This is a genomic window from Sporosarcina sp. NCCP-2716 (assembly GCF_023707985.1).
In the GTDB taxonomy this organism is placed as follows: domain Bacteria; phylum Bacillota; class Bacilli; order Bacillales_A; family Planococcaceae; genus Sporosarcina.
Map to the genome: position 1 here is coordinate 1 of NZ_BRCF01000012.1, position 57,671 is coordinate 57,671.

50 protein-coding genes (1 of these 50 running past the window's edge) are annotated in these 57,671 nt (G+C 55.6%); 21 read left to right on the top strand and 29 right to left on the bottom strand.

Annotated features, from left to right (window positions below; translation table 11 throughout):
• Positions 1-387: 387 nt before the first annotated feature.
• From NFU03_RS14790 to NFU03_RS14800, 3 genes are all read right to left on the bottom strand, one after another.
• The gene (locus tag NFU03_RS14790) at positions 388-867 is read right to left on the bottom strand and encodes a GNAT family N-acetyltransferase (protein WP_251639893.1); all 480 of its coding nucleotides are present in this window, start codon (positions 865-867) and stop codon (positions 388-390) included.
• 38 nt (positions 868-905) lie between these two features.
• Positions 906-2,207 carry a hypothetical protein gene (locus tag NFU03_RS14795; RefSeq protein ID WP_251639894.1) on the bottom strand — a complete coding sequence of 434 codons (1,302 nt, stop codon included), beginning with the start codon at positions 2,205-2,207 and terminating at the stop codon, positions 906-908.
• A 419-nt stretch (positions 2,208-2,626) separates the two neighbouring features.
• Complete coding sequence (locus tag NFU03_RS14800) at positions 2,627-4,267, bottom strand: catalase (protein WP_251639895.1); 1,641 nt, start codon at positions 4,265-4,267, stop codon at positions 2,627-2,629.
• Positions 4,268-4,496: 229 nt separating this feature from the next.
• Here NFU03_RS14800 and NFU03_RS14805 point away from each other — a divergent pair, with 229 nt between their 5' ends.
• A complete protein-coding gene (locus NFU03_RS14805; protein WP_251639896.1) occupies positions 4,497-4,865 on the top strand; it encodes a VOC family protein in 369 nt (122 codons plus the stop codon).
• Between the two features lie 8 nt (positions 4,866-4,873).
• Here the strand turns inward: NFU03_RS14805 and NFU03_RS14810 are convergent, their stop codons facing one another.
• The 5 genes from NFU03_RS14810 to NFU03_RS14830 form a co-directional block, all read right to left on the bottom strand.
• Complete coding sequence (locus tag NFU03_RS14810) at positions 4,874-5,824, bottom strand: hypothetical protein (RefSeq protein ID WP_251639897.1); 951 nt, start codon at positions 5,822-5,824, stop codon at positions 4,874-4,876.
• A gap of 49 nt (positions 5,825-5,873) precedes the next feature.
• Complete coding sequence (locus tag NFU03_RS14815; RefSeq protein WP_251639898.1) at positions 5,874-7,448, bottom strand: aminotransferase class V-fold PLP-dependent enzyme; 1,575 nt, start codon at positions 7,446-7,448, stop codon at positions 5,874-5,876.
• Positions 7,445-8,011, bottom strand: coding sequence for a glycerol-3-phosphate acyltransferase (locus NFU03_RS14820; protein WP_251639899.1), 567 nt, complete (start codon positions 8,009-8,011; stop codon positions 7,445-7,447). The genes NFU03_RS14815 and NFU03_RS14820 overlap by 4 nt, the downstream gene beginning before the upstream one ends.
• A 313-nt stretch (positions 8,012-8,324) precedes the next feature.
• Positions 8,325-8,873, bottom strand: a complete 549-nt coding sequence (locus NFU03_RS14825; protein WP_251639900.1) for a competence protein ComK — start codon at positions 8,871-8,873, stop codon at positions 8,325-8,327.
• Between the two features lie 528 nt (positions 8,874-9,401).
• The gene (locus NFU03_RS14830; RefSeq protein ID WP_309296278.1) at positions 9,402-9,974 is read right to left on the bottom strand and encodes a uracil-DNA glycosylase; all 573 of its coding nucleotides are present in this window, start codon (positions 9,972-9,974) and stop codon (positions 9,402-9,404) included.
• 468 nt (positions 9,975-10,442) lie between these two features.
• On the opposite strand from NFU03_RS14830, the gene NFU03_RS14835 reads away from it, so the two are divergent.
• The 5 genes from NFU03_RS14835 (at position 10,443) to NFU03_RS14855 (ending at position 16,245) form a co-directional block, all read left to right on the top strand.
• Positions 10,443-12,668: a putative bifunctional diguanylate cyclase/phosphodiesterase gene (locus NFU03_RS14835; RefSeq protein ID WP_251639902.1), complete on the top strand. Its 2,226-nt coding sequence runs from the start codon at positions 10,443-10,445 to the stop codon at positions 12,666-12,668.
• 13 nt (positions 12,669-12,681) lie between these two features.
• Positions 12,682-14,316, top strand: coding sequence for a thiamine pyrophosphate-binding protein (locus tag NFU03_RS14840; protein WP_251639903.1), 1,635 nt, complete (start codon positions 12,682-12,684; stop codon positions 14,314-14,316).
• A gap of 2 nt (positions 14,317-14,318) precedes the next feature.
• On the top strand, positions 14,319-14,693 hold the full coding sequence (locus tag NFU03_RS14845; RefSeq protein ID WP_251639904.1) for a carboxymuconolactone decarboxylase family protein: 375 nt from the start codon (positions 14,319-14,321) through the stop codon (positions 14,691-14,693).
• Positions 14,694-14,848: 155 nt separating this feature from the next.
• Entirely contained in the window at positions 14,849-16,000 is a 1,152-nt protein-coding gene (locus NFU03_RS14850) for an MBL fold metallo-hydrolase (protein WP_251639905.1), read from the top strand.
• Complete coding sequence (locus tag NFU03_RS14855; RefSeq protein ID WP_285835458.1) at positions 15,997-16,245, top strand: DUF3006 domain-containing protein; 249 nt, start codon at positions 15,997-15,999, stop codon at positions 16,243-16,245. The genes NFU03_RS14850 and NFU03_RS14855 overlap by 4 nt, the downstream gene beginning before the upstream one ends.
• Before the next feature lie 78 nt (positions 16,246-16,323).
• On the opposite strand, the gene NFU03_RS14860 is transcribed toward NFU03_RS14855, so the two are convergent.
• The 3 genes from NFU03_RS14860 to NFU03_RS14870 form a co-directional block, all read right to left on the bottom strand.
• Entirely contained in the window at positions 16,324-16,896 is a 573-nt protein-coding gene (locus NFU03_RS14860; protein ID WP_251639907.1) for a transposase, read from the bottom strand.
• Positions 16,897-16,914: 18 nt separating this feature from the next.
• Complete coding sequence (locus NFU03_RS14865; RefSeq protein WP_251639908.1) at positions 16,915-18,450, bottom strand: YifB family Mg chelatase-like AAA ATPase; 1,536 nt, start codon at positions 18,448-18,450, stop codon at positions 16,915-16,917.
• Positions 18,451-18,836: 386 nt separating this feature from the next.
• On the bottom strand, positions 18,837-19,535 hold the full coding sequence (locus NFU03_RS14870; RefSeq protein ID WP_251639909.1) for a sunset domain-containing protein: 699 nt from the start codon (positions 19,533-19,535) through the stop codon (positions 18,837-18,839).
• A gap of 298 nt (positions 19,536-19,833) precedes the next feature.
• On the opposite strand from NFU03_RS14870, the gene NFU03_RS14875 reads away from it, so the two are divergent.
• Positions 19,834-20,667, top strand: coding sequence for a serine hydrolase (locus NFU03_RS14875; protein WP_251639910.1), 834 nt, complete (start codon positions 19,834-19,836; stop codon positions 20,665-20,667).
• 96 nt (positions 20,668-20,763) lie between these two features.
• On the opposite strand, the gene NFU03_RS14880 is transcribed toward NFU03_RS14875, so the two are convergent.
• Positions 20,764-21,153 carry an HsmA family protein gene (locus NFU03_RS14880; RefSeq protein WP_251639911.1) on the bottom strand — a complete coding sequence of 130 codons (390 nt, stop codon included), beginning with the start codon at positions 21,151-21,153 and terminating at the stop codon, positions 20,764-20,766.
• Between the two features lie 379 nt (positions 21,154-21,532).
• Between NFU03_RS14880 and NFU03_RS14885 the strand changes: the two genes are divergently transcribed.
• The gene (locus NFU03_RS14885) at positions 21,533-22,417 is read left to right on the top strand and encodes a gluconate 2-dehydrogenase subunit 3 family protein (RefSeq protein ID WP_251639912.1); all 885 of its coding nucleotides are present in this window, start codon (positions 21,533-21,535) and stop codon (positions 22,415-22,417) included.
• Between the two features lie 21 nt (positions 22,418-22,438).
• Positions 22,439-24,187: a GMC family oxidoreductase gene (locus NFU03_RS14890; protein WP_251639913.1), complete on the top strand. Its 1,749-nt coding sequence runs from the start codon at positions 22,439-22,441 to the stop codon at positions 24,185-24,187.
• Positions 24,188-24,353: 166 nt separating this feature from the next.
• Here NFU03_RS14890 and NFU03_RS14895 read toward each other — a convergent pair whose 3' ends face one another.
• From NFU03_RS14895 to NFU03_RS14905, 3 genes are all read right to left on the bottom strand, one after another.
• A complete protein-coding gene (locus tag NFU03_RS14895) occupies positions 24,354-24,992 on the bottom strand; it encodes a YkyA family protein (RefSeq protein WP_251639914.1) in 639 nt (212 codons plus the stop codon).
• A gap of 23 nt (positions 24,993-25,015) precedes the next feature.
• Positions 25,016-25,915, bottom strand: coding sequence for a polysaccharide deacetylase family protein (locus NFU03_RS14900; protein ID WP_251639915.1), 900 nt, complete (start codon positions 25,913-25,915; stop codon positions 25,016-25,018).
• 444 nt (positions 25,916-26,359) lie between these two features.
• Positions 26,360-27,097: an IclR family transcriptional regulator gene (locus NFU03_RS14905; protein WP_251639916.1), complete on the bottom strand. Its 738-nt coding sequence runs from the start codon at positions 27,095-27,097 to the stop codon at positions 26,360-26,362.
• Between the two features lie 143 nt (positions 27,098-27,240).
• Between NFU03_RS14905 and NFU03_RS14910 the strand changes: the two genes are divergently transcribed.
• The 4 genes from NFU03_RS14910 to NFU03_RS14925 all read left to right on the top strand — a co-directional run bounded on the left by NFU03_RS14910 (position 27,241) and on the right by NFU03_RS14925 (position 32,101).
• Complete coding sequence (locus NFU03_RS14910) at positions 27,241-28,113, top strand: dimethylarginine dimethylaminohydrolase family protein (RefSeq protein WP_251639917.1); 873 nt, start codon at positions 27,241-27,243, stop codon at positions 28,111-28,113.
• A 30-nt stretch (positions 28,114-28,143) separates the two neighbouring features.
• Positions 28,144-28,905: a dimethylarginine dimethylaminohydrolase family protein gene (locus NFU03_RS14915; protein ID WP_251639918.1), complete on the top strand. Its 762-nt coding sequence runs from the start codon at positions 28,144-28,146 to the stop codon at positions 28,903-28,905.
• Positions 28,906-29,030: 125 nt separating this feature from the next.
• Positions 29,031-30,446 carry an amino acid permease gene (locus NFU03_RS14920; RefSeq protein WP_251639919.1) on the top strand — a complete coding sequence of 472 codons (1,416 nt, stop codon included), beginning with the start codon at positions 29,031-29,033 and terminating at the stop codon, positions 30,444-30,446.
• 35 nt (positions 30,447-30,481) lie between these two features.
• The gene (locus NFU03_RS14925) at positions 30,482-32,101 is read left to right on the top strand and encodes a M20/M25/M40 family metallo-hydrolase (protein ID WP_251639920.1); all 1,620 of its coding nucleotides are present in this window, start codon (positions 30,482-30,484) and stop codon (positions 32,099-32,101) included.
• Between the two features lie 478 nt (positions 32,102-32,579).
• Here NFU03_RS14925 and NFU03_RS15745 read toward each other — a convergent pair whose 3' ends face one another.
• The 6 genes from NFU03_RS15745 to NFU03_RS14960 all read right to left on the bottom strand — a co-directional run bounded on the left by NFU03_RS15745 (position 32,580) and on the right by NFU03_RS14960 (position 41,992).
• On the bottom strand, positions 32,580-33,410 hold the full coding sequence (locus tag NFU03_RS15745; RefSeq protein ID WP_285835459.1) for a methyl-accepting chemotaxis protein: 831 nt from the start codon (positions 33,408-33,410) through the stop codon (positions 32,580-32,582).
• A 274-nt stretch (positions 33,411-33,684) separates the two neighbouring features.
• Complete coding sequence (locus NFU03_RS14940) at positions 33,685-35,847, bottom strand: M28 family peptidase (protein ID WP_251639921.1); 2,163 nt, start codon at positions 35,845-35,847, stop codon at positions 33,685-33,687.
• Between the two features lie 162 nt (positions 35,848-36,009).
• Positions 36,010-36,372: a DUF6508 domain-containing protein gene (locus NFU03_RS14945; RefSeq protein ID WP_251639922.1), complete on the bottom strand. Its 363-nt coding sequence runs from the start codon at positions 36,370-36,372 to the stop codon at positions 36,010-36,012.
• Between the two features lie 209 nt (positions 36,373-36,581).
• On the bottom strand, positions 36,582-37,325 hold the full coding sequence (locus tag NFU03_RS14950) for a uracil-DNA glycosylase family protein (RefSeq protein WP_251639923.1): 744 nt from the start codon (positions 37,323-37,325) through the stop codon (positions 36,582-36,584).
• Between the two features lie 221 nt (positions 37,326-37,546).
• The gene (locus tag NFU03_RS14955) at positions 37,547-41,041 is read right to left on the bottom strand and encodes a right-handed parallel beta-helix repeat-containing protein (RefSeq protein ID WP_251639924.1); all 3,495 of its coding nucleotides are present in this window, start codon (positions 41,039-41,041) and stop codon (positions 37,547-37,549) included.
• Between the two features lie 156 nt (positions 41,042-41,197).
• Entirely contained in the window at positions 41,198-41,992 is a 795-nt protein-coding gene (locus tag NFU03_RS14960) for a MurR/RpiR family transcriptional regulator (RefSeq protein WP_251639925.1), read from the bottom strand.
• A gap of 138 nt (positions 41,993-42,130) precedes the next feature.
• Between NFU03_RS14960 and NFU03_RS14965 the strand changes: the two genes are divergently transcribed.
• Together NFU03_RS14965 and NFU03_RS14970 are read left to right on the top strand one after the other, a co-directional pair.
• Positions 42,131-43,681: a maltose/glucose-specific PTS transporter subunit IIC gene (locus tag NFU03_RS14965; protein ID WP_251639926.1), complete on the top strand. Its 1,551-nt coding sequence runs from the start codon at positions 42,131-42,133 to the stop codon at positions 43,679-43,681.
• Positions 43,678-44,364: an N-acetylmannosamine-6-phosphate 2-epimerase gene (locus NFU03_RS14970; protein WP_251639927.1), complete on the top strand. Its 687-nt coding sequence runs from the start codon at positions 43,678-43,680 to the stop codon at positions 44,362-44,364. The genes NFU03_RS14965 and NFU03_RS14970 overlap by 4 nt, the downstream gene beginning before the upstream one ends.
• A gap of 79 nt (positions 44,365-44,443) precedes the next feature.
• Here the strand turns inward: NFU03_RS14970 and NFU03_RS14975 are convergent, their stop codons facing one another.
• From NFU03_RS14975 to NFU03_RS14990, 4 genes are all read right to left on the bottom strand, one after another.
• Positions 44,444-45,373: a sensor domain-containing diguanylate cyclase gene (locus NFU03_RS14975; protein ID WP_251639928.1), complete on the bottom strand. Its 930-nt coding sequence runs from the start codon at positions 45,371-45,373 to the stop codon at positions 44,444-44,446.
• Positions 45,374-45,600: 227 nt separating this feature from the next.
• A complete protein-coding gene (locus NFU03_RS14980; protein ID WP_251639929.1) occupies positions 45,601-46,461 on the bottom strand; it encodes a 5'-methylthioadenosine/S-adenosylhomocysteine nucleosidase in 861 nt (286 codons plus the stop codon).
• A 246-nt stretch (positions 46,462-46,707) separates the two neighbouring features.
• Positions 46,708-47,928: an NRAMP family divalent metal transporter gene (locus NFU03_RS14985; protein WP_251639930.1), complete on the bottom strand. Its 1,221-nt coding sequence runs from the start codon at positions 47,926-47,928 to the stop codon at positions 46,708-46,710.
• On the bottom strand, positions 47,925-48,701 hold the full coding sequence (locus NFU03_RS14990) for a LamB/YcsF family protein (RefSeq protein WP_251639931.1): 777 nt from the start codon (positions 48,699-48,701) through the stop codon (positions 47,925-47,927). The genes NFU03_RS14985 and NFU03_RS14990 overlap by 4 nt, the downstream gene beginning before the upstream one ends.
• 259 nt (positions 48,702-48,960) lie before the next feature.
• Between NFU03_RS14990 and pxpB the strand changes: the two genes are divergently transcribed.
• Entirely contained in the window at positions 48,961-49,692 is a 732-nt protein-coding gene (gene pxpB, locus NFU03_RS14995) for a 5-oxoprolinase subunit PxpB (protein WP_251639932.1), read from the top strand.
• Positions 49,689-50,684, top strand: a complete 996-nt coding sequence (locus NFU03_RS15000) for a 5-oxoprolinase subunit C family protein (RefSeq protein ID WP_251639933.1) — start codon at positions 49,689-49,691, stop codon at positions 50,682-50,684. Before pxpB ends, NFU03_RS15000 begins: the two co-directional genes overlap by 4 nt.
• A gap of 52 nt (positions 50,685-50,736) precedes the next feature.
• Here the strand turns inward: NFU03_RS15000 and NFU03_RS15005 are convergent, their stop codons facing one another.
• The gene (locus NFU03_RS15005; RefSeq protein WP_251639934.1) at positions 50,737-51,492 is read right to left on the bottom strand and encodes an IclR family transcriptional regulator; all 756 of its coding nucleotides are present in this window, start codon (positions 51,490-51,492) and stop codon (positions 50,737-50,739) included.
• 435 nt (positions 51,493-51,927) lie between these two features.
• Here NFU03_RS15005 and NFU03_RS15010 point away from each other — a divergent pair, with 435 nt between their 5' ends.
• Genes NFU03_RS15010 through NFU03_RS15020 form a run of 3 tightly spaced genes read left to right on the top strand, consistent with a single transcriptional unit; the run spans position 51,928 to position 54,705 of the window.
• The gene (locus NFU03_RS15010; RefSeq protein ID WP_251639935.1) at positions 51,928-52,359 is read left to right on the top strand and encodes a type IV pilus modification PilV family protein; all 432 of its coding nucleotides are present in this window, start codon (positions 51,928-51,930) and stop codon (positions 52,357-52,359) included.
• Between the two features lie 13 nt (positions 52,360-52,372).
• Complete coding sequence (locus NFU03_RS15015) at positions 52,373-52,864, top strand: prepilin-type N-terminal cleavage/methylation domain-containing protein (protein WP_251639936.1); 492 nt, start codon at positions 52,373-52,375, stop codon at positions 52,862-52,864.
• A gap of 17 nt (positions 52,865-52,881) precedes the next feature.
• Entirely contained in the window at positions 52,882-54,705 is a 1,824-nt protein-coding gene (locus NFU03_RS15020; protein WP_251639937.1) for a hypothetical protein, read from the top strand.
• 94 nt (positions 54,706-54,799) lie between these two features.
• On the opposite strand, the gene NFU03_RS15025 is transcribed toward NFU03_RS15020, so the two are convergent.
• From NFU03_RS15025 to NFU03_RS15035, 3 genes are all read right to left on the bottom strand, one after another.
• The gene (locus NFU03_RS15025; RefSeq protein ID WP_251639938.1) at positions 54,800-55,525 is read right to left on the bottom strand and encodes a 3-ketoacyl-ACP reductase; all 726 of its coding nucleotides are present in this window, start codon (positions 55,523-55,525) and stop codon (positions 54,800-54,802) included.
• A 191-nt stretch (positions 55,526-55,716) separates the two neighbouring features.
• Entirely contained in the window at positions 55,717-55,968 is a 252-nt protein-coding gene (locus NFU03_RS15030) for a hypothetical protein (protein WP_251639939.1), read from the bottom strand.
• Positions 55,969-56,061: 93 nt separating this feature from the next.
• A complete protein-coding gene (locus NFU03_RS15035; protein WP_251639943.1) occupies positions 56,062-56,523 on the bottom strand; it encodes a stress protein in 462 nt (153 codons plus the stop codon).
• A 341-nt stretch (positions 56,524-56,864) separates the two neighbouring features.
• Here NFU03_RS15035 and NFU03_RS15040 point away from each other — a divergent pair, with 341 nt between their 5' ends.
• Positions 56,865-57,671, top strand: the 5' portion of a protein-coding gene (locus tag NFU03_RS15040) for an S-layer homology domain-containing protein (protein WP_251639940.1). It continues 264 nt past the right edge of the window; 807 of the gene's 1,071 nt are visible here — the first part of the coding sequence; its start codon is at positions 56,865-56,867; the stop codon falls past the right edge of the window.

Consider the following 57,671-nt stretch of genomic DNA (forward strand, 5'->3'; position numbering starts at 1 on the left):
TCATGAGTATTGCTCCTTTTATAGTGTAGGGAACTGATTTAGTCGTCATCCCTACCTACATTAGGAGCTTTTTTGCGTTTATGCAAGATTTTTTCGTTAGGTCTTCCAATCAAAATGTTACTATTATTTCCAGCTATGCAACGCTAGTGTGCGTCACACAACTTGGACACGATTCTGAATCGTGTCCATTTGCCGATTAACTCGGTGGTTTGGCCGATTGTCGGCGTGATTCGGCCGATTCTTCGCGTCATCTGGCCGATTCTGACGCCGATTTGGCCGATTCCGCCTTGCGAAAACCGCGCCTCCCTCCGCCAACAGAAAAAACCCGCTTCCGCCAGTATTTCTGGCAGGAGCGGGCTTCCTCATCCGAGCCGCCGATCCGTCAAATCAGTCCAGCTCTTTCATATACCACGCGTCCATCGCACCGTGCTCCGACCCGGCGAGCGGCTGCTCAAGCTTCCGGAAACCGAGCTTCGCATACAGCTCGTTCGCGACAACAAGCTTCGTTGACGTCTCCAAATAACACTGCTCATAATGCTGCGCCGCAAACGCAAGCGCCGCCGTCATCAGCTCCCGTGACAGCCCCCGACCGCGCGCGTCCCGGTCGACGTACAGCTTCTGCAGCTCGCAAACGCCGGACTCCTCGCCGAACGGTCCGATGCCGACGCCGCCGAGCACAGAGCCGTCCGCATCCACAGCCACCCAATAACCGGCACCCTCCAGCTGTGAATAAAACCCGGCCAAATTCCCGAGCTGCGGATCGGTATACGCCGTCCCCGGTATGTCGAGGCCGACCGCTTCGAGCGACTCCATGATGATCTGCTCGATCGCTTTATTTTCCTTCATTTCAATCGGGCGTATTTGCATCGCGAGCCCCTCCTTCATTCATTCCGGAAATCTCTAATTCACTCCATTTTCTTCCTCACATAAATACTGCCGATCGTCTCGTCCCGGTACGTCACCTCTGCCGTGTAGTCGCCGAAGTCATAGATCAGCCTGCTGCCGACATCGTAATTCGACCCTTCTAGCCCCGGCTCATCGTCAACCGGCGAGCCATGTTCCTCCGCCGGCTCCCCGAGCAACGCCCGCAACTCATCGACCGACTCCAAGTAATTCGCACCCGACAATCCCACGCCGATAATCTCGTCATCGCCGCCATGATAGATCGACAGACCGTCCGGAAACGCGTAATACCAAGCACCTTCCGCATCATATTCGCCGAGCAGATCAGGATGCCCCCCCAAATAAGCGGACACCGAGCCTCCCACTTTAGCCTCCCCGTCGACAAGGAATCCTAATGCCAGCTGTTCCGACAGATTGGCCGGAAAATGCAAGTGCGGGAACGGATACACATAGTCATCCAGTTCATTCCAGCTGTCCACCGTTTCCTGATAAAACCCGCGGATATCTTCCGCCGCGCCTTCATAATGGAACGGCCCCTCGATAAACAGCTCGCTTTCGTCATACAGCTTCAGTTCCGCAGTCTCGGGCAGCCACTCGTACGTCCTGAACACCCAGCCCACCGGCTCGGCATTGTAATACTCATACGTCTGCACATACCGCTCCTGTACGATCTTCGCTTTCCCGGTCGCCGCCGCAACAGCCGGCTCACCGCCCGCTTTCACCGCCTGAAGTGCGCCGTCTTTCACCACCCAGAAAGACAAGTCCCTTCCATTGGATGAAACAGGTTCCGTCAGCTGCAACACACCCGTTTCACCAAGCTGATGCACCGTGAACGGGGCGCGGTTCAAGTTGACAAGGAATTCCCGGTCTTCCGTACTCTGCAAAAAGGCTTCGTCCGCACCCTGCTCGCCGAGATAGAAGGCGAGCGGCCCCTTGACGATTTCGTCGCCCGCATTTCCTTCGTACGTAGCCTGCTCCTCTGTCAATTCCGTCCGTTCCGCTTCGTCCGCAGGCAGCACGAACAGCTTCACGACATGCCCTTCCGAGCCGAACTCCTGCTCGAACAGCGCTTCTTTTGTCAGCTCCGTCTGCGATTTCTTCTGATCGGTCACTTTAAGATACGACGGGGTTTCCGTCTTCTGCACCGCCGTTTCGTTCCCCTTCCCCGGCTCCGTCTCCCCAGCGGGCTCTGTCACTTCCTCTTTCGTACCGTTGTCTTGGTCCGTACAACCCGCCGCGCCGAGCATTAACAGGAGTGCTCCCGCTGCTCCGAACACCCATTTCCCACTTCGCCCGCTGCCCATCCGCCATCCCGCCTCTCTCACTATTCAAACAGTTCAGTTGGTACCAGTTTACCATCGATCAGCAAGGGTTAGTAGGGGCTCCTGCCATTTCGCGGCAATAAAACCATCATCTACACGCTGCCTGCGCCGCGCCAAATGGTTTTATCCATCCTCCAGAACTCAATCTGCTCATAAATTCTGGTTTTCGCTCATAAATCTTAAAAAACACTCATAAAACTGGAAAACCGCTCATAAATCTCGGGAAACGCTCATAAAAACTGAAAACCGCTCATAAATTCAAAAAAACGCTCATAAACCGAAAAAACCGCTCATAACCGCCGCCACCACCCCTGAAACACACGCCAAAAACGCCCCTGATCCACCATCGACCAGAGGCGCTGCACAAACTCCTATTCAATTAACCCAAACCAGCCCAAAACTCAATAAGGATCGGCGTCTTTCCCTTTTTCCACGGCATCTTCCGCTGCGTCCTGCATCTTCGGCGTGCCGAAGCCGAATTTGGACTTGCCCGATTCTCGGCCCGGCAGCTCCGCCGAGCCGCCCATTGCCTTCAGCTCCTCGACTTTCCGCGCGATGCCTTCCTTCACAAGGCGGCCGTATTCCTCGTCTGCCTGCGTGAAATGTTCGACCATCGCTTCCTGGATGCGCACGTCGCACTGCGCCAGCGCGTCGGACAGGTTGCCGATGAGCTCCTCGCGTTCCCAGTCCTCGAACTGGCGGAACGTCTCGCCCGCCTGGCCATAGTTGTTCGGCCGGTCGATCGGCGCGCTCATCGCCGCTGCGTTGTACGTCGGGCGGTGCGGCGGATTCTCAGCGCCATCCGCTTCCTGCAGGCCGCCGATCATCGACGGCTCATAGTTGACGTGCGGATTGCCGCCGGATTCCGCAGGGTCGCGGTGATCCATCTGCCCCCGCTGCTGGTTCGTCCGCACAGTCGTCTTCGGTGCGTTCACCGGCAGCTGCAAGTAGTTCGAGCCGACCCGGTAGCGCTGCGTATCGGAATATGAAAACGTCCGGCCCTGCAGCATCTTATCGTCCGAGAAGTCCATCCCGTCGACGAGGACACCTGTCCCGAACGCCGCCTGCTCAATCTCCGCGTGGAAGTCTTTCGGGTTGCGGTCGAGCACCATGCGTCCTACCGGCAGCCATGGGAATTTATCTTCCGGCCATAATTTCGTATCGTCAAGCGGATCGAAATCGAGCTCTTCGTGATAGTCGTCCTCCATGATCTGGACGAACAGCTCCCACTCCGGATAGTCGCCGCGCTCGATCGCCGTGTATAGATCCTCCGTCGCATGGCCGACCGACTTCGCCTGGATGACGTCCGCGTCTTTCTGCGTCAGGTTGCGGATCCCCTGCTTCGGCTCCCAGTGGTATTTCACGAGAACAGCCTCGCCTTCTGAGTTCACCCACTTGTACGTATTCACGCCGGACCCCTGCATATGGCGGTACGTCGCAGGGATGCCCCACGGCGAAAACAGGAACGTGATCATATGCGTCGCTTCCGGGGAACGCGATACGAAGTCGAACATCCGCTGCGGGTTCGGCACGTTCGACGCCGGGTCCGCCTTGAACGCATGGATCATATCAGGGAACTTCATCGCATCCCGGATGAAGAAGATCTTGAGGTTGTTGCCGACGAGATCCCAGTTGCCGTCCTCGGTATACATCTTGACCGCAAACCCTCGCGGATCCCGGGCTGTTTCCGGCGAATCCTTTGCGCCGGCGACCGTCGAAAACCGCACGAGGACAGGCGTCCGTTTGCCGGCGCCAGAGAACACTTTCGCACGCGTATACTTCTCGACCGGCTCGCCGCCGACCTTGCCGTACGTTTCAAAATAGCCGTGCGCTCCCGAACCGCGGGCATGCACGACGCGTTCTGGAATCTCTTCCCGGTCGAAATGCGAAATCTTTTCGATGAAATGATAGTTTTCAAGCAGCGCAGGCCCGCGGTCCCCGATTGTCCGGATGTTCTGGTTGTCCTTCACCGGGTGCCCCTGCCGCGTCGTCAGCGTCTCGCGTTCCACTTCTTCCTGGTTCTTCTTGTTTTCGTCCAACATGATTCCCCCTCACCTTGAGTTTAGGGATCGCCGGCATACCACTCCCGTGTTTCCCCATTACTAGCCACATGGTACCCAATTTGTGTAAACACTAAACCCGGATCTCACCCGCTGATGAAGCCGCGAAGTCCGGGCAGTGATCGGAAAACCGGTTGACAGGTCATTGAATAATCCGTCTATTCATCTGCAGGGAAGTCGGATATAGTGGAGCAAGAAAGAGGTGATCTGTTTGGAGCATTCATTCAGCGGAATCGATCATATTCAGATTGCAGCACCGCCGGGATCGGAAGCCGAGGCCAGGGTGTTTTACGGGGAGCTGCTCGGCATGCCCGAGATTCCGAAACCGGAAAACCTGAAAGCACGGGGCGGCTGCTGGTTCGTCTGCGGAAGCCAGGAAGTGCACATCGGCATCCAGCCGGATTTCAGTCCATCCAAAAAAGCGCACCCCGGATTCACCGTCGATACGCTCGATTCACTGCGGGCCCGGCTGGAAGACGCAGGCTGCGCGATCACCGAAGAACCGCCGATCGACGGCCGGACGCGGTTCTTCACGTATGACCCGTTCGGCAACCGGCTCGAGTTTCTGGAGTTCAAGTAATTCTTGATTCAGGACAATAAAATCCGTTTCTCATCCGCGTCCAGGCGTTCGAGCTCCGTCTCGGACGCTTCTTTTTTGCGGGCGAGCTGCGTCTGGACGCGACGGACGTCCTGCAGCACGTCATTCAGCTTCTGCTTCCCTTCGGTGATCCGGGAATGGACCGCGAAATCCGAAAAGATATTATCGAAGAACAGGTCAGTGAACGTGAAGATGTCGTTACGGTTCACCTGGAATGATGCCGTCGCGGCTTCCTGGACGTCCATCAGCTCAGTTTCGTAGTGACGGAGCGCCCGCTGCGCCGCATGCACGAGGTCGTCGGAACTGTTCACTTCCGAATACTTCAGCGCCGACACAAGAAGCCCGCCGCCGAGGAACGTATCCCACATCGACAGCCCTTCCGCATTGCTCAGCTTGTCGATCGCCCGGTCGAGCGCGCGTACGGCCTTGTCGCCGGCTTCGATCGCTTCGTCGAGCTCACGCAGCATCGAACGCACACGGACGCGGTCGTCGGCGATCTTCTGCAGCGTCGCCTGGGACGTCTCATCGTTCATGCGGATCCACAGCTCTTTTTCTTCCAGGAACGCCGCCCAGTCTTCGTCGAGATGGGCGTACTCCGGATTCGCCGCCGTCTTCTTCAGCACATCCACTTCATACGTCAAGTCCTCCACGTGCTTCTCCGATTCGTTGAACGCGACTTCTGCTGCCGCAGCTTCCGCGATCTCCTTCTCCATCTTCTGATCGAGCGATCCCGTCCATTCCTTGACTTTATTCAGAAATGAAAACCGGCCGAGCTTCATGACGTCGTGCTGTTCCTTCGTCAGCGCCCGTCCGAGCCGCCCGTTCTCCGCCTTCGCCCGGCTCAGCCGCTGCTCGGCATCCTCGAGCCGGCGGCAGACCCGCGCATATTCCTGTTTCTTCAATGTCAGCGCCATCTGACGCTCCTGCATCGTCCCGTTCATCCGGACCGCCCCCTTTTTCCACTTATACGCAGCAGGCGGAACGAAGGTTTCACTCGGCAGCAAGCTTTTGCAGCACGTCGAGGAACCGCGTGATGTCCGCCTCGTCCGGCACCGTCATGAGCGCCGCCTGCAGCCAGTTCCGCTCCGCCAAATACCCGCTTTCATAATGCATGCGGAAACCGTTCAGGAACAGATCATCGCCGAGCGCCCGCGCAGACAGCCCGGACGGCGGCACCAGTGTCAGGACGCCGGGGCTTGTCGCTTCTTCAGGTGCCAGGACAGTGAAGCCGAGTGATTCCGCGCCGGTACGCATCTGTCGTGCAGCAAGCCGGACCTGTTCGAAATGTCCGTCAGCAGCTTCGGACAAATTCACGAGCGCCGCATCCAGCGCAAACAGCAGATTCGACGACTGGGTATAGGGAATGCCGCCGGCAGCTTCATAGGAACCGACGTCCAAGTAGCGCGGGATGGCCGTGTCGGGACTCAAGTGTTCATTATAGAAAACGATCGCAAGACCGGTGCAGCCGGCGAGCCCTTTGCCGCTGACGGAACTGGCGAAATCGATGTTCCTCAGGCTGACGGGCACCGTGCCGAGAGAACTTGCACAGTCGGCGGCGATCCGGATTCCCCGTGCGCGGCATAGGCTCGCGATCTCCTCCAGCGGGTTCAGCACCCCTGTCGACGTTTCGCAGTGGACCGTCCAGAGCCAGGCGTACTGGCCGGCATCGAGCTGCGCAGACAGGGCCTCCATGCAGAACGGCTGTCCGTAATCTTGAGTGAGGCAGTCGAAAGCGAGGCCGTTCCGCGCCGCATGGTCACAGAGCCGGCGGCCGAATTCCCCGTTCACGAGGATGAGCCCCCTGCCTCCAAGCCGCTTCAGTTGGGCGGCGACCGCGTCATTGGCAAGCGTTCCGGTCCCTTGCAGCAGCTGGACATATCTCGCACCGGTCAGCGACTTGAGGTACGATTGCACCGAAGCGAGCCGGCGGGCGTATTGCGGTGACCGGTGCGAAACGGGCTCCTGCATGAGGGCCGCGCGCACGTTTTCCGCAAGTGTGACGGGGCCCGGCAGGAAGTTCACCATCGGCCGGCCGAGGCGCTGCGCCGGACTGTCGGCATACGTCGCGGGTGTCAGGATCATCGGCACATATCGGGCTTCTTCCGTCCCGACCGGCTCCGCGAACGGCACGAAGCCGAGGCGGCGGTACAGTTTTAGCTCCCGGACCGTGCCGGAGATGACGGCGGCATCATAGCCTTCTCTCAGACACCAGTTGACGAGCGCCTGCAGCATGCCGAAGAACGCCCGGCCGGACCGGTGCGCCGGGTCGACGGCGAGCAGCCGGACCTCGACCGGGTTCTCCGGCGGATCGTCGAGCGAGACCTCCACGGGACCGACCTTTTCATCCAATGAAAACGGACGGGCTGCGCGCAGCGCGATCATCCCGGCAAGTTCCCCGTCTTTCATGCACAGCATATATGTATTCTCTCCGTGGAATTTATCAATAAGACGGCCCGTCGCATCCGGCGAATGCTGGGGGATCTCCTCGACGAATGTCCTGTAATTCAGCCGGTGGATCGCTTCCGCGTCCTCCGGCATCACGGCCAGCCGATAATAATATGTCATTCCGACCGCCTCCTGTTCATTTGGATCCGCAGATCACTGCGGTGGGCGAAAAGCAGCAATGCGACGGGCAATACGGACACCGCGCCCGCTGTCCAGCCGTGCAGCACGATGCACCCGGGCACTGCGGCTGATGCCGCCAATACGCCGGCCCGCGTCGTCTTGCGGAGCAGCGGATACAGGACGGCGAACAGCGCGACGACCGGGACCGCTAGCCATGGATCCGCCGCCAGCAGACCGCCCGCAAAAGCCGCCGCCCCTTTTCCGCCGCGAAAATGATGGAACAGCGGGAAGCAGTGTCCGAGCATGACCGCGGTGAGCGCGAGCAGCTGGAACGGCAGGCCGTACCCGAGTCCGGTCGCCGCAAGCACAGGGATGGCCCCTTTCGCCGCATCGACGACGAGAACCGTGATGAACGCCCGCTTCCCGAACACGCGCCCCGCATTCCGCGCCCCCGGATTTCCGCTCCCCGCCGTCCGGACCGACCGCCCCGAGCGTCCCCCGGCATACAGCGCCGGCAGGAATCCGCCGAGCACATACGATCCAATCAGCAGCACCACCGCCATCACGCAACTCCCCCCGCCCGCAAACTCTGTCACTTCACTTTCGACATACTGCCTGCCAATCCCTGTTGTGACGCGTTAATAAATTCGGCGGCTGTGCAAGCGATCAAGCAGTGGGTAAACCGCTCAAATGCTCTCTGCAGGCGATCAAGCCGGCTCAGAAACGCTCAAGCTGCGACCATAAGCGCTCAAGCAGCCATCGCAAACGCTCAAACCGAGACCAAACACCAACCCGAAAAGCCCAGGCATGCACTTCCCCAGCTTCCGGGAGCGCACACCCAAGCCTTCAACTTCATTCATCACACAGATCAGTCCATCATTCGTCCTCGTAATTCAGTCCTTTTTCAGGCTTCCTCAGCATGTACGACTGCGTGTAGTTCTCTTTCACTTTCATCGCCTGCCGCGAGTTCGACTCGATCGAATACTGCAGCGTGCACGCCTGCCGGACACGCTCCTTGAACTGGTACGCGCTCAGCGGCAGCTCGACCGTACTGCCGTTGCGCAGCACGACGGTCACTTCGTTCCGCGCATTACAGACGTACCGGTCCACCTGGCCCACGGCAAGCCAGATGCAGCTCTCGGACCTCGGCGAAGACGTCGGCGTCATGTAGATGCGGTGGGTCTTGCTGATGCTGACAGGCGACATGAACGTCCTCCCGAGAATTTCGGACGCCCCTTCCATCGCCCCTTTCAGGCTCGACCCGATGCGGCGCAGGTTGTAATCGATGATTTCAGTCGGCCTGCTGTCGATGAACAGGATCTGATCTCCCTCGAGAATCATCGACAGGAGCCGGCCGCTTTCATTGTAATAAGGAAAAATGACACTCGTTTCAGTCGTAATGATATACTGTTCGTTTTCAGGCATTCCCCTATCCCCTTTTCAATTTTGTCTTTCAATCTTGCTGAAAAAGGGTATACTAGCACATAAGCTGGTATACCCAGCGTTCTCCCCTCGGGTGGGTCCACCACGACTTTCACACCCGGGGGTTTTCTGCCTTCTCGCGCGCCGCTCCACAGTCTCACCTCCTCTCAGCGCTTCCGCTTACGGCGCACCAGACATTTCCTTCACGAAAAACAAGCACTGGCTGCACCTTGTCCAAGCCGGCACTTTCCCGTACACCGCCGACCGACATGAATACTTTGAACGATTGAAACAGTGACTCATAACCTAGTAATAAAGCAATTATAGTAAATATTACCTTGCCCGTCTACAAGAAACTGCAATATTTTATCAATTTTCGAAAAACTTTCTCACAACTTGCCAAATCTTGCAATATCTTTTCAATCCGTTGGTTTCCTCCCTTCTCGACGGTGCCTGTGCACCACACAATTTGGACACGATTCAGAATAGTGTCTGAATTGTGTGTCGCACAGGTACCTTTTTGCAATTCCCTTATTGCAATTCATCGGCGACCCGCTGCATGTCTTCGAGCAGCAGCTTGTATAGATTCGGACGGCGACGGACCGCCAGCGGGTGGTAGCCGACCGTCGTCCGCCAGCCGTCCACGTCATAAAATGAGCCGCGCATGCTTTTTACGTCGGCGTCCGGGCTATGGAAGAATGCCTGGACCGCCACATTGCCGAAACAGATCAGCAGTTTCGGCTTGTGCAACTCCAGCTGGGCGTTCAAGTGCCTCATGCAGATGTGCCGTGTTTCTTCCTTATCATAGGCACGCCGCGGTCTCCGTTTCAGGATGTACGTGACGTACACCTGATCCTTGTGCAGGCCGGCTTCATATACCGCCTGCTGCAGCGCCTGCCTCGTTCCGCACACCATCGGCTGCCCTTCCTTGTCTTCCCGGGCACCCGGATTGTCGAGGATCACCATGACCGGCGCCTCCGGATTCCCTTCTCCCCACACCATCCGGCTGCCATGCGTATAGAGCCCGCAGTCCCGGCAATCCCGTTCGCAGCCGGGCACCGGATCTTCAGGCCACACTTCTGGACAAAATTCCGCCAACTCCATCACCTTCCTTCATAAGAAAGCATACCCGGCCGGCGCCTGGTTAATCGGCCTGCCCCCGTTTACCGGTGCCTGTGCACCATACAATTTGAGCACTATTCAGAATAATTTCTGAGTTGTGTGGCGCACAGGTACCAAAAAAACGAAAAAAGACGGACAGAGAGGAATCTTACCTCTTGTCCGTCTTTCTTGAACAATGCTTTCACGAAATCCCCCGCAATGATACGTCCGTTTTCCCCATCGCAGCAGCCGCGCCGTCCGGACCGCAGGAGTGCATATATCAGAAGGGATGCGGGTAAATGAACAGTATGAATTGTATAAACGAATCAGGGTATTTCATCCGTATATATTTCTCTTTACGTCATTTTCAAAGTGTTGTAGTTTATTAGAATAACAAAAAAACGTTTTCTCTTCACGAAGCGCAGCCCGATGCGCTTGTTCCATGCAAAGATGAAAGGAGGTAGGCGAAACATGGAAACTCCGTATTATATTAATGAAGCCAATGCATTCTGCCGCGAAGCCGGGATGGACCCGGAGGAGGTGTGCATCCCGAAGAATTTCTTGGATGACGCTGTCTTCCAGGCGCGCCGGCGGTCCTATCAGGAAATTTTGTCGGTCGTCCACTTTTTCTCGGAAAAATTGTTGGATTCCCTGCAAGGACTGCCCGTTTTGGTCGGCGTCTCGGATGCATACGGCTATCTGCTGGACGTTGTCGGCGATGAGACCATCAAGTCGACGATCGCCGAACTCGGCATCTCCCCCGGCAGCCTGTTCACCCCGGAGGACACAGGGACGAATGTCGTCAGCCTATCGCTGCAGCAGCCGCATCCGATCAGCATCATCGGTGATCAGCACTACCACACGTTCCTCCATGGGATGGCCTGTTACGGCTCGTCGTTCCGGTATATGGATGAAGAGCAGCTCCTCGGCAGCCTGTCGATCATGATGCCGATCGACCTGCAGAATCCTCTGTTCCTCTCGATGCTAGCCCAGGTCGTCGACACGATCGAGCGTGAGCTGCAGCTGCGCAAACAGAACCGCAAACTCTCCGTGCTGAACCAGATCATGCTGAGTCGCACGCGGAACGGGATCGTCATTACGGATGAAAACGGCGTGACGACCGAGTTCAATCATTTCGCACAGGAACTGTCGGGAACCGCGCGCGGCACGGTGATCGGACGGAATATCCGGGAATCGGACCTGACCGGCCGGTATTTCGCCGACGTGCTCGATCGCGAGGCGGTGTTCGAGGACGAGGAATTGAAATTCGAGAACAGCAGAGGTGAAACCGTCGTCTGCCTGTTCGACGCACAGCCGGTGTACGAGGACGGCAGGATGATTGGTGCATTCGGGCAGTTCCGCGACATCACGGACCGGTATTTGCTGCAGGAACAGTACAATTACCTGGCCTTCCACGACGACCTGACCGGCCTGCCGAACCGGCGGTACTTGAACAAATCACTCGAAACTGTCATCTCTGAACTTGAAGAAAGCCGTGCGGAAAATGCCGCGCTGCTTTTTTTCGACCTCGACCGCTTCAAGGTCATCAACGACAACTTCGGGCATTCGTACGGGGATCAGCTGCTGCGGCAAGTGAGCCGGCTGCTGTCGCCGTTCGTCTCGGAGCATGACCTCCTCGCCAGGATGGGGGGCGATGAATTCATCCTCCTTCTGAAGGACTTTCCATCTGCCGCCTCCGTCATGACGCTTGCGGAAGAGATGCGGATCGCCTTGCAGACCCCAGTCACCGTCAACGGCCGGGAGCTCGTGACGACCGCGAGCATCGGCGTGGCGCTGTACCCGGATGTCCCGATCACGAAAGAGCAGTTCCTCATCAACGCCGACAACGCGATGTACCAGGCGAAAGTCCAGGGGAAGAACCGGATCGTGCTCCATACGCCTGAGCTGCTGGAGTCCGCACTGGTTGAGTCGAGTCTCTCATTCGACCTGCGAAGCGGCCTCGAGAACCACGACTTCATCCTTCATTACCAGCCGCAGGTGCACAATGCGACCGGGCAGCTCGTCGGATTCGAAGCGCTTGTCCGCTGGAACCATCCACGGCTCGGACTCCTCGCGCCTGACCGGTTCATCACCCTCGCTGAAGAGAACGGGCTGATCACGCAGCTCGGCGAATGGGTGCTGCAAGAAGCCTGCGCGCAGAACAAGCGCTGGCAGGACAGCGGGCTTCCGCCTGTCAAAGTGTCAGTCAACTTGTCGGCCCAGCAATTCCTCACCCGAAGCATCGTCGACCTCGTCGCCGCCGTGCTGGAGCGCACGGGGCTTGAACCCCGTTACCTCGTCCTTGAGATCACCGAGCATATGGCGATGGACTACAACTATGCGATTGAAGTGCTGCGCGATCTGAAAGAACTCGGTGTCGGCATCAGCGTCGACGATTTCGGGACCGGCTACAGCTCGCTGAACCATTTGAAGACGCTGCCCATCGACTACATCAAGATCGACAAATCATTTGTGAATGAACTCGCAAACGATGAAAACGACGAGATCATCGTCGATGCCATCATTTCCCTTGCCCACAGCTTGAAGAAGGATGTGATCGCGGAAGGTGTCGAAACTGCAGGACAGCTCGAATTCCTGAGACGCCAGCAATGCGACATCTCCCAAGGGTACTACTTCGGCAGGCCGATACCGGCGCAGGAGATCGATGCCACGCATTTCAGCGGGTATGACAGATAGGAGAGAAAGAACTATGCAAACAGCTGCATCCGTATTGATCCGCAACTTCAAGCAGTGGGGCGTCCAGCATATCTTCGGCATTCCCGGTAAAGCCGTGTCGCCGCTGCTGTTCGCCATGCTCGAGCACGACATGACGTTCGTCCTCAGCAAGCACGAGGCCGCGGCAGGGTATGAAGCCGGTGGATATGCGCTCATGAATGGGACGATCGGCGTCGCTGTCGGGACATCCGGGCCGGGCGGGACGAATCTTTTATCCGCTGCAGGCCAGGCGAAGGCGTTCCACGTGCCGCTGCTGCTCATCACGGGCCACCCTTCCGCTAAGGATACCGGCAAGCCGATGGGTCAGGATTCCAGCCTGTTCGGCACGGATCTGACAGACATGTTCCGCCACGTGACGAAGTTCAGCGCACGTGTCGACCGCGCCGACCTGCTGGAGCCACTTCTGCGTCATGCGCTGGAGAAGGCGGTTTCCGGCGTCCGGGGACCGGTCCATCTGTCCATTCCGTTCGACGTCTTGCTTGAAGAGATAGAGCCGTTTACACTCGATTTCCCGATAAACTACGACCTCATCTCGCCGGAACTCAGGCGGGCAGCTGCCATGATGGAAAGTGCCGAACGGCCGGTCCTCTTCCTCGGCAAAGGCGTCCATTCGAGCCGGGCTTACGATGAAGTCCGGAAACTTGCGGAGCATTACCATATTCCGGTCATGACGACTCCGGGCGGCAAAGGAACGTTCCCGTCTAACCACAAGCTGTCGCTCGGCGCGTTTGGTCTTGGCGGCACCCCGGAATCCGCGGCGTATTTGCAGGAACCGGCCGACCTGATGATCGTCATCGGCACCCAGCTGAGCGACATGTCCGTCGCGGGCCTGTCGGAAACGATGTACCCGGAGCATATCCTCCATTTCGACTACGATCCGACGTTCATCGGCAAGTCGCTGCCGGTGCCTGCCACACCGATTCTCGGAGATATCCGCGCGAACCTGACACGGCTGCTGGAAGGGATTCCTGAGCCGGACAGCGATTCGTTCGTGCTGCCATACGCGCCGCCTGCTCTGCCGGAAGCAGAACCGGGCCGCCGGATGTCCGCGGTTCATGCCGTACAGGCGATGCGCCGGGCCCTTCCTGACGACGCGATCATCTTCGGGGACGATGGCAGCCATTCATTTTACGGAATCCAGCATTTCGACATCCTTCAGCCCGGCACGTTCTTTTTCGATGACATCTTTGGGGCGATGGGCAACGGGCTCGGCTATGCGATCGGCGCGAAGCTCGCGGCACCCGAAAAGCCGATCGTCTGCCTCGTCGGCGACGGGTGCCTGTTCATGCACGGCACGGAACTGTCGACCGCACAGAATTATAATGCGGCTGTGCTGTTCGTCGTCCTGAACAACGGCTGCCTCGACATGGTGGAAAAAGGAATGCGCAAAATGATCGGCACCTCGATCGGCGGCACGTACGAAACACCGCTCGATGCTGCGGCGTTTGCGAAATCGATGGGCGTCGAGGCCGTCACCAGCACAGGGCCGGCGGAAACCGCTGCCGCTATCGAGCAGGCACTGCACACCATCCAGCGTACGGACAAACCGGCGGTCGTCGAAGTCCTCGTCGACCAAGACGAAATTCCGCCGACAATGGGGAGGCAATAAAGATGGATTCAACTGAACGATACAAACAGGGCGAGCACGTCATGGAAAAGCTGTTCTCCGCTGATACGCGTATCCAAATGGAACAGATGAAAGCCGTCTCGCCCGACTTATGGGAGATGATCGTCTCCTTCGGCTTCGGTGATTTATACGGCAGAAGCGAATTGGATCTGAAGACAAGGGAAATCATCACGCTCACTTCCCTCATCACACAAGGGGCATTCGACCAGCTCCGCGTCCACCTGCACGCCGCCCTGAACGCCGGGCTGACCGAAGAGGAGATCAAAGAGGTCATCATCCACTGCATCGGCTACACAGGCTTCCCGAAAGCCGTCCAAGCCATGGGCCTCGCCGCCGAAGTCTTCCAAGAACGAAAATGAAGGTACCTGTGCGCCACACAACTCAGACACGATTCAGAATCGTGTCGAAGTTGTGTGATGCACAGGTACATAACTTGAAGTTTCGCTGGACGGCCATATATTGGAAGAGTATGATAAAGGTGTATTGCACTCGACAATAAAAGGAGAGCTATGGCGTGAACCGAATTCTATTAGCCATGATGGCCTTGTTCCTAGGTTTCTTGGTACCCATCATGAGCAGCGCGGATGCTGCGACGAGTAAAACTGCTGCCGCCAGCCCGAACGCACCAGCCAAACAACTGAAAGTCCATTTCATCGATGTCGGGCAGGGAGACTCCATCCTCGTCCAGACGCCAAACGGCAAAAATATGCTGGTCGACGGCGGAAAGGAAGCCGCCGGTAAGAAAGTAACCGCCTTCCTGAAAGCGAAAGGCGTCAAGACGCTCGACACAGTCATCGCGACCCACCCCGACGCAGATCATATCGGCGGGCTCAACGAAGTGCTTCGGACATTCCCTGTGAAGCAGTTCATCGACAGCGGAAAAGTCCACACGACAGAGACGTATTTCGATTTGCTGACTTTGATCGATCAAAAACGGATTCCGTTCAAAGTGGCAGCTACCGGCAGTGCGATTGCTCTCGACCCGGCTGTGACTGCGAAAGTTTTGTTCGCGAACCCGAAAGCGGACGATACGAATGACGCGTCCGTCGTGACGAAAGTGACGTACGGCGCTGTCAGCTTCCTCTTCACCGGTGACGCCGGCCTGAAGACGGAGACCGCGTTGCTGAAAAATCCCGAACTGAAAAGCACCTATTTGAAAGCGGGTCATCACGGCTCCAATACGAGCAGCTCAGCTGCCTTCGTGAAAGCTGTTAATCCAGCCGGCGCTGTCCTTTCGTACGGCATTGACAACACGTACGGCCATCCACATGCCTCAGCTGTGACAGTCTTGAAAAATGCAGGTGCGAACATCTACTCGACGGCCGTGTCGGGAGACATCACGGTGACGACCGACGGCAAGACACATACTGTTTCCGCCAAGCCCTGGGTGACTTCTGCCGTGAAACCGGTGCCCGTCCCGGTGAAACCGAAGCCAGCGCCCGCAAAACCAGCACCTGTGAAACCTGCGCCTGCCAAGCCGGCACCAGCCAAACCGAAGCCGACGCCTGCTGCCAGCTCAGGTCTGTATGTGAAGCCCGGCGCACCGAAAAGCTTCCAAAACTGCACGGCGCTCCGACAAGTCTACCCGCATGGAGTCAAGAAAGGACATCCGGCATACGCACCGAAGCATGACCGTGACAAAGACGGATGGGCGTGTGAGCGATGACTGTCTACACTATTGATCGTTTTGAGGGGGATGTCGCAGTTATGCTCGAACGCGGGAACGAGACTGTGCAGCGTGATATCCCCGTCGCTGAATTGCCGTCAACTGTAGAGCAAGGCGATATACTGGACATCGAGTTCGATGAAGACGGCACTGTCCGCAAAGCCGTTACGCTGACCGAGCAGACTTTGGCCGCCAAACAGCGGGCTGAAGCTCTGCTGCAGAAATTGCTGGATCAGAACAAATAAAACGGTGCCTGTGCGCGGCACAATTCAGACACGATTCCGAATTGTGTCTGAATTGTGTGCTGCACAGGCACCCTTTTTTCACTCTTCTTCCTCTTCCTCCTCGTCCTGCAGGCAGTAATCGAGATACCCGGCGGCCGTCTGCTCGAACGGCGGACCGAGGCACGACGGCAGGATGCGCGTGTCCATGTACTTCGGCAGCTCCCGTTCCCCGTCTGCGTAGAGCGGGAACGAGCTGAACGGATAGTCCCTAAGCTCCTCCACTAGCGGCCGCTTCGTATCGATCGGATTGCGATGTATGTAGCGGCTCATTATCCGGAGCGTCCGCGGCCCGACAGCGGCGCCGCTATAATAGCGGCTCTGGTAGATCCGGCCGACGTGACCGTAGCGTTTGGAATAATAGTCACTGTAGCGCCGGTTGATGCGCTGCATGATCTTGCCGAGATCGTCTTCCGAATTCATCAGGAAATGATAATGGTTGGACATGATACAATACGCGAGCATTGTGAACGTGAACCGCTCGCGCGCGTCGGCAATGAACCCGAGGAGACTGCGTTTGTCGGATTCATCCAAAAAAATGTCCGCCCGGTTGTTCCCCCTCATCGTGACATGATAATAGATCCCCGGATGCCAATCCCGCTTGCGGCGCCCCATGGAATTCCCCCTTTTTTCTCATTTGAATAAACCGCTGCGTGCGGTGTCCTGCTGCAGGGATGCGAGCTGTTTCCAATCGACCGCCTCTTCGACAGCGGCATCGCTGATCGCTTCCGTTCCGTCCAGATCCGCAATCGTCCGGGCGAGACGGATCAGCTTCAGCTGCGTACGGTTGCTCCATTTCCGACCGTAGCAGACAGCTTCGATCCGATCCGCCTGCTCGTCAGTGAGCCGGCTGTGTTCCAAAACCATCGAGCCGGATGCATTGCCATTTAAGACAGTCTGCCCATAGCGTTTGTATTGGCGCTGCCGGGCGAGCGCAGTACGTGCCCGGATCACTTCCGAGCATTCCGCGGTTTCACCCGTACTGAAACCTTCATTTTTCAAAGGCAAAACAAAATCTAGACGATCCAGGAGAGGTCCGGAAACTTTCAATTGGTACGCCTTTACTTGTTGCGGCGTGCATGTGCAGTATCGCTCGCTGGAGCCGTAGTACCCACATGGACAAGGATTCGTCGAAGCCAGCAGCGTAAACGCAGCAGGATAGGTGACGGACTGTCTGACACGGCTGATCGTGACGTATCCGCTTTCCATCGGCTGACGGAGCAGATCGAGCGTTTTCCTGGAGAATTCGCCGAGTTCATCAAGGAAGAGCACTCCGCGGTGAGCGAGTGAAATTTCTCCCGGTATGGGATACGTACCTCCCCCGATGAGCGAAATGCCGGAAGCGGAATGATGAGGCGCCCGGTAAGGAGGCCGTGCGGAATATCCCCGCCGACCCCTGGCAATCTGGTAGACACTATAGACTTCCAGCATTTCATCATCCTGCAAGTCCGGCAGAATGGTATGGAACGCATCGGCCAGCATGCTCTTCCCGCATCCCGGCGGCCCGGTCAGGAGCGCGTGATGACCGCCTGCTGCAGCGATCTCGAGTGCCCGTTTCGCTTGCGACTGCCCGCGCACAAATGAAAAGTCCTGCATTGTGTTCGTTTCCGGCTGTAACTCTTCAGCAGTGAACACCGGGGCATCGGGCGCCTCAGGCGTATAGCGGCCGCGTAAATAATCCAGCAGCTGCGAAATATCATACAGAGGCACAAGCTGTGCAGACAACGATCGCCCAATTACAGACACATCGACCGGCGGCAGTACAATCCGCCTGAAACCTAAATGGGCCGCCTGATGAACCGCCGGAACAAGTTCGCGGAACGTTTCAAGCTTGCCGTCGAGCGACAGCGATGCCAGGATGCACGTTTCTTCATCCAATGGAATCGGTTCTTCCATCACTTCACGGAGCACCGCCACGAGCATTGCTGTGTCATAACCTGTCCCCGTCTTCCGTTTATCAGCAGGCGATAAATGCACCGTGACCTTTTTCATCTCCAGCTCGACACCCATCCCATGCAGGCAGCTCAGCAGCCGCTCCTTCGATTCCTTGATCGACGCATCCGGCAGTCCGACGATCATGAACCGTTCGCGATCCATCCGGACACTCGCCTCCACCCTCACGACGTGCCCTTTCATCCCGTCGAGACCGACACATTGAACGTCTTCCATAGCATCCCCTCCCAGTTTCCTCTAACAGCTACCGACAGTATACTGGCTGGTCCGTCAGAAGCCAAACTGGCAAATTGAAAGGTGCTGACAATTCAAAACGCCAGGAATGCCGCCGTTACAAGGTTTCTGCCAGCTGCAAAACTGGCGGCAATCGCCGAACTTTACGTTCATCCTCCAAAACACATCCAAATTGCCAGTTTGGCTGTTTTTTAAAATAAACAAAAAAGGTACCTGTGCGCGACACAACTCAGACACAATTTTGAATTGTGTCTGAGTTGTTTGACGCACAGGTACCTAAAAAAGCAAGCCGGGCATTAGTGCGCATAGCACCCGGCTTGCTTGACGGACCGGCACGTGCGCCGGAATCCATTATTTCCCTATTCACCTCATCGCTTAGGTGCGCGGTACCCGGCGGCCACTGCTTCCTCTGCGCTGCAGAACCATTGGACGACATTCTTCGTCCGATCGTAATACGTACTGCCCGGAACGTGGTAAATCCCCGTATTGCTTCCTTTAATGTTGCAATCGGTCTGAGCGGACGCCGTATTGGCCGATTGACTGCCCGACTGTCCTCCGGAACCGCCGGATGCCGTATTGGAAGAAGCACCCTTTGCAGCCGGAGCCGGGGCCGCTGCTTGCGCTGCCGACTTGTCCTTCAGCTGCTGGATGGTCTTGTCCTTTTCACCGGCAGCCGCAGTCAGCTTATCATTCTGCTCTTTCAAGGCAGCAATCGATTCAGTAAGTTCGCCTTTCTCTTTTTGCAGTGTCTGTACAGTCTCCTGAACACTCGACTGCTTATCAGTCTGCTCCTGCAATTTATTTTTCAGATTTCCGTTCTCTTCCTGAAGACTGACCAGTTCATCCTTAAGGGTCTGGTTCGCTTCCGTAATGGCAGCGTTTTTCGCCTCCAGCTTTTCAGCCAGCTGCGCCTGTTCCTGGTCTGCTCCGCATCCAGAGAGCACCATCGTTGCCAGACCGATGACCGCAACCGCACTCAACCGGCGCTGCCACGTTCCGATGCTCCCCAGTCCGTCCCAAAATCCGACGATCAAGACGACAGCCAATCCAAATGCTGCGTATCCCATAAAACTCCTCCCCATTCTCCGTTTTGATTAGATGGGCACCGAATAAGCAATATTACCTATATTCAATTTACCTATCTTTCCAAAGAAATGGGGGAAACTAACAGAATGTGTAGAAGTTCCGGCATACCAACCATCCGGATGGCCAAAAAAGGTACCTGTGCGCTGCACAAATCAGACACGATTCAGAATCGTGTCTGATTTGTGTGACGCACAGGTACCAAATTAAAAAAAGTAGTGCTATCCCAACGCCACAATATGGTAGGATAAAAGAAAAATGGCAAGGGGAATGGTGAGCGCTATGGATTTCGCACAACTAGAACAGCAGCTTCAGATATTGGCAGCGGAGGTGGCCGGGACGGTTTCCATGTATGTACGGACGCCCGACGGCACGGTTGCGATCGGAGCGGAGGACGTAATACGGTCCGCAAGCATCCTGAAAGTGCCGATTGCGATGGCCTGCCTCGCAGCGGCGGACCGCGGGGAACTCGACTTGAACACATTGCTGCCGATCAGCGAACCGGTCGGCGGCTCGGGTGTCCTCGCGTATCTGTCCGGCATGGAGCAGATCACGCTGCTGAACGCGCTCACCCTGTCCATCATCGTGTCGGACAATACGGCGGCTAACCTCGTCATCGAGGCGACAGGACTCAATCGGATCCAGGCGTTCTTCGACGAGGTCGGCGCGAAAAATTCGAAAGTGACCCGGAAATTCATGGACTACGATGCACTCGCCCTTGGGCTTGAAAATGTTGCAACGGCGCGGGACATGGCCATGTTCCTCGAGTGCCTTCATCCTGACAGCGAGTTTCTGTCGCTGACGAGCAAGCAGCAGCTGAAGACGATCATGCGCGACCAGCAGCTGATCGACAAGCTTCCGGCTTTCCAGCCCATCTTCGACGAAACCCTCATCATTGGCAACAAGACCGGCACCCTGCCCGGCGTCGAACACGACATCGCCTATTTCGAGAACGACGTCATGCTCGTCGATCTGGCCGTCCTGACCACTGACTGGGACCATAACCACGAAGGCCAGCAGACACTCGCCCGCATCGGCAGGATGATCATCGACTATATGGCCTCTGCGTCTCTGAAGCTCGCCGATGACAACGCGCCTGCCATTGCCTGCCAATAACTTTTTCATGAAGATGAAACCCAAAAACCCTCCGTCCCGGAATCCCGGTTCAGAGGGTTTATTCATTCAATCATTCATTTCGCTCTATAGAAAGCTTCAGCCAATCACACCGATTCCGACAAGGATGCCGAGTACGAACGAGATGACCCACAGAGACCAGACGCCGAGGCTGAACTTGTGGAACTGGCGCTTCGCCTTGTCATCGCCCTTTTTGTACACCCAGATCGCCCACAGCAGATGGAAGCCCATCAGGATCAGTGCGGCGCCGCCCGTGATCTGGTGCAGGCCGAACGACGAGCCGCCATCCTGCGACGCAATCCGGTTCATCAGCGTCGTGCCGGTCGTGTCGAACACGATTCCTCCCGCAAAGAACAGCAGGTGCTTGAACTGGATCGTCCCGCTCAGTTTCTCACCAAACACCCCGATACTGTACAGTACCAGCGCCACAACCATCGCCGAAGATGCAAATATCAATAACGTACTCATCCGCCCCACTCCCGTCCTTTTTCCTACCCCCATTGTCCCTCGGCTGCATGAACAGAAAGTGAATTGAAGATTACAAATCCGCCTGGATGGTGCCTGTGCGTCACACAACTCGGAAACTATTCTGAATTGCGTTCAAGTTGTGTGACGCACAGGTACCTGGTTTTCCTGGTTTTCCTGGTTTTCCTGGTTTTCCTGGTTTTCCTGGTTTTCCTTGTTTTCCTGGTTTTCCTGGTTTTCCGGTTATTCTTCCCCGCGCTCCCCTTACTCCCACCCACTCCATTTTACATTTTTCAGAGTTTTACGTTAAGTTTCTTTTACTTAAGGGTATAGTCTGACTTAGAAGTCTGTTTATTGACCAAGCTGACGAGCAGGCGGATTGATGACACTCAAAAAGGCGGGAGGAGTTCAAATGGCGGATACGGACAAGCATAAGAAAGAACCCCATCAGACCGACCATAGCCGGCGGAATTTCCTGAAGAACAGCGGCATGGTGGCAGGCGGTGTGGTCGGCGGGTCGCTGCTCGGCGGCCTGTTCATGCGTGAACGGGATGAAAAGCACAAGACGAAACCGAGCGGCACAAAGCACGAGACCTCATTCCAGGAAGCACGAATCTTCTTCACACGCGAAGAAGACTTCAAGGCATTGGAAGCGGCGACGGAGCGGATCTATCCGAAAGACAAAAACGGACCCGGGGCCATCGAGCTCGGCGTGCCGTTTTTCATCGACAAACAGCTTGCCGGCGACTGGGGGATCAACGCCAGGGATTACCGGAAAGGACCTTTCAAAGCGTACGACTACAACGATCCTGCACAGGTGAAATCCGATGATGCAGCAGAGCCTCACCCGCGCGGCGGCCAGGGACAAGGAAAGGAATCGACGGACTCAATCATGCGCGACCAGTCCCTTTTGAACAGGCGCGAAATCTTCATCGAAGGCGTCCGGACGCTGAACGACGCGAGCCAGAAGCAGCATAAGACGACGTACGATCAGCTGGAGAAGGACCAGCAGATCGACATACTTAAGACTTTTGAAAACGGCGAGGTCGAGATGAAGTCCGTTCCCTCCCAAGCGTTTTTCTCGCTGCTCCGGCAGGCGACGATCGAAGGCGCGTACGCGGATCCGCTCTATGGCGGCAACAAAGATATGGAAGGCTGGAAGATGAAGGAGTTCCCAGGTGCCTACCCATCCTACCTCGGCAAGATCGACAAGGACGAGTTCTTCAAGCCGCAGCCGGTCGCACTGAAAGATTCACAGCAGCATTAATCGACGAGGAGGAGTTTCAACATGGCAAAAAAGTTGAAGAAAGTGGATGCCGTCATTCTCGGCTCAGGATGGGCAGGCGGCATCATCGGCGCGGAACTCGCGAAGAAGGGCTACAAAGTCGTCGCACTCGAACGTGGCGGCAGCCAGAAAGTGGAGGATTTCGTCGGCGGGAAGGACGAATTGCGCTTCTCCCAGCGGTATGCGCTCATGCAGGATCTGTCGAAGGAGACGATGACGTCCCGGTCGACCGAAGACGAAGAAGCGCTGCCTGTCCGGAACAACAAAGACGCGCTCATCGGCACGGACACCGGCGGCTCCGGCGTGCATTGGAACGGGGTCAACTTCCGCTACCGTCCGTACGACTTCGAAATCCGCAGCCAGACCGTCGAGCGTTACGGGGAAGTCAAGATCCCGAAAGGCATGACGCTTCAGGACTGGGGGATTACATACGACGAACTTGAGCCCTATTATGATAAATACGAAAAAATGGCGGGGATTTCCGGCGAAGTGAACCCGGTCGGTCCGAAACGATCGGAGGACTACCCGAACCCTCCCTCCATCGATACCCCGTCCATCCGCCTGTTCAAGGATGCATCGAAAAAACTCGGCTACCACCCGTACCAGATCCCGACGGCCAACGTGACGGAACAGTACACGAACCCCGACGGCGAAACGATCAACGCCTGTGTTTACTGCGCGTTCTGCGAGACATACGGCTGCCACTTCGGTGCGAAGGCCGACCCGATTGTCACTGTCCTTGCCACTGCGAAAAAAACAGGGAACTACGAACTGAGGAACCACGCTTACGTGACGCGCGTGCTGTATGACGGCAGCAAGGCAACCGGTTTGCTCTACACCGATACGCAGACAGGGATGGCGTACGAGCAGCCGGCGGACGTCGTCATTCTCGCCGGCTTCACATTCCCGAACACCCGTCTCCTGCTGCTGTCGAAAATCGGCCGGCCGTACAATCCTAAAACGGGTGAAGGCGTCATCGGCAAGAACTTCACGGGCCACTTCTCCAACATCAACTACCTCGGAGCCCGAGGGTTCTTCGACGATAAAAAATTCAACAACTTCGCCGGTGCCGGCGCGCTCGGCGCGACATTCGACGACTTCGCAGCAGACGACTTCGATCATAAGGACCTGAACTTCCTGCACGGTTTCGAAGTCCAGCACCAGACGACCGGATTCCGGCCGATCGAGTACAACTTCGTGCCGAAGGGGACTCCGACATGGGGCGAGGAATTCAAGGACAAATCATTGTTCTACACGAACCGCAACCTGTACGTCAATGCACTCACCGGGACTCTTCCGTGGACGCACAACTACATGGACCTCGACCCGACCTACACGGATTTCAATGGTGATCCGCTGCTCCGGATCACGAACAGATACACCGATCAGGACCGTAACCTGATCCGCTATGCGATCGATATATGCAAGAAGATCATGACGGAAATGGGGGCCGATTCCGTCGAAGCCGATGAAGTGCCGGATGACGTGGAATTCAACAATTCGTATACGACGGGACATTTTGCAGGCGGCGTCATCATGGGCGACGACCCGCAGACGTCCGCGGTCAACAGCTACCAGCAGATGTGGGACGTCGACAACCTGTTCGTCGCAGGCGCTTCGTCGTTCCCGCACTTCGGCAACTACAACCCGACCGAAACCGTCGGCGCCCTCGCCTATCGCACTGCCGAAGGGATCGACACCTTCCTGAAAAACGGCGGACAGCTCGTGAAAACGAAGACTGCAAGCTTGTAACACCCGCCTCCAGCCTGCCCGGCTGGAGGTTTTCCATTTCCGGTGCCTGTGCGTCACACAATTCGGACACTATTCCGAATTGCGTTCAAGTTGTGTGACGCACAGGCACCCGATCGAACGTGAAAACACCCCCGACCGTCCGTCCCGGTCAGGGGTGTTTCCGTGATCAGCTGACGCCTGCCGAGTTGAAATACTGCTCTTCGGCTGCGTTGAACTGGTTGGTATACGTATTGAACCGGTCGATGGCCGCCGCGATCTTCCCGGTCTCTTCATGGATGGCCGACATGTCGGCATCGAGCTGTTTCAGATCGAACTGGCCCTGCTCCAGCTTCGCAAAGAAGTCGTCCTCTGCGTCGAGCTGCTTATGATACGCCGCGAAGAACGCAGCCATTTCCTTTTCCCGGCTCTCGAGCAGCGCCGCAAGCTTATCCGCCTGCTTGCGCTGTCCGTCATCTTTGATGAGCTTCGCGGTTTCCCGCACGTCCTTCACCTGCTGCCGGACTTCCCGGTATGCCGCTTCATTCTCCTCAAGCAGCCCCCGCTCCGTCCCGACCTCGCGGCTGCCCGCAAGTTTCCGGACAGCATCAGCATCGGCATGATCCAGCTGAAGTACACCGTCGTATATTACGCGCACCCGCTCCCGCTCTTTCGCGAGCGCCTGCTGGCCGTCACGGAACGTCTTCTCGATATTCGCTGTCTGCTCCAGTGTCTCCTGGATCGCAGCAGCCTGTTTCCGGTCTGTCTGGCAGCCCGCTAGCAGCATCAGCACACTAGCCGCCAGCAGCCAAACGGCGAATCGTTTCACGCCGCATCCCCTCCTAAGCATCATCACTCACCACCACTGCAGCGGCCCTCACACTGGAACGTGACGGGCGGCATTTCATTCGTCAGCACCTTCGTCCGGTACCCCTGCTTCCGGATGAATTCCAGCAGTTTCGGCAGATGCTCGATCGTCGCCGGCTTATCATGCAGCAGGACAACCGGCGTCACGCCTGCCTGCGACATCCGCTGAATCGCCTGGATCGTATGCTGCACGTAGCGCTCATCCTTCAACTCCCAGTCCCGGCTGTCGACATTCCAGTCCCACACACGGAAATCCGTGCGGTCCAGTTCGTCGCGCATTTCTTCCGTCAAATACGGGATGCTTCCATATGGCAGCCGCACCAGATTCGTCCGCACTCCGGTGATTTTCTCGACGATGTCCCGGTCCTGCGACATCTCCTGTGCCGGTGCCGTCCGGCTGCTGTACACTTGGCGCGCCTCATGGGTGATCCCATGCAGCGCCAGCCCGAACCCCTCATTTTCCATCCGCTTCACCGGCTCCGGATGCGCCTCGATATTCGGCCCGAGCATGAAGAACGTCGCCTTCATCTGCCGCGCATCCAGCAGGTCGAGCAGCTTCCCCGACTCCTTCGACGGTCCATCATCGAACGTCAGATAGATCGCCTTCTCTTTCACATCCGCTGTATTCTGCTTCGCCACCGCTTCTTTGCGCGCCGTCTCCCGCTCCTGCCGCTCTTTCACGACAATCGACTGACGGAACGGCGACTCCCCGAAATCCGCCAGCGGATCAAACGACACCGCGAGCGGCGCCAGAGACGCAGCCTGCCCAGCATCCGCCGATTCCTTCTTCGCAGACGGCAGCATCAGCCCGATCGCCAGCAGCACAACCGCCGCCAGTAAAAAGACCGACAATACCTTCCCTTTGTGGTTCAATTGTTTCTTCATGGATGTTCCCTCCCTGCAGCCGATCCGACCCGATTCATCATGCCATTTTACCATTATTACACAAGAAACGACAGATTCCCACCCTCCGCCTCATTTTGATGGTACCTGTGCGTCACACAACTTCAGCACAATTCAGAATAGTTTCTGAACTGTGTGACGCACAGGTACCGCCATCCAGGTACCGCCATCCTGCTGTCTGCAGTGCCCCCTCGCTGGCCGGGAGTATCGGCCAGATGGAGGGAGATATCGGACAATCGGCGCGGGGAATCGGCCAAATCGAGCCCACAATCGGCCAAATGGGCAAGTTTATCGGCAAACAGACACAACTCCCGCTCTGGGCATGACACACAAGGACCGCTTTCCACAAAAAAAGAGGGATGACAGCATTATGCCGTCACCCTCTTTTCATTCGTGCGATGCAACGTTTACTTGTACAGCACAATTTCAACTCATGCGGCCGAATTTCTCAGCAATCCGTTTCTTTGCCGCGAGCAGCTCCTCCGTGATGAAATCGAGCCGGTCGTCCGTCAGATTGAAGCTCACACAGCCGACACTGATCGCGCCGACCACGCTTCCCGTCCTATCGCTGACCGCGACGCCGATGGACGAGGTGCCCTCCGTCCGCTCCCCGTGACTGACCGCGAAGCCCTTTTCCTGCACCACACGGAGGGATTCCCGGAACACTCCCTGCTCTTCCGCAGGAACGAGCGTGCGGACGATCGCTTCCGCCTCAGCACGGTCCATGGCAGCGAGCATGCTCTTGTTCGCCGCCCCAACATCCATCGGGATCCGGAGACCGAGCTTGTCGTAGATCCGGATCTGATTGTTCTCATTGTCGATCCTCTCGATGATGATCGCCTCATACCCGCTCCATTTGCTGAAGTAGATGCTCTCCTCGATTTCCTTGCTGAGCCGGTCCATTTCCGGACGGATCAGCGAAACGAAATCCATCGTATCGTAAACCCGCAGTCCGTATTCCATCCAAGTCGGCCCGAGTTTGTACAGCTTTGTTTCCATGTCCTGCTCGGCAAGCCCCTGCTGCACCATCGATTTCAAAATCCGATGCAGCGTGCTGAGCGCCAAGTCGCACTCCTTCGTCAGCTCCGATATCGAAATCCCATTCGTCGCCGTTTCCCTCGCCAGTATTTCCGTAATTTGCATAACCCGTTCAATCGCCTGCATAAGTTCACTTCCCGATAATAAATTCCATCTGAAAATTAAATTCAAAATTCATTGACATTATACCATACGGCGAATATATTTACAGATAAGGTTTCCTTCAAACGGAAACACTTTCCGTTAAACGGAAAATTGGAGGGTGAGATATGGCTTATAGCAATTCCATGTACAAACCGTTACAAAGCGTCATCATGAAAAAACCGGAAGACGCATTCCGATCCCAGCAGCATCTCGCTGACAACTGGCAGACATTCAACTACTTGCAGGAGCCGGATTACGACGAAGCACGCCGTGAGTTTTCCGAATTAATCAACATCATCGAACAGGCAGGCACGGAAATCTCCTACTTGCCGGCAAGCGATACGGTCGGACTCGACTCGTTCTATGCACACGACCCGGTCAAATTCACGCCGAACGGGGCCATCATCCTGAATTCCGGCAAGAAGCTGCGGCAGCCGGAAGCTGACGTCTACAAAGAATACCTCCGCGCCCAGGACATCCCGATCATCGGTGAACTGACAGGCGATGCCGTTTCGGACGGCGGTGACATCGTCTGGCTCGATGACCGCACGCTGCTCGTCGGCAGGGGCTACCGGACAAACGACGAAGCGATCCGGCAGCTCAAGGAAATGACAGCCGATATAGTGGATGAATTCATCACTGTCCAGCTCCCGCACGACCAAGGCGAGGAGGAGTGCCTTCATCTGATGTCGTTTCTAAGCATCGTGGACAAGGACCTGGCAGTCGTGCACTCTCGGCTCATGCCGGTGTTCCTCCGTCAGCTGCTGCTTGAGAGAGGGTTCCGCCTGATCGAAGTACCTAAAGAAGAATACGACCTGCTCGGCTGCAACGTTCTTGCGCTCTCACCGCGGATTTGTGTGCTGACAGACGACAATCCAATCACCCGCAAGCGGCTGGAAGAGGCCGGAGCGACCGTCCACACATACAAAGGGAAAGAAATCAGCCTGCTCGGCACCGGAGGACCTACTTGTCTCACTTGCCCGGTCATCCGCGTTTAACAAATTCAGAAGGATAAAGGAGAGAATCATATGTTTACAAATGTCATCGTCAAGAAACCGGGTAAAAGCTACGTCACAGGACTGACCACTTCAGATCTAGGGACACCGGATTACGACCGCCTGCTGACACAGCACGCAGCCTACGTCCAGGCTCTCGAAAAATGCGGCGTCGCCGTCACGGAACTTGAAGCGAGCGAGGAATTCCCGGACTCGACATTCGTCGAAGATGCAGCAGTCCTGACGTCCGATTTCGCCGTTGTCACCAATCCCGGAGCCGATTCCCGGAACGGGGAAATCGTCGAAATCGAAGCCGTTCTCAAGAAGTTCTACCGAAAGTTCTACTTCATCCAATCGCCGGGAACGCTTGACGGCGGTGACGTTCTGCAGGCGGAAGATCACTTCTATATCGGCATCTCAGACCGTACCAACGAAGAAGGCGCCCGCCAGCTGAAAGAGATTCTGGAGTCCGAAGGGTACGAAGCGGAAATCATACCGCTCGAGAAGTTCTTCCACTTGAAAACAGGCATTGCCTACGTAGGTGACAACAAACTTGTCGTCGCAGGTGAATTCACCGACCATCCCGCATTCAGCACGTACGACAAAATCGTGATCGAGGATCAAGATGAATACTCCGCAAACTGCATCCATGTCAACGACTACGTCATCATCCCGGAAGGCTACCCGGAAACGAAACGCAAGCTGAACGAAGCTGGCCGCCAGACGATCGAGCTCGACATGTCCGAAGTGCAGAAACAAGACGGCGGTCTCAGCTGCCTCTCCCTCCGCTTCTGAAGAAATAATGGTACCTGTGCGCCACACAATTCAGACACGATTCCGAATAGTGTCCAATTTGTGTGACGCACAGGTACCCGCCCTTAACATGAACTTAGTAAATCGATCGGGAGGACGGATGACCTATGAAAACCACAGAAGAGCCTCAACTCAACCGTTCCATGAAAAGCCGCCATTTGCTGATGCTGTCGCTCGGCGGCGTGATCGGGACCGGATTATTCCTGAACGTCGGCTATACCATCAACCAAGCCGGGCCGGGCGGAGCCTTGATCGGCTATCTGATCGGCGGACTGATTCTGTATATGGTCATGACCTGCCTCGGCGAATTGGCCGTCCACATGCCGGTCACCGGTTCATTCCAGAAATATGCGGCCCGCTACATCAGCCCATCCGCCGGCTTCTCTCTCGGCTGGATGTACTTCGTCGGTTCCGCCGCGACTGCTGGTGTCGAATTCACAGCGGCCGGCATCCTGATGCAGCACTGGTTCCCCCAAGTGCCGATTTGGATCTGGTGCGCGGTGTTCATGGTCCTGTTGTTTTTATTGAATGCGCTTACAACAAAGGGGTTCGCGGAAGCGGAGTTCTGGTTCGCGAGCATCAAAGTCGTCGCCGTCCTTGCATTCATCGTCATCGGCGCAGCTGCGATCATCGGCTGGATTCCGCTCGACGGCAAGCCGGCACCCCATATGACGAACATGGCGCCCGCTAAGCTGTTTCCGGCAGGGATCGTAATCGTCTTCGTCACGATGATGAATGTCATCTTCTCCTACCAAGGGTCGGAACTGGTCGGTATCGCTGCCGGTGAAACCGAGAAACCCGAAACGAACATCCCGAAAGCGATACGGACGATCCTGTTCCGCATCGTCGTCTTCTATATTGCGTCAATCGTCGTCCTGTCCGCGATCTTCCCGTCAGCCGAGCTGGGACTTCTCGAAAGCCCATTCGTCACGCTGATGGATCTGGCCGGTATCCCGTTCGCCGCAAGTATCATGAATTTCGTCATCCTAACCGCCATCCTGTCTGTCGGCAACTCATGTCTCTATGCGTCGACCCGCCTGTTATGGTCGATGGCCAATGACCGGATGGCGCCGGCCGTGTTCAGCCGGCTGACAAAGCGGAAAGTGCCGCTCAACGCATTACTATTCACGATGGCGTTCTCCCTGCTGTCCCTTCTGACGAGTTTCATGGAAGCCGACGCAGTGTTCGTGCTGCTCATGTCCATCGCGGCCATCGCCGTGACGATTTCCTGGATGGGCATCGCGACTTCCCAATTGCTATTCAGGAGGAAGTATTTGCAGGGCGGCGGCAAGCTCGAAGACCTCAAATACCGGGTGAAGTGGTACCCCTTCGTCCCGCTTGCGTGCATCGCCTTCTGCCTGACCATCCTGGTATTCCTGGCGTTCGACCCGTCACAGCGGGCCGGCCTCGTGTACGGAATCGGCTTCTTCATCGCCTGCATGGTCTTCTACAAAGTCCGTTTGGCGAAAAAACATCTATTGGAAGGTTCATTGCCGGTGAAATCGGCTGAAGTGAACCAGTGAGGACATTTCCTATCCCAAGTCAGGAGGCGATCGTTTTGAATGAATTACAATGGAACACCCCCGCGTCACTGAGGCGCCTGCTGACCGAACTCGTCAGCTGGGACAGCCGGACATTGACCGAAGGCGAGTGCACGTTCCCGCTGAAACTCGCGGACAAGCTCAGGACGCTCACCTATTTCCAGGAGCACCCCGAACAGCTGAAGCTGCATGACGCCGGCAGCGGGCGGAATTCCGTGCTCGCTCTGTACAAACATCCAGGTGCCAGGGACACAATCGTCCTGATCAGTCATTTCGACACAGTCTGGACGGAGGAATACGGTGCGCTGGAACCGCTCGCGACGCAGCCGGAAGAACTGACCGCCGCCTTATATGCAATTGCACACGAATTACCAGAAGACGCACGGCAAGATCTGCTCTCGGGTGACTACTTGTTCGGGCGCGGCACGATGGACATGAAGATGGGACTTGCGCTGCACATGGCGCTGATCGAAAAAGCGTCCGCCGAGCAATGGCCCGTCAACCTGCTGCTGCTGACCGTCCCCGACGAAGAAGTCAACTCTGCCGGCATGCGCACTGCGGCGGAAGAACTCGTACGGATGCGTTCGGACTTTGATCTGGACTACAAGTTATTTTTGAACAGCGAGCCGACGTTCTCCCAGGAACCTGGGGACCCGAAAGAATATGTCTACTCCGGCACCATCGGCAAGATCATGCCGGCCGCCCTCTGTTACGGCAAGGAAACGCATGTCGGCGAGCCGTTGAAAGGCCTGACCGCCACGTACATCTCGTCGTTCCTGACCGGGGAAATGGAGTTCAATCCGCTGTTCAGGGAGACGAGCTATGGAGAATCAGCGCCGCTGCCCGTCTCGCTCCAAGTGAAGGATCTGAAAACCGCTTACTCGACGCAGACACCGTACCGTGCCGCTTCGCTGTTCAACGTGTTCCTCATGGACCGGAGCGCGTCGGAAATCATGGATCTCTTCGAAGAAGCAGCAGCCCGTGCAATGGCTTCGTGCAATGAAAGATACCAGGCGATCTGCCGGCGGGAAGGGACGGAACCCGTCGGAGAAGTCCGCATCCTGCGGTACGAAGAACTGGTGTCCTATGCAACCAGCAAAATCGGCACTGCCGCCGTCGACACAGTCATCGCAAACACCGTCAGCGATCCGGCGCTGGATGACCGGGAGAAATGCTTCAAGATCACCGACGCGCTGCTCATCGAATGCCAGGAACTCACACCCGCTGCCGTCCTGCTCTTCGCGCCGCCCTTCTATCCGGCAGTGAACACATCGGAGGACCCGCTCGTCATCCGTTCCATCGAGCTGATGAAGCACACAGCGCGCTCACTCGGCACCGAAGTCGACCAGATCCACTTCTTCAACGGAATTTGCGACCTAAGCTACGTGCACTACACCGGTTCCCGTGAAGGCTGGACGGCATACGAACAGAACACGCCGGTCTGGGGCCGGACATACAGCATCCCGTTCGACGCAATGACCGCCCTCGATGCACCTGTGCTGAACGTCGGCCCCTTCGGCAAAGACGCCCACCAGCGGACCGAGCGCCTTCACATCGAGAGCGCCTTCGTCCGCCTCCCGCACATGCTCGAAACGCTCGTCAAAAGCCTCCGTCCCACAACAGCAGAGACACCATGACTTGGCTGACAGCTAATGAAAAGAGGTACCTGTGCGTCACACAATTCAGACACGATTCAGAATAGTGTTCGATTTGTGTGTCACACAGGTACCGTTCTTCCTGTTCTAGCAATCAAAAAAACAGGCCGGCCCCTATTTTCACGGGGGCCGGCCTGTTTCATCTGGTTATCTGCTAGATTTTCCTCAAGATGCAATGGCATATTATCTTGCAGCTGGCGATATCGGCCAAATCGGGCACGGAATCGGCCAGATTTCATGATGAATCGGCCAAATGACGCCAACAATCGGCCACTCAGAATGACTTATCGGCCAATCCAGCAAGTTAATCGGCAACCGGACACGATTCAGAATAGTGTTCGAGTTGTGTATCACACAGGTACCGTTTTTCTCGCTCTGGCAATAGAAAAACAGGCCGGCCTCCATTTCACGGGGGCCGGCCTGTTTCATCTATCCCTCTGTCAAAAATACCGCTTACCCGTCACTGCACCATCCCCTCAAACGCGCGCATCGTGCCGTCGAGCTGTTCTTGGGTTGCACTGACTGTCGTTTGGGAACTTTCGGTCAGGCTGCTCACTTTGCTTACCTCCGCCGCCATCTGATCGATATGCGAATTGACTTTTTCGATGGCTGCGTTCACATCACCGGCCAATTTGCGGACTTCGGTGGCGACCACTTGAAAGCCGCGCCCCTGCTCGCCTGCGCGTGCCGCTTCAATCGCAGCATTCAGGGCGAGGATGTTGGTCTGTACAGAAATGCTGCGGATGGACGCAGAGACCTTGCGGATCGTTTCCGTTTCCTGTTCCAGCGATTTGATCGCTTTCCGATTCTTCACCGCCGTATCGGTAATGGCTTCACTCAGCCCTTCCGACAACGACTTGAGCTGCGAGACAACGCCGACCGTTTCATTCTCCCGCTCTGTAATGTCCGTAGCGATTTTCAGGACCGCCGTCACATCGCCCTTTTCATTTTTCACCGGGATATACGTAGCCTCCAGACATACCAAGTCCCCCGACTTTTTCACCCGGTAGATTTTGCTCTGGTACTTTCGGCCTTCCCTTAATGTCTTCCACAAGTCCGTATATAATTTACTTCCTCGGAATTCCTCGGTACAGAACTGCCTGTGTTGCATCGTTCGGATTTCATGGATGGAGTACCCCAATGTCCGGGCAAAGTTTTCATTCGCCCATAACACATTGCCGTCCCGGTCGAATTTCACCATGGCCAAGTTTGCCTCGAGCGCATCCAGCACTTGCATCGCTTCAATAGCCTGATCGGTTTCGTTATTGCCTTTTGCCGGTCCAGAATTCACGTCCACTCACTCCTTCTTATGTAGATAAACTAATTAACAGCTTCATTACTAGTTTGCCACACTTTAGCCAATAAGGAAAGAAGTCCTGTTAATTTTATTCGCAAAGTAGTCATTAATTCCCTATGAACTAGGTTCAAGTCCGAAGGTTCGTGGATTGGTACCTGTGCGTCACACAACTTGAACACAATTCCGAATCGTGTCTGAATTGTGTGACGCACAGGTACCGCAAAAAATATAAAAAGCCCCCAGCATTATCGCCAGGGGCCTACCAACATTATTTCAATTCATCCAGCATCTCGCCGAGCTTTTTCACGCTGGCGGTTTCGTCCGTCATAGTGCGTTTCAGCAGTGCTTTCTGCCGGTCGAGTGCGCCGTTAAGCGCAGCCGTTTCGGCAGTGACGTCAGCATCCGCTCGGTCCCTCTTCGCCTGCAGGGAGTGGATCGTGTCGTACAGATCCTCGTGACCGACGATACGGCCGGTTCCCCACATCGTCTTCTCTTTCGGAGCTTTCATCACATAATCCGTGAAGTACTCGTACACTTCCTTATCGAAATCATACGCGTACCAGTTATTGTCCACGGCATACAAATACTCGTCCAATGGTGCAGCCAAGTCGCCTTTTTCAAGCGCCGCGACAGATGCCGCCAAGTTCTTGACGTTGTTCTGCGCATGCTCATGCGGGAAGATCGGCTCGTCCTCCCATGTCAGGCGCACGAACTGATCTTCAGCGTATTTGTACGCAGTCAGCAGTCCGCTGTTCAGTTCGCGGCTTTCATCATACAGCTTCTTCGCCGCTGCTGTGTCGCCTTTTTCAAGCGCAGCCGAATACTGTTCATTCACATCGGCGACTTTCTCGTTCACTTGTTTCGCCGCCGACGAAACCGCATCGATTTGATCAATCAACCCTTGTGTCTCGACGCCGCTCTCTTTAAATACATCCGTATCGACGCTCTTTTTCATCGCCGCAAGCCGCGTCGTGAAGTCGAGCGGCACGACCGCCGTCTCGTCGTAATGCATCGCGAGCAGGCCGTAGAGGTTCAAGTGGAACTTCAGCGCCTCCTGATTGTACGCGTCGTCATTGTCGAACTGCGAGTGGTAGTGGGAGTGCATGAACTCACTGTCCTGGAAGTCATTCCGAAGCGCCGGAACCCCCGCAATCCCGAACGAAAAGTCGTCCGACCAGGTGCGCAGCGGAGAAACGACCGAGATGCCGTCCTTGTACACGTCCGACAGCTTCGGCACATCTTCGGCGAACGCCGTCAAGTAGTTGTTCAGCTCATACACCGAGCGGATTTCGTCCTGCGTCGTATGCTCGAACGCCGGCAGTTCGAAGTTCATATTGGCAAACGCCTTGCCGACCCACTCCGGATGGATGTTGAAAATCTGGTTATAAGCGCCCGTCGACCAGTCGTAGCGGGTGTTCGACACGCCCCACTCTTCCGCCGCCAGCGCGTTGAAGATGATCGTCTTCTCCGGCTGGTACCCGCTGTCGATCAACCCTTTCGCCACACCCATCATCAGTCCGATCGCTGCATTGTCGTCCTGGAACCCGGCGAAATACGAGTCATAGTGCGCCGACAGGATGATGTAGGAATCGGGGTCCTTCCCGATGATCTTTCCATAGTAGTTATACGTTTTCCCATCCATTTTGACGGTCGATTTCGCGTCCAGCTTCACCATCATCGGCTTGCCGCCGCCTGCTTCAAGCGCCTTTTTCAAGCCGCCCGCATCAGTCTGCGACATCGAAAACGCCGGTGCATCGTCCGGTCCGCAAATATCCTGCGCATTCAGCGCGTCGGAATCGACCTCCGCGTAGCCCGCCTCCTGCACCGCAATCACCGCAGCCGCGCCTTTCACGTGCGCCTGGTACGCCGGATAATTGATCCACCATTCCTCCCGCTGATTAATGTCGATCAGCACGAGCTTGCCCTCCACATCGACGCCTTGCAAGTCCTTCGCCGTCCCTTTCCCGGCATAGACGACCTCATATTCCTTCTCGCCGTCCGTATTGAAGTTCGTCTGATAGCCGCCGAGAACTGCGGTATGCGCGCTGCCGGATTCATCCGTGAACGTCAGCTCCGCCTTCTCGAATTCCCAGCTGTCGACCGCAAACTCATCCTTCGTCACCTCTGCAAGCCCGATCGCCTTCATCTCTTCGCCGATCTTCTCGCCCGTCTTCCGTTCCGCTTCCGAACCGGCCGTCCGGTACCCGAGCTTGTCATTCGTCTTGAACTCTTCCAGATCCTTCGCAAACTCGAACGCATATGACACGTCCACTGCGGACAGATACTGCTCCTTCACATCCGCCAGCGGAACTGTTTTGACTTCCTCCACTTTCTCTTCCTTCTTCACAGCCACATCTTCCTTCGGCGTACACGCCGCAAGCGACAGCCCCACCAGCAACGGCAGCGCCGCACACTTCACAAGTTTCTTCATATATCACAGTCCTTTTCTGTTTTTTATGACTAGATAATTAAACGACAGAACCTGATAGATAGCAAGAGGAAAATGAAAAAAATGGTGCCTGTGCGTCACACAATTCAGACACGATTCAGAATCGTTTCCAATTTGTGTGACACACAGGCACCGCCAAAAGGGTTATTCAGACAACCTCCGCAGCACTTCGGCAATCACACCATCATTCGCATACCTGGCGAGCGCCCCGGATGAAAAGCGTTCTTCCCGCACCATCTGAGTCAGCATCGCTCTCAGAACAGCCTCATCAGCCGCCGGGATTGCCGACGCCATTTCATCACTCGATCGGATCCCCGCGTTTGCGAGCGTCTCGGTATAAGACGTGTCCGCTATACCGCTGTCGTGGAAATCGGCAACAAAAGATCTCAGCCCTTCCTCATAGTCCACGTAAAACAGGTTGGCCTCCTTCACCATACTTGCAGTGCCCCTGCCTTCCACGCTCTCAAAGTATGGCAAGTGGGAAACGAGTTTGCCGATCTTAGGCATTTGAAACCTCTCCTCTCTCGACTAGTCAGTAAAAAGGTAAAAAGGTGCCTGTGCGTCACACAATTCAGACACGATTCAAAATAGTGTTCAAGTTGTGTGGCACACAGGCACCTATTCACACCTATTCAAAAACATCGCCTTGGAAATCCCCCTCCCCAAGGTGAAGCTCGATAAATGAATGAAAAAACCGAATCCAGCGCTGCGCCCGTTCACTGCTTCACGAACACCGGCTTCCGCTGAAGCTTCACCTTCCCCTTGAACCGTGTCGGGTTCAACGGGGCGGTTGCCGCTTTCCGAGCCACAGGCACACTGTTCTTTCGCCGCAACCCCGTCAGCTTCTCGATGCATGAATGGTACCGGTCCCGCGATTTCTCGACATTGGACGGAAACGAGCAGTGCAGCGGATGAGGAAGCCGCTCGGCGATTGGAAAGTCCAGCTGACCATTCGCTTTCATGAGCCGGAGTTCCCGTCCCACTTCTTCACTCAACGGAACGATATAGGACGGCTGGACGATTTTCATCTCTTCGACAAACATGTTCGTGAAATAATGTCGCACATGACGCGGCAGGCTGTAATAGTTCAAGTTCCTGCCCCTGCGCACGAACCCGTACCACGACAGATTCGTCAAATACACGGAATCTTGGAATGCTCCCGTTTCGTATTCTTCCATGATTGACAGCATATATTGTGCACTTCGCTCCTGCTCATCCCCGCCCCGCCCGGGCATCAGCTTCTCGATTCCATCAAAGTCGATGAACGGCACCCCCGTCCTGCCCGCCCCGAACTGCCCCGGGTTGATTCCGCAAAAGACAAGACGTTGCTTGTTCTTAAAATAGTATTTCCGATAATAGGCACGCACCAATTCCACTTGTTCCGTAAAGCCGGGCAGGATTGAAATCCCTTCCCGTTCCAATTCTCCTATGACAAACTGTTCCTCAACCAAACGTTCCATAAATGAAACATGTAGATCGATAACCGTTTCCAAGTCATGAATCCCCTTTTTATGAGTGTAAGCATTAAGTTCGCCCCGTGGAAACAATTCAGAATAGTCATCGAATTGTGTATCACACAGGCACCCGCTATTCAGGCACTCACTCTGAGTTCATAATACTACAAACCGATCCCGCTGAGGGGGGTCAAATTGAAAAAATTTCTAGATGTCAGTGTTCTGTCTCAGCTTTCCAACAAGACGACATCCTCCACTGTGATCACCTTATCCAGCAGCCCGTGCTGCGGATCGCGGCTTGCGACCGCCAGACGGTAGTCGACTTTCCGCGTCATTTCACTGGCGATCTTCTTTGCGAGCCCCGCGTTGCCGAACGTTTCATCCCGCCTGTCATACAGATCGCGATAATGCCGGAACAGCGTCCCCTTCGCCTCATCCGTCATCCGGTAGCCGCTGCTATACAGCTCCGTAATGTCCAGGAGCTCCTCCGGCGTGTAGTCGTCCAGGTGCAAGGTCACCCCGAACCGGCGGCGCAGACCGGGGTTGCTGTCGAGGAAGCCGATCATCTCCTTTTCATAGCCCGCCGCGAGCACCAGGAATTCCCCTTGGCGGTCGGACATCTGCTTCAGCAGGACGTCGATCGCCTTCTTGCCGTAATCATTGTCGCCGCCAGCTGCAAGCGTATACGCTTCGTCGATGAACAGCGCACTGCCCATCGCCCGTTCGATCTGCTCTGCGGTGCGCTTCTCCGTTTCGCCGATGTGCGTCCCGACCAGGTCGCTCCGGTCGACTTCGACGAGTTCGCCGCGCTCCAGCAGGCCGAGCGCCTCGTAAATGCCGGCGAGGATCCGGGCGACAGCCGTTTTCCCGGTCCCGGGCTTTCCGATCAGCAGCGTGTGGTTCACAAGCTTCTCCGCCGGGACGTCCTGCTGCTTGTAATACCGCGTGAGCTCGATCATCTCTCCGATTTCCGCCTTCACGCCGCCAAGTCCGATGAGCCGCTCCAGTTCCGCCACCTTGCGTGCGAGCAGCTCCTCGTCGATCGGCACGTCATAGCGCACCGCCGTCCGGTCGGCCACCGCCCGTTCCACATCCTCCGCTTCGAGCGTCGTCAACACCGCCTCCGTCCACAGTTCCCGCGGAAGTCCGGCAATCCGCACCGACTGCTGCTCGGTGATCCGCCCGAACAGCGTCCGCACCATTCTGGCGTTGCCGAACGATGAACCGCGTGTCCTGTACCGTGCCGTGATTTCATGCAGCACCGCCTGTTTTGCCGCCCCTGTCAGCGCGTAGCTCCCCTCGCATAGGTCGATGAAGATCCGCATCAGTTCATCCGGCGTATAGTCTCGGAACTGGATCGTCTCCGTGAACCGGTCGCGCATCCCCGGATTCGCCGCGAGGAACCGGTCCATGTCCTCGGGGTAGCCGGCAGCGATCACGACAAATTTGCCCCGGTGATTCTCCATCGCCGGCACGAGCGTGTCGATGACTTTCATCCCGTAATCGTTGCTCGCATTTTTCCCGGAAGTGAGCGAATACGCCTCGTCGATGAACAGCACGCCGCCCATCGCTTCGTCGATTTTCGCCTTCGTCAATTCCTCGGAACTCCCGACGTGCGTCCCGACGAGATCCTCCCGCTTCACTTCGACAAGATGGCCTTTCTCCAGCAGGCCGACCCACTTGAAGAACGCGCCCATAAGCCGCGCGACGGTCGTCTTCCCAGTGCCCGGATTCCCCTCGAACACCATGTGCGGCGCAGTCACCGGCCCTGCCTGCAAGCCCCGTTCCGTTTTGAACCGGTTCACTTCCAGGAGGTTCATCATGCGCGTCAGCTTGTCCTTCACGCCTCCGAGCCCGACGTAGCTGTCCAACTCTTCCATCAGAAGCGTCAACATCTCCGGATTTTCGAACGCTTCCCCAGTGCCTACTGCTCCGGATAAACTCCGCTCACCCGGAACCGTCGCGGCTCCCCGGACCTCCGCTAATGACGTATTGATCAGCACCGGCTCGCTGTCATCCGTCCGCACCAGATCACCGCCCGCATTTTTCGCGAAGCGGCATTCCTCCATCACAGGCGCCGCCTTCTCAAGCCGCAGCCCTGCTTTCATCCCGTCAAGCACCTGCACGGATTTGAACGAAACCGACGGACACTCAAGCAGCACGATCTGATCGCCGCGATGCCCGTGCAACCGGCTGTCCGTGACAGCTGCCTGCCCCACGCGACGCAGCTTCAGTCCGGCCGCGCTGCCGTCATAGATTTCGCACTCTGACAGCGACAGCTCAGCGGACCCATCCGCCTCCACTTGCGTCCGGTCATGCCGGAACAGCACCGTCCGTTCCATGGAAACGACCCCCGACTGCCCTGCGAGCACGCCGTTCTTGCCGCCGTGCGAGATCCGGCAATCCTCGATGTCCGCTTTCGCCGACACCCCGAGCAAGACGTTCGTCCCTTTGTGGCCCGAAACCGTGCAGTTCGCCGCCTGCAGCACCGAATGTTTCATCAGCACACCCGTCGTCCCGCCATCCTTGACAATCGTCGCTGACAGCGTGATCTCCGACTCATCCGTACCCGTTATCTGCGTCCGCGGATGATGGCTGACTGCCGTTTCGGACACCCGAAGCCGGCTGCCCGACGCGCTGATGCCGCGATCCTTCCCGCGCGAAATCCCGCAGTCGAGCACCGTCAGCACACTCCCGTCGAGCGCCGACAGCTGCGTCTCCCGGTTGTATTCGAACGTCGATCCGAGCACCGTGCACGACGATCCGGAACAGACGAAGCCCGCTGCTCCGCCCGATAAAATCCGCGACTCCTGCAGCGACACAGTACTCCGCTCCGTACACACGAGCTGGTCCCCCGCCTGCCGGCTGATCAGTGTTTCCACGACGGACACCGAAGATCCGGCCGCCATCACCCCTACCGCCGCACCGTCCTCAAGCGTACACGACGCCATCTCAACATCCGACCCGTTCACCGCTTGTACATGCGCACCGGACTGCGCCTTGAACGCACAATCCTTCAACACACCTTTGGACGCGTCAAATGAAACCCCGGCACCGCCGCCGTTCCAGACCGTCACGGAATCCGCGTCGACCATACTGTCCTGCTCTGCACGCAGCTGCACACCGGCGCTGCCGATCAGCGAACTCTTCGTCAGCACCGCCCGGCTGCCGCCCGTTACGACAATCCCTTCAGCTTGCCCGCCGAGCACACCGCACTCCGTCAGTACCGCGTGACCGCCGTCATGGACCGTCAGCTGCGCCAACTCCACCGTCTCTTCAACGATGCAGCCGAACATTACAAGCCGCCCGGCAGTGGAAATACCCGCGAGGTTCTTGCGGAACACCGTCCGTTTCGCAGACACCTTCGCTTGCGCCGCCACCTGGAGGGCACACCCCTGGATCTCCGTAAACAGGCATTCTTTCAACTCGACCCTGCCCGTTTCCACAAGGAGCCCGCACATTTCGGAATCAACGCCGCCGCTGAACGTCAGTCCGTCGAACACCACATCCCCGTCTGCCGCCACACGCACTGCGCCCGTCAGCCGGACAGCACCCGCTTTCTTCTTCAATCCGGTGAGCGTCAGCGGTTTATCGACAACAAACGGCTCCGCATAAACCCCTTCTGCAATCTCCACCACATCACCCGGCCGCGCCGCCTCAACCGCCGCACCGACCGACTTGAAATCCGCCTCGCCAACCTTCGAAACCCCAATCACCGCCATCCCGCCTGCCCCCTTTTCCGAACCGAAACATATATTCTCATTTTATCACAGAATGAAGCAAAGAAAAAAAGAAGGTACCTGTGCGTCACACAATTCAGACACGATTCAGAATCGTTTCCAAGTTGTGTGACGCACAGGCACCCTCCATCGCAAAAGTCAGCCGAACCGTTTGAGGGCGGCGAGTGTTTTCGCACGGTTGGCGCGTAGTTCGGGGTTCTCGAGCAGCCGGTAGGTGAGCACGTCGAGGAAGAACAGGCTCGAGAGCTGGGTGTTGATGAACTTTTCATCTTCCGCGAGCGCATGATCCGCGACGAAGACGATGTCATCGGCGAGATCGGTCAATTCCTCGGCACCGCTAGTCGTGACGACGATCAGACGGGCGCCGTTCTCTTTCGCCTGCCGCGCCGCCGAGAGGACGCTCTGCGTTTTGCCCGTGTATGAAAAGCACATCAGGACGTCCGCTTCACTCAGCAGCGCACTGCGCATGACCATCGTATGTGCGTCCGTCACAGCGGCTGAGTCCATGCCCATCCGTTCCACGCGGCTGTTGAACTCCCGCGCGATCAGTCCAGAGTTCCCGACACCGCAAAACAATACCCGCCGTGCAAGCCGCAGCTGTTCGGCGATGCGGCTAATTTGCCCAATCTCGAGGAACTGCTGCGTCGAATGGATGATCGATTCGTACAGGTCCGTCACGTGCATGATCTCCCCGTCGTTCATCCGCCGGTCTGCGGAGGCATCCATCAGGGCATACTTCAGCTGCTGGAAGCTGTCGAACTGCATCCGCTTGCAGAACCGGGTGATGCTCGACGGGGACACGTCGATCTCCCCCGCGAGGTCGGTGATGGATTTCTGCGCGACCTGCTTGTCCTCCAGCAGATAGCCCGCAATCTTCCGGTCATTGTCCGTAAAGGCTGCACTGTACTTCTGCAGCCGGTTTTTAAAGTCCATGTGAGATCCCCTCTATCGTAATACCGTTTTTTCCATGATAGCACAGAGACGGCCGCCTGTTCGGGCATCACCGGCTTGTTGACAAGTTGCAAATAGTTTGATATTATTTAAAAAACTTTTTCAGGATGGTGAATGAAAATGAAAAACCTTTTCGGCAAGGCGCAGCAATTCGGCAAATCGTTCATGCTGCCCATCGCGATCCTGCCTGCTGCCGGTCTTCTCCTCGGCATCGGCGGCGCGCTGTCCAATCCGAATACAATCCTCTCGTACCCGTTTCTGGATCAGACGCTGCTGCAGGCGATCTTCACAATCATGAGCAGCGCGGGCAGCATCGTCTTCGCGAACCTGCCCGTCATCTTCGCCGTCGGAATCGCCATCGGGCTCGCCCGTGCCGACAAAGGGACGGCCGCACTCGCTGCACTCGTCGGCTACTTGGTCATGAACGCGACCATCAACGCCATCCTCGTCATCTCCGGCACGCTTGCGGAAGATAACCTGTCCGCCGTCGGCCAAGGGACCGCCCTCGGCATCCAGACGCTCGAAATGGGCGTCTTCGGCGGGATCCTCGTCGGCATCATGGCAGGACTCCTGCACAACCGGTTCAACAAGATCGAATTGCCGCAGTATCTCGGCTTCTTCGGCGGCTCGCGCTTCATCCCGATCATCACAGCATTTTCATCCATCATCCTCGGCGCAATCATGTACGTCGTCTGGCCGCTGTTCCAGAATATGATCGCAGAAGCCGGCAGCCTCGTGAACGCGACAGGCGTCATCGGCACGTTCCTGTACGGATTCATACTGCGGATGCTCGGACCATTCGGACTGCACCATATCTTCTACCTGCCGTTCTGGCAGACAGGTCTCGGCGGCTCACTCGAAGTCGGCGGACGCCTCGTACAGGGAACGCAGAACATTTTCTTCGCACAGCTGAGCGATCCGTCTACGACCCGGTACTTCGAAGGCACGTCCCGCTTCATGTCCGGACGGTTCATCACGATGATGTTCGGTCTTCTCGGGGCTGCGCTTGCGATTTACCATACTGCGAAGCCTGAGCACAAAAAGGTCGTCGGCGGGCTCATGCTGTCCGCAGCGCTGACGTCCTTCCTGACAGGCATCACCGAGCCACTCGAGTTCTCGTTCCTGTTCGTCGCACCGGTCCTGTACCTGATCCACGCTATCTTCGACGGACTCGCGTTCATGATGGCGGACATCTTCAACATCACGATCGGCCAGACATTCTCCGGCGGCTTCATCGACTTCATCCTCTTCGGGGTGCTGCAGGGCGAAGCGAAGACCAACTGGATGTTCGTCATCCCGATCGGCATCGTCTGGTTCTTCCTGTACTATTTCGTCTTCAAATTCCTCATCCGGAAGTTCAACTTCAAAACCCCCGGCCGGGAAGATGAAAAACTGGTTGAAGCCGGCGACACGGCACCTTCCATCGATCCGCAGGGCAGCCGTCCGCACCAGATCATCGATGCATTCGGCGGCAGCGGCAACATCCTCGACCTCGACAACTGTGCTACGCGGCTGCGGGTCACCGTCAAAGACCCTGCGCTCGTCGACCAGGACGCCTTCAAGCCGACCGGCAGCAAAGGCGTCATCATGAACGGAACCGGCGTCCAGGTCGTCTACGGACCGCAAGTCTCGATCATTAAAAACGAAGTGGAAGAGGAGCTGGAACGATGAAAAATACTTCATTGAAACTGCCATCCGATTTGATCGTCTCCTGCCAGGCGCTCGAAGACGAACCGCTGCACTCGTCCTTCATCATGAGTAAAATGGCCCTCGCTGCCGCACAGGGCGGTGCTAAGGGCATCCGCGCCAACACCGCTGACGACATCCGCGCCATCCGGCAGGAAGTCGACCTGCCCATCATCGGCATCGTCAAACGCGACTACGCGGGCTCGGACGTCTACATCACCCCGACCCGCAAAGAAGTCACGGAACTTCTCGAATGCGGCTGCGACGTCATCGCGATGGACGCCACACTCGCTGCCCGTCCCGCCGAAACGCTCGAGGAACTGGTCGCCTTCGTCCGCACCGGGTCCCCCGGCATCGAACTGATGGCCGACATTGCAACAGCCGAGGAAGCCGTCCGCGCCGAACAGCTCGGATTTGATTACATCGGCACCACCCTGCACGGCTACACCGCCGACACCGCAGGCCGCAAACTGTACCACGACGACTTCGCGTTCCTGAAAGAAGTGATCCGTTCAGTGCGCGTCCCCGTCATCGCAGAAGGCAACATTGAAACGCCCGCTATGCTCAAACAAGCATTCGACCTCGGCGCATACGCAGCCGTCGTCGGCGGTGCCATCACCCGCCCGCGCGACATCACAAAAAAATTCGCCCAAGAACTGCACAGCTGATCAAAAAAGGTGCCTGTGCGTCACACAATTCAGACACGATTCAGAATCGTTTCCAAGTTGTGTGATGCACAGGCACCGTTCATTTTCCGGCAGCGAGCCGTTTGCCGAACTTATTCCGGTACATATCATCATCCGCCTCACGGAACAGCTCCGCCATCATTCCCGCCGAACTCGCGACACCCGCCACCCCGAGGGACATATGGATCTTCTGTCCCCGTTGCATCCCGTTGTACGCATCGAGAGCCTCCCCGAGCCTGTCCGCCAGCTGCGACGTACGCTGCCGTGCGCCATCTCCCGTCAGCAGGAGGGTGAACTCATCCCCGCCGATCCGCGCGATCTCCGCACCGCCGTCCACCGTCTCCTCCAGGAAACGGGCTGTCCGTTTCAGCAGATCATCCCCCGCAACATGACCGAGCAAGTCGTTCAGCTGCTTCAGCTTATCGACATCACAGAGGATGAGTCCCGCTTCCGTATCGATCTTCTGATCATACCGCCGGAACAACGAATCGAAATAGGTCCGGTTGTGCACACCTGTCAGCGAATCATAGTTCGCCTGATACTCGAGCTGCCGCTGCCGTTCCATCCGCTCATCGATATTGCGCGTCACTCCCTGCAGCGCCACCATGCGACCGTCCTCGTAGATCGGCGTCATCCGCTCTTCGAACCAGTGGTAATTGCCGTCCCGGTCGCGCCAACGCTGGATGATCATCTCGCCATAATCGATGCCGTCATTCACTTTCCGCATCATTTCCTCCAGGTCATCAGGATGCACAAGCTCGAACGGAACCGACGGATCGCTCAGCGCCGCCTCCACCGTCCCCTCACCCAAATACAGATCCATCGCCGGACTCAAATAGATGAACTTCCACTCCGGCTCGATTTGGAAATGATAGATGACATCCTTCGAATTCTCCAGCAGCCCTTCGAAATTCCGCTCCTGCACATCATCACGCCGTTCCGGAACCGGTTCTGACCGGCGCCCGAACACCTTCCGCAAAAAGGTAACCACTTCCACCTACCTCCTTCACCTGCACACCCAAACTCATCTCATATCCTCCAGTATACCCCAAAAACCGGTGCCTGTGCGCCACACAATTCAGACACCATTCAGAATCGTTTCCAAATTGCGTCACACACAGGCACCCACACAATCAAAAGACCGCACGCAGCGGATAGGTTCCCCCCCTCCGCTTCCGTGCAGTCCCTCTATTCAATCAAATATTCTGCCTCACACCGTCACTTCGCCATTTCCTTCACAACATCGATCGTAAACTCCGCCCCGTACTTCCCGGCAGTTTCCAAGTCCTCAATGTCGTCATCCGTCACTTCAGAATTCGAAATGGTCCGGAGAGAAAGATAAGGAACATCCATTAAGTGCGTAACCTGGGCAACCGCGAACGCCTCCATCTCCTCCCCACTCGTCCTGAAATTCTCATGGAACCACTGGATGCGGTCGATCTCCCGATTCCACCAATCCGCACTTCCAATCACGCCTTCCACGACATTTCCATGCTCATACTCGCCGGCTGCACGTTTAGCAGCCTCAATGAGTTCAGGGTCACTCGGCAGCGTCGTGTACTCCTTCGCCTCTCCATCCTTCTCCCGTAACTTCGTCGACATGTGAATCCACTTCTCAGGCGCCATTCCCTGCCCGTCATCCAGATGCTCCGAACGGAAACTGCCAATATTCACGACTTCCGTCCCGATCACCGTATCGAACACATGGATATCCGGATCATGCCCACCGGCAGTCCCTTGGTTAATAACCGCTTTCGGATGATAGTTCTCAATCAAAAGAGTCGTCGATGCCGCCGCATTCACCATTCCAACTTCCGTCCGGGAAACGACAATCGGAATCCCTTCAATCTCTCCTATGTAAAACGAATAATTGCCGTGCTTCTCTTCCTTATACTCACCCATCGCCTTCAAAAACTCCGAAACTTCCACGTCCATCGCACCCTGTACCGCAATCGGCGGTTCTATTTTTGCAGCCGCCCCCTTCTCTCCAGCGACCGGTTCATCCGCCTTCGCCGAACAGCCCACGAGCAAAACGAATACCAACACAACGTTCGCCAATACCTTCATTCTACTTAACATCCGATCATCTCCTTTATCTTTCCCAATAAAAATACACGAACGATTGTTAAATAAATATTTATATCGTTCGCATTTAGAAAGATACTAGACTGAAAGATATTTGACAAGCTCAGATCAGACATCCGTAAAAAATGCGTATAAATTGCTACTTTATCCAACAAGGCCATTTGGCGTGCAAAGTATATTAAAAACCTCCCCGGACAACAGTCATAACAATGACCGATGTCCGGGAAGGCACCCGATTAACTAAAACAACAAAGGAATTTGTTCGATCAACGTTTTCACACCAAGAATCGCCATAACGATGACAACAATCACGCCGCCAATGGTCAGCCATAACGGATGCTTGTATTCGCTGCCTACAATGTTTTTCTTATAAGCTGCAATCAGCAGTGTTCCAAGCGCAAGCGGAAGGATCAATGCATTCAATGCACCTACGATGATCAATATGTTGACTGGTCGTCCGACAAACGCAAACGTCGCAGTCGATACGACGATGAACAGAATGATGATCCAGTTATGGTATTTTTCGATGACAGGACTGAACGATCGGATGAACGACACAGATGTATAGGCCGCTCCGACTACCGACGTAATCGCTGCAATCCACATGACCACACCAAACATACGTAGTCCGAGCTCTCCCGCTCCGAGTTGGAATACGGATGCCGGAGGATTCGCCGGATCAATAGCAAGACCTTTTGAGACAACACCGAGAACCGCCAGAAACAGAGCCACACGTATAATTCCCGTCACAGCAATACCTATAACCGAACTTTTAGTCACATACGGAATTGAGTCGATTCCTTTTACGCCAGCGTCCAGCAGCCTGTGTCCACCCGCAAAGGTAATGTATCCGCCTACAGTTCCTCCGACCAATGTGACAATTGCAAAGAAACTGATTTGACTGGGTGCCACCGTATTCACGAGTGCTTCACCAATCGGCGGAGACGTCTTGAAAGCCACGAATGCAATCATGACAATCATCAGCAAACCCGCCACAGCCACGATACGATCCATTACCTTACCAGCTTCTTTAACTACAAAAATGATAATGGCGAAAAGCGCACTGATGACAGCGCCAAAAACCGGATCAATTCCGATCATTGCATTCAAACCAAGACCCGCTCCAGCGACGTTCCCGATATTGAACGCGAGGCCTCCTGCCACGATCAGAACTGCGAGGACGACACCGAGTCCTGGCATAACTTTATTCGCAATTTCCTGTCCGCGCAGTCCGGATACAGCGATGACACGCCAGACGTTCATCTGGGCGAAAACGTCCAACAACAGAGAAATCAGTATAACAAAAGCGAAACTTGCAGCAAGTTGTTCCGTGAAAACGGTCGTCTGTGTTAGGAAACCTGGACCGACAGATGACGTCGCCATGAGGAACGCAGCGCCCAACAGGACACCCCGCGTAACTGTCGCTGGATTCTGATTTACGTTCAACTTGTTATTACTCATTTCGCTGCCTCCCTGTCAATGAAAGGTGCAATCGTAATAGACTCTTCATTCAATCGGCCTGCTATGTATTCAGCAAACTCCACCGCATGCTCTCCGTCTCCATGCAGACACACAGTATCCGCCCGCAGCGGCACGTCCGTCTGCTGCTGTGACATGACCATGCCGTCACTCACCATCCGTACGACTTGATCGGCAGCCTTCACCCGATCGACCAGCAGGGCATCCGGCTGTGAACGAGGCGTCAGCGAACCATCTGACTGATATGTCCGGTCGGCGAACACTTCATGTGCGACTTGCAGCCCAATTTCTTCTCCCGCCTTCGTCAGCTCACTTCCCGCCAGTCCGAAGAGGATCAACTTTGGCGAGACATCATAAACCGCCTGGGCAACCGCCCGGGCGAGTTCCGGATCCTTGGACGCCATCTGATAAAGCGCGCCATGCGGCTTCACGTGCTGCATCGTTTCTCCGCAGACCGATAAAAACGCCTGCAATGCTCCTATCTGGTATACGACCATGTCATATCCTTCCTGCGGCGTGATTGCCAAGTTCCGCCGGCCAAACCCGACCAGATCCGGCAGCCCTGGATGAGCACCGATACGAACTCCATTTTCAATCGCCAGTTCCACCGTCTCCCGCATGACGGACGGGTCTCCCGCATGGAACCCGCACGCCACATTAGCCGACGTGACATATTTCAGGATTTCCGCCTGCTCCCCGAGTGTGTACCGTCCGAAGCTCTCCCCTAGGTCACTATTCAAATCCACTCTCTTCATCTGCTGTCCCTCCGATAGTTATAGGAATAAGTAAGCGGTTACAAACAAGATTGTTCCGCATTTCGGAACCGAAGTTCTGAACTTGAATCATAGTTTAGCACAAACCAACCATTATGAATACCATGTATTCTGAAAACGTAAATTATTTGAACAAGTGTCGCGTAGAACCTTGTATTTTCACAACAGCAATCTATAATGGGAAGTAGTTTCGCAATGCAAATAGTTGGTTCCGCATTTAGGAACTTGAGGAGGGAAACCTATGACTCAACACACTCTACTGACCATACAGCCACTCGGAGATTCCGCTGTGACCATCACACTCGGTCAAGGCATTCATCCCGAGGTGCATCAGAAAGTGAAGGGCTTATCACGTGCCCTAGAAGAGCAGCCGTTCGACGGGATGATTGAAACAGTCCCTTCCTACAACAAACTGACCGTCTACTATTCACCGTTTGAGGTGTACCGCAGTCAATCAGCAACTCTTGGGACGACTGCGTTCGAAATGGTGACGAAATACATACAGTGCATCTCAGAAACGATACACGAGACAGCCGCAGCCAAAGGACGACTCATCGAATTGCCCGTTCTGTACGGCGGATATGCGGGACCCGACTTGGCATTCGTCGCGCAACACAACGGCCTCTCCATCGAGGAGGTCATCGACATTCATGCGAATGGAGAGTACCTCGTCTACATGATCGGTTTCGCCCCCGGGTTCCCGTTCCTAGGCGGCATGGATGAGAAGATCGCGACTCCAAGGAAAGAAACGCCTCGTACGGCAATCCCGGCCGGCTCTGTCGGCATTGCAGGAATGCAGACTGGTGTCTACCCTTTGAAAACGCCGGGTGGATGGCAGATTATAGGACATACGCCAACACCCCTCTTCCTCCCTGAACTTTCACCGCCTTCTTACTTACAGGCAGGCGATCGAGTTAAATTCAGGCCCGTGACGGAAATCGAGTATAAACAGCTGAAGAAGGTGACATCATGACTATCCTCGTACTCGACGGCGGCCTCCTCACAACCGTCCAGGATCTGGGTAGAAATGGATCCCAAAAATTCGGCGTCATTGTAAGCGGTGCCATGGATACGTATTCCACTCGAATTGCAAACTTGCTCGTTGGGAACCAGCAAGATGAAGCCGTGCTGGAAATCACATTAGTCGGTACTAAACTGGAGTTCGAGAAAGATACCGTCATCTCCCTGACTGGTGCTGACTTACAGGCGAAATTGAATGAGGAGACAATCGCTATGTGGCGCCCGGTCACCGTAAAAAAAGGGGACATCCTAACATGCGGTTTTGCTATCGAGGGGTGCCGTGCCTATTTAGCTTTGGCTGGCGGAGTGGATGTACCCGTGGTCATGGGAAGCAAGAGCACGTATATGGCAGCCGGCATTGGCGGCTTTGAAGGACGTCCCTTGCAACAAGGCGACTGTGTTTCCACCGGATCCTGCCAGACAGATACTGAAGAGATGATCAATCGGATCATCCACCGTAGCACACCAGCAACCTGGTCTGTACCTGCTTCCTCTCTTATTAAGCTGCACAAGAACCAAACCATTCGGTTCCTCCGAGGTTCGGAATACGATGCATTCGCCGAAGAAAGCCGGAAAGCATTCATCACAGAAAGCTACACGCTCACACCGCAGTCCAACCGGATGGGTGTCCGGCTGGAAGGGCCGCCCGTGCAGCTGAAAGAAAAGCTTGAACTGCTGTCAGAAGGGGTTACCTACGGAACAATCCAGATTCCTCCGAACGGGAAACCGATCGTACTTATGGCAGACCGTCAGACAACGGGCGGTTACCCAAAAATCGGCCAAGTCATCACTGCTGACCTATCAAGCCTGGCCCAATGCAAACCCGGTGACTCTGTCCAGTTCATAGAAGTGACACTGGAAGATGCAGAAGCCGAATTGCTTCGTAAAGAAAAGCTGATCGAAGAAATTCAAATAGGAATTAAACAAAAAATGCTGGACACCTAAAACTCCCGTTCGATGCGATTCGACAGTTGAATCGCATCAAACGGGAGCTCATTCATTCCATATAACCGAGCTGCCGGGATATCTCCAAAGCCGCCCCTTTCACTTTAGGAATAAGCAGTTCCACTTGCTCGGGCTGGTAGTTTGCTTCTATACCTGCAATACTGATGCCAGCAAGGATGTCTCCGTTGAAATTGAAAATCGGTGCCGCCAGGGCGGACGTGTGGTTTTCGAGTTCTGAGTGGCTGAGCGTATACCCCGTCTCCCTCGTTTCCTGAATCGTCTTCCATAAAAGGGCCGGATCAGTCATCGTACCGTTTGCATACTGCTGAAACTCTTCCCGTTCAAAATACTCGGTGATGAACGCATCTGACAGATGAGAAAGGATCACGCGCGAGCACGCACCTGCATACAGCGGGCTGCTTCTTCCAATTGCGGTGTAGAGACGCACTTTCTGGAACCGATCGATTTTCTCCACATAGATTGCCTCGTCATCCTGCCGCACAATCAAGTTGATCGCTTCCTTCGTCTCCGCATGCAGCCGCTCCATTATCGGATACGCAACCTGCCGGAGATCCAGCCGTTTCGACACAAGGCTCCCATATTGCAGGAACAACAAGCCGAGCCGATACCGTGTATCTGCCCCCTTTTCGAGGAACTTCATTTCTTCCAGGGAAGTCAACATCCGATAGACCGAAGACTTCGGCACCCCAGACAGTTCAATGATTTCCTGAAACGTCAATGCCGGATGCTCCACAAACAAGTTCAAAATATCCAGCGAACGGACAACCGTCTTGTTTTTCGCACTCATGTTAACCCCTGCTTTCAGCATTCCATATAAGGGATGCCTATTTGTTGCATCCATTGTAGCATAGCCGCTTGAAGAGAAGTGCATCCTCAGAGAGTTAAAAGGTACCTGTGCGCCACACAATTCAGACACGATTCAGAATCGTGTTCAAGTTGTGTGACACACAGGTACCCAATCCCCCAGGCACCCGATCCTCAAAAGAGACTGTCCAGCGACGGTCTCTTTTGGTTTGCTCAGCGAATAAATGGTGTACCTATGAAAATACTACGCCTGCCTCGTAATTGAATACTTTACTCCTGTTTAGTTTAGTGAGAAAATAGGCTTAGTTACTCATCCTAAATTACTTGAATTTATTTTCCAATAGACACAAAGTAACAAATTTACATTATTGCAAGATGAATACTGGAATATATCGTGAAAAATAATGAGGGGGCGTCCATGACAATGAAAAATGAAGCGGGCCTGACACTGGTCGAGATTTTGGCAGCACTCGTCATCCTCGGCATCATTTTCGTAAGTTTCATGACCATCTTCCCTAAGATGAACCATTTCAACGAGCGGACGGAGTCCAAGCTGGTGACGATGAATCTAGCGAAGCAGGAACTGGCTGAACTGAAGGAGTCTCCCTCCCTGCTGACATCCGAGCGCAAACTAAAAAACAGCACCACTGCCGAGCCTTACGAAACATATGACTTCTCCCAGGCGGATTACATCGTCGAAGTCGACTGCTACGACACCCAACCGGGAAGCAAGCCGAACTACACATGCAGCGACCCGGCAAAAGAGCCGAGGCTGCACAGAATGCATATCCGGGTAAAGGAAAACGGAAAGGTAACGAGCGAGTCTTTCGGATATTTGGAAATCAGGTAGGGAGGGGACGGCCATGCATAGACAGGAAGACGGTATGACGTTAGTGGAAGTCCTGGCGGTGCTTGTGCTTGTTTCATTAGTGACCGGGATCATCTGGTCCGTCATTTCGATCGCAACGAAATTCAATATTTCCGAGACGTCCACGCTGCGCCTGCAACAGGAAGCGAATTACATCATCGCCGACCTGCAGCAAGTGCACCGCCATTGCGAGAGCTACCAGCTGACAATCTCACGGGATGAAGTCAGTGTTGCGGAATGCAAAAACGAAGCCGGTCAATACTTGGATACCTATAACAAAGTGGTCAGTGATCAGTTCCATTACCGGTATGAAAACAGCGGGACGTCCCCATATGTCAACCGGACGTATCGCCCGCAGCAAGAAAACCTGGAGCTGCCCGACTTCGCCGTCATCGACCCGGTTAAAAAAGGCGGCCGGGAGAAGGCGGTCACCGTACCGACCACGATCACCCGATACCTGACAGAACAGCGGCAAGCACCGAAATGAGGAAGGGAGTTGACGTCATGAGCCGAAACCGGAACGAACAGGGATACGCGCTGCTAATCGTGCTGTTCGCTATTGTCTTCATCACCGTCCTGACTGCCGTGTTCATGCGCGGCGCGCTCAGCAATGCCATGCAAGAGCAGACGCTGGATAAAGATAACCTGGTCGTCGTCTCTGCGGAAGCCGGCGTGGACTTCTATACGTGGAACTTGAAGCAGCTTTACAACGAGGATCAGCTGGAAGCGAAGTTCAACCGGCTCGTGAACGAGTACATCAGTGCCAAACTGCCCGTCAACTATGAAGCCATCCAGGACACCATCGTAACTGACTTCCAGACAGCGTTAACAGCAAAAGCGGCCAGCTTGAAAGCCATCCAGGAAACCGAACTGTTCAGCAAATACACCCACAAGCTCAGGGCAGCGACAGTGAAAAAAGAGAACCAAGACGGGACAGTCTACTTGCTCGTCGACGGTACTGTCAGAGGCAAATACCCGACAGACAGCGGGGACAAAACTAATGACCTGCAGTTCGAGCTGCGCTTCACATTCCCGAAAGTGTTCACAGCAGACAGCGGTACTCCCCCGAAGCCCGGCGCCGGGACCGGGAGCCTCGTCACGATGCCGACGCTGAAAACGCCCAAGCCCCCTGCTGAACCTGTCATTCCCGCTGCCATCAGCAGACCTGCCGCAGAATGCCGGCCAGCCGGCAATTCGATCGAGAACCAGCAGCACTGCCGCCAGTCGGGCATCAGCGAAGCAAACTATAAGATCAACAAATCAGGCGTCTATATCGATAACACGGTGAACTCATGGGGAAACGTCCACATTGAAAATTCATCCATGAATATCCGCGGCAACTTCACGCCGGCCAGCTTCCTGCTGGAAGATACGAAGATGGCTGTGGCCGGATCCATCACGGCGTATCAGTCCATTACTATAAACAAATCGAAACTCCAAGCAGCTGAACTGAACAATAGCGGAGGCACGGCAAAGATATCCAACACGGACATGGACATCACCGGGAAACTCACCTTCCAAAAATCGGACGTCGAAAACTCGATCATCCGTACAAATACCTACCAAGCAAACAACGAAGCAAGTTTCAACAATACCGATCTCCGTGTCAAAACCAAGTACCAATCGGGAGGTGCCCGTTTTTCGAACTCGCGTATCGAAATCGGTGAAACGATGAACTTCGGGGGCGGCCTCTTCTACGCGGAAGGCTCGAGTGTCAACATACACGGAGACGCTGCAGCCGCAAACGGTTCCCAAATCTACAACTCACTGGTGAAAATCGGCGGAAGCCTGACGCACACATCGACCCCGTTCCTGTCCAAAAACTCGGATATCCTGATCGGCGGAAAAGTCAGCGCAACCAATGGAACGGACTTCGAACACGTCAATATGATCGTCCAAGGCGGATATACCGCCAATGTGTACTTCAAACTGGACAACACGAAACTCGCCATCAGCAGCGCGCTATCCCTCACGAACGGCGGAAATCTGGAGAACAGCCTGCTCACCGCCGGTGGCATCTCATCCTCTACGCCGCTGAAACTGGACAATTCCATCATGGCGACCGACTCGTTGAACGCAGACATCCTGCGCCTGGATAACTCGCAAGTATGCGCCAAAGAGCTCTCCGTCCGGGACTTGGGAATGGTCGGCAGCAGCAAGATCTATTACCAGACACAATCATCCAAACCGGCCCACACCGGCAACAATCTGATCAAACTGACACCGGAAGACTACGGCAAGAAATGCGGCATCCAGACCGGCCAAACACCCGAAGCCCCCGGAACCATCGACTGGAAAGCCCCCATCGTCGACAAAGTGACCTATTAAAAAGGTGCCTGTGCGCCACACAACTCAGACACGATTCTGAATCGTGTCGAAGTTGTGTATCACACAGGCACCAGTTTTTCCGATTACCCCTAGATCAAAACGGATTCGTCGCAATCAGCGAAGCAGACTTCGTATAAACCCGCGGATTCAGCTTCAGCTGGCTGACGATCACTTCCGCGATGTCCTCCGCCTGGATCGTTTTCGTCTCATCGTTCTCCTTGATCAGATCCAGATCCATCGCGAGGTCCGTCGCCACCGTGCTCGGCGCCAATGAAGACACACGGATGTTATTCCGGCGGACTTCCTGTGCGAGCGACTCGGTGAATCCGATCACTGCGAACTTCGATGCGCTATACGCACTCGACGTCGCGGAACCATTCAGCCCGCTCGTCGAAGCGATATTGATAATATCCCCGCTGTTCTTCTCGACTAGCTGCGGCAGTACCGCGCGTGTCACATAATACGTCCCCATCACGTTCACATCCAAGATCCGTTTCCACTCCGCCGGGTCCATCTCGAGGACTTTGCCGAACGACGCAATACCCGCGTTATTGATTAGAATATCCGCCGTGCCGAGCTTGTCCGTCAGCTCAGCAACCGCTTTCTCCGCTTCTTCCTGCGAAGCGACATCCGCCACCGCATAGGCCGATTTCACGCCGAGCGATTCAATTTCCGCCGTCACTTCCTTCAGCGCAGACTCCGTTCTCGCCAGCAGTCCGACATGGACGCCCTCTTTCGCCAGCACGACCGCCGTCGCCTTCCCGATGCCCCGCGCACCTCCTGTAACGAACGCCACTTTCCCCTGCAATGATTGCGCCATCAGACAAACCCCTTTCCAGTACTCACTATGGTGATATCCAGTATACAGCATCCGAACGACCATTCAAAAAAGGGTGCCTGTGCGTCACACAATTCAGACACGATTCAGAATCGTTTCCAAGTTGTTTGCTGCATAGGCACCTGCCCTCTCGGACATTACGGAAGGTCCTAGCCTTTTTCAGAAGACAGCACTCATTCATCGGGGTCATTTAATGCGTCTAAATATTCGTCAAGGTTGCCATCAATGATCGGCTGAGCCATCGCCTCTTTCTTCATCTCATCCAGCACCCTTCGGATATCCTTTTTGGTAACGGCTAACTTATCCATCAATTCTTGTCCAACGTAACCTTGCTTTGTCAAATCATTCAAAATACAAGCAGTGAAATCACCTTCTTTTATGTCCACCAAGTTTTCAGTAATTTCTACCCCAGTTTTTTCATCCATATTCTCACCCCTAAAATCCACAGGCTCTTAAATACTTTCATGATTAGTGAATCGGCATTTAAATTAAAAGGCTTGCAGTCTCCTAACCCCATCTTATTCACTCACACTGTCCATCACTTTCTCGTACCTCTCAAATTCCGCATCTTCCATGTCGCCATTCATCTGCAGCAGGAACAGTCCCTTTTCGTACGTGTGGGAGTAGAACATCGGACCGGACTCACCAAGCGTCACGTAATATTCTTTTGCTTTGTCCAACCCATCTTTGTCTTTAAAGCGGAACAGCCTTCCACCCGCGTCCTCACCGAGCGACGGCACCAGGATCCGCTTCCCCTCCTCGCGTGTATCCCCGAATTCTTTCTTCTCAAGATCTGTCACGTCACCGACTTCCAGACCTTCCTCCTTGAACGCAGCGATGACATCCTCCGCTGTCAGTTCCTGAACCGACATTTCCTGCCGCTCTTCTTTTTCCGGAGCAGTCGTTTTCGGCTCGGCCGTATTGTCACCAGCTTCCCTGTCACTGGCAGTCTTATCCTTATCTCCACATGCCGATACCATTAGTACCCCTGACAGTGCCAAGAGCCCGAACAGTCTCTTCAAAATGATTCTCCTCCCTGCATTACATATCCATCTCTAAATTCCTAGGTCAGTAATATCTCGTCTCTCTACTGCTCCTGTATCCTATCCGCCAGCTTTAAAACCCCCATCCTCATAGGGCCAACTGTCTATTTCTGAAAAGCGCGTGCCTATGCGCCACACATTTCAGACACTATCCCCCATCCTTTCTAGGTTATATATCACTCTAGCACTACCCTACCTAGGAATACACCTTCCAATTTCCCACTCACCTTCCAGACAATCTGTTATACTAGGTCCACAAACTAAGAGGAGGTTTTTGAATGAAGAAGATCACCATGCTCCTGTTGTCCGTTGCACTCGTCCTCGGTATCATCACCCCTGCCGCCAGCGCCGCGACAGACTTCACGGACGTGAACAAATCGACCTCGTTCTACAGCGAGATCCAGTTCCTGGTCGACAATGAAATCATCAGCGGCTATTACGACGGCAGCTTCAAACCACAGAAGAACGTGACACGCGGTGAGGCAGCCATCATGATCGGCCGGATGATGGAATTGGACGGCACGAAACGCGCCACCAAATTCAAAGACGTCCCGAAATCCCATTCCGGAAGCGGCTACATCGCAAGCGCCGTCAGTGAAGGCGTCATCTCCGGCTATCCGGACGGCACCTTCCGCCCGAACCAGCAGATCTCACGCGGCGACATGGCAATCATCCTCGCCCGCGCGTTCGACCTGAACTTCCAGCCTCACTACAAGTTCAGTGACGTGACACCCGGCATGAAAGCGTACCACCCTGTACTCGGCTTGGCGGCCGAATCGATCACGACCGGCTATGCGAACGGCACATTCAAACCGCATGACGCCATCACCCGCGGCCAGTTCTCCGCATTCCTTGCACGCGGCCTGAGTCCTGTCTACAAACAGAAAGCCGCACTGCCCGGCGGCTACGCGCTCAACATGACGAAGCAGTACACGTATGCGGAGGAAGGCGGCGATGTCGTCCACACGTACAAATACGTCTCCGGCACCATGAACGGCATGCCGCTCGGCTTCATGTGGGAAGCGAAACGCACGAAAGACGGCAGCATCGTCCATTACATGCAGTTCGAGAACAGATCGAGCCTC

Excerpts from the sequence above, each read along its gene's own strand:
- NFU03_RS14790 (WP_251639893.1), bottom strand. The coding sequence starts at position 867 with ATGCAAATACGCCCGATTGAAATGAAGGAAAATAAAGCGATCGAGCAG.
- NFU03_RS14795 (WP_251639894.1), bottom strand. The coding sequence starts at position 2,207 with ATGGGCAGCGGGCGAAGTGGGAAATGGGTGTTCGGAGCAGCGGGAGCA.
- NFU03_RS14800 (WP_251639895.1), bottom strand. The coding sequence starts at position 4,267 with ATGTTGGACGAAAACAAGAAGAACCAGGAAGAAGTGGAACGCGAGACG.
- NFU03_RS14810 (WP_251639897.1), bottom strand. The coding sequence starts at position 5,824 with ATGAACGGGACGATGCAGGAGCGTCAGATGGCGCTGACATTGAAGAAA.
- NFU03_RS14815 (WP_251639898.1), bottom strand. The coding sequence starts at position 7,448 with ATGACATATTATTATCGGCTGGCCGTGATGCCGGAGGACGCGGAAGCG.
- NFU03_RS14820 (WP_251639899.1), bottom strand. The coding sequence starts at position 8,011 with ATGGCGGTGGTGCTGCTGATTGGATCGTATGTGCTCGGCGGATTCCTG.
- NFU03_RS14825 (WP_251639900.1), bottom strand. The coding sequence starts at position 8,873 with ATGCCTGAAAACGAACAGTATATCATTACGACTGAAACGAGTGTCATT.
- NFU03_RS14830 (WP_309296278.1), bottom strand. The coding sequence starts at position 9,974 with ATGGAGTTGGCGGAATTTTGTCCAGAAGTGTGGCCTGAAGATCCGGTG.
- NFU03_RS14835 (WP_251639902.1), top strand. The coding sequence starts at position 10,443 with ATGGAAACTCCGTATTATATTAATGAAGCCAATGCATTCTGCCGCGAA.
- NFU03_RS14840 (WP_251639903.1), top strand. The coding sequence starts at position 12,682 with ATGCAAACAGCTGCATCCGTATTGATCCGCAACTTCAAGCAGTGGGGC.
- NFU03_RS14845 (WP_251639904.1), top strand. The coding sequence starts at position 14,319 with ATGGATTCAACTGAACGATACAAACAGGGCGAGCACGTCATGGAAAAG.
- NFU03_RS14855 (WP_285835458.1), top strand. The coding sequence starts at position 15,997 with ATGACTGTCTACACTATTGATCGTTTTGAGGGGGATGTCGCAGTTATG.
- NFU03_RS14860 (WP_251639907.1), bottom strand. The coding sequence starts at position 16,896 with ATGGGGCGCCGCAAGCGGGATTGGCATCCGGGGATCTATTATCATGTC.
- NFU03_RS14865 (WP_251639908.1), bottom strand. The coding sequence starts at position 18,450 with ATGGAAGACGTTCAATGTGTCGGTCTCGACGGGATGAAAGGGCACGTC.
- NFU03_RS14870 (WP_251639909.1), bottom strand. The coding sequence starts at position 19,535 with ATGGGATACGCAGCATTTGGATTGGCTGTCGTCTTGATCGTCGGATTT.
- NFU03_RS14875 (WP_251639910.1), top strand. The coding sequence starts at position 19,834 with ATGGATTTCGCACAACTAGAACAGCAGCTTCAGATATTGGCAGCGGAG.
- NFU03_RS14880 (WP_251639911.1), bottom strand. The coding sequence starts at position 21,153 with ATGAGTACGTTATTGATATTTGCATCTTCGGCGATGGTTGTGGCGCTG.
- NFU03_RS14885 (WP_251639912.1), top strand. The coding sequence starts at position 21,533 with ATGACACTCAAAAAGGCGGGAGGAGTTCAAATGGCGGATACGGACAAG.
- NFU03_RS14890 (WP_251639913.1), top strand. The coding sequence starts at position 22,439 with ATGGCAAAAAAGTTGAAGAAAGTGGATGCCGTCATTCTCGGCTCAGGA.
- NFU03_RS14900 (WP_251639915.1), bottom strand. The coding sequence starts at position 25,915 with ATGAAGAAACAATTGAACCACAAAGGGAAGGTATTGTCGGTCTTTTTA.
- NFU03_RS14905 (WP_251639916.1), bottom strand. The coding sequence starts at position 27,097 with ATGCAGGCGATTGAACGGGTTATGCAAATTACGGAAATACTGGCGAGG.
- NFU03_RS14910 (WP_251639917.1), top strand. The coding sequence starts at position 27,241 with ATGGCTTATAGCAATTCCATGTACAAACCGTTACAAAGCGTCATCATG.
- NFU03_RS14915 (WP_251639918.1), top strand. The coding sequence starts at position 28,144 with ATGTTTACAAATGTCATCGTCAAGAAACCGGGTAAAAGCTACGTCACA.
- NFU03_RS14920 (WP_251639919.1), top strand. The coding sequence starts at position 29,031 with ATGAAAACCACAGAAGAGCCTCAACTCAACCGTTCCATGAAAAGCCGC.
- NFU03_RS14940 (WP_251639921.1), bottom strand. The coding sequence starts at position 35,847 with ATGAAGAAACTTGTGAAGTGTGCGGCGCTGCCGTTGCTGGTGGGGCTG.
- NFU03_RS14945 (WP_251639922.1), bottom strand. The coding sequence starts at position 36,372 with ATGCCTAAGATCGGCAAACTCGTTTCCCACTTGCCATACTTTGAGAGC.
- NFU03_RS14950 (WP_251639923.1), bottom strand. The coding sequence starts at position 37,325 with ATGGAACGTTTGGTTGAGGAACAGTTTGTCATAGGAGAATTGGAACGG.
- NFU03_RS14955 (WP_251639924.1), bottom strand. The coding sequence starts at position 41,041 with ATGGCGGTGATTGGGGTTTCGAAGGTTGGCGAGGCGGATTTCAAGTCG.
- NFU03_RS14960 (WP_251639925.1), bottom strand. The coding sequence starts at position 41,992 with ATGGACTTTAAAAACCGGCTGCAGAAGTACAGTGCAGCCTTTACGGAC.
- NFU03_RS14965 (WP_251639926.1), top strand. The coding sequence starts at position 42,131 with ATGAAAAACCTTTTCGGCAAGGCGCAGCAATTCGGCAAATCGTTCATG.
- NFU03_RS14970 (WP_251639927.1), top strand. The coding sequence starts at position 43,678 with ATGAAAAATACTTCATTGAAACTGCCATCCGATTTGATCGTCTCCTGC.
- NFU03_RS14980 (WP_251639929.1), bottom strand. The coding sequence starts at position 46,461 with ATGTTAAGTAGAATGAAGGTATTGGCGAACGTTGTGTTGGTATTCGTT.
- NFU03_RS14985 (WP_251639930.1), bottom strand. The coding sequence starts at position 47,928 with ATGAGTAATAACAAGTTGAACGTAAATCAGAATCCAGCGACAGTTACG.
- NFU03_RS14990 (WP_251639931.1), bottom strand. The coding sequence starts at position 48,701 with ATGAAGAGAGTGGATTTGAATAGTGACCTAGGGGAGAGCTTCGGACGG.
- pxpB (WP_251639932.1), top strand. The coding sequence starts at position 48,961 with ATGACTCAACACACTCTACTGACCATACAGCCACTCGGAGATTCCGCT.
- NFU03_RS15000 (WP_251639933.1), top strand. The coding sequence starts at position 49,689 with ATGACTATCCTCGTACTCGACGGCGGCCTCCTCACAACCGTCCAGGAT.
- NFU03_RS15005 (WP_251639934.1), bottom strand. The coding sequence starts at position 51,492 with ATGAGTGCGAAAAACAAGACGGTTGTCCGTTCGCTGGATATTTTGAAC.
- NFU03_RS15010 (WP_251639935.1), top strand. The coding sequence starts at position 51,928 with ATGACAATGAAAAATGAAGCGGGCCTGACACTGGTCGAGATTTTGGCA.
- NFU03_RS15015 (WP_251639936.1), top strand. The coding sequence starts at position 52,373 with ATGCATAGACAGGAAGACGGTATGACGTTAGTGGAAGTCCTGGCGGTG.
- NFU03_RS15020 (WP_251639937.1), top strand. The coding sequence starts at position 52,882 with ATGAGCCGAAACCGGAACGAACAGGGATACGCGCTGCTAATCGTGCTG.
- NFU03_RS15025 (WP_251639938.1), bottom strand. The coding sequence starts at position 55,525 with ATGGCGCAATCATTGCAGGGGAAAGTGGCGTTCGTTACAGGAGGTGCG.
- NFU03_RS15030 (WP_251639939.1), bottom strand. The coding sequence starts at position 55,968 with ATGGATGAAAAAACTGGGGTAGAAATTACTGAAAACTTGGTGGACATA.
- NFU03_RS15035 (WP_251639943.1), bottom strand. The coding sequence starts at position 56,523 with ATGGTATCGGCATGTGGAGATAAGGATAAGACTGCCAGTGACAGGGAA.